Consider the following 57,671-nt stretch of genomic DNA (forward strand, 5'->3'; position numbering starts at 1 on the left):
CGGCGCGGGCAGCATCTGCACGAGCGCCGGGTCCAGCCCCGCTTTCGCGAACTGCGCGTGGATGAATCCGATGAGTCGCGCGCACGCGCCATAACCCTTCGGCGAGGGTGCGACGATCACCGCATTGCCGCATTTGAGCGCGTTGATGATCTTGTTGGCGGGTGTCGCGGACGGATTGGTGGATGGCGTGATCGCCGCCACCACCCCGACCGCGCGTGCGATCTCGACGATGCCCGTGGCCTCGTTGCGCGCGATCACGCCGCAGGTCTTCGTCCCGTGCAGGTCGCGCAGCAGCCCGAGCGTTTTGCGGTAGTTCTTGCGGAACTTGTCGTCGGCGTTGCCGAGCCCGGTGTCGCGCACCGCCAGCTCGGCAAGCTCGCGGTTTCGCGAGGGCTCCATGATCGCCCATGCCGCCGCCGCTGCAGCGGTATCGAGCGTTTCCTGTCCAGCGAATTCGAAAGCCTGCTGAGCGGCGCGCGAGCGCGCGACGAGCGCGGCGATCTGCGCGGCCGGCGCGTTGGGTTGGCTCGCGCCAGCGCCTTCGACAATGGTGTCCCTCACATTCATCTGCTGCACTCCCGATCAAAAAATTGGCTGTATTGCCAATCTATTCATCGGTGCGCGAGTGCGAGTCCCGATTCCCGCGAAATCGGCGACGGACGGCAGCAAAGACGCGGAACATGCAATTTTCGGGACTCTGAGCAGTCCCGAAAAACGTGCTATGAGATGCAAAATGGCACTATGCAGTATCGCGAGGTTGCGCCGCGTAGCACGCCTTTGGCTTTGTACAGGATCGTGCCGACCGCAGAGTGCAACCAACACAGGAGACAAGCGTGTCCACATCGAACCAATCGAATGCGGCGGCGGTACGCGCGTTCCGCGTGCTGGAAACGCTCGCCCAGGCGGGTCGCCCTTTGGCGATGATGGATCTGGTGCAGGCGCTCGATCTGCCCAAGCAGACCGTGCACCGGATACTCGCCCAGCTCACCGATGCCTGGCTCGTCACACGCGGCGCAAACGACAAGCTATACGAGTGCTCGGCGCGAGTGAGAATGATGGCGGTGAACGTGCTGATGCATGCGGGACCGGCCGCAGCGCGGCACCTGCTGCTCGAGCAACTCGTGGAAAAGATTGGCGAGACCTGCAACCTGACCATGCTCGCGGGAAACGATGTGGTCTACGTCGACCGCGTGGAGACCGAATGGCCGCTGCGCATGCATCTCCAGCCAGGCTCGCATGTGCCGCTGCACTGTTCGGCGAGCGGCAAACTGCTGCTGAGCTTTTTGCCCAAGGAGCGCCGCGAGCGCGTGATCGAAACGCTGCCGCTGCGTTCCCATTCTGAGCGAACGATCACCGACCGCGACGTATTGCGCAAGGAACTGGCAGTGACGCGCCGCCGCCAGCTCGCGATCAATAATCAGGAGCATCTACAGGGCTTGATCGCGATCGCCGTTCCAGTGATGCTGGACCGCAACCGTGCGTGCGCGGCGATTGCCGTCCAGGCGCCGGTCGGGCGCGTCGCACTCGATGACTTGCTGGCGTTTGTGCCTGATTTGAGGCGGGTGGCGGCTGAGACGGCGAAGACGTTTTGTGAGTGAATGTCGATCCTTCATACCGACGCAGCGGGACCGCCCACATCCTGGTGGCCTATGCCCAGGAGGCGGCAGGAAGTCCCATCTGCGTGCGACGACAAATGGCAAATCAAAGCGAGGCATTTAGTACGCTTTGCCGCTGCCTTGAATGCGAAGGTCTGTGCTCCTGAACTGAATGAGAATCCGGAATTGTTCCAGCAGACGAACAGCGGCTGCCGGCAACTACTCGACGCTTAATGCCTCCCGCTATGAACGCTGATAGTAGAGTGAGGTTCGCCGGAAAAAGTAGAAACCAACATTCCGAAAAAATCCAGGAATGGAGGCATACGTGAGCCGAATCCCCAAAACCGTCTACACGAAGGAATTTCGTGAAGAGGCGGTGATTTGTTCATTGGCGAATTCATTCAGATCGTGAAAAGAGGTATCGGGGCGAACCGCCGCGGGCAATCCCATTAAACACCCCATCGTTCCGACCGCATCTTGTCACTCGAATAACGTCGCCGTCTCTATCAATCGCGTACATGGGATTTTATCTTTTACGCATAAATTTCTGCATCCCTAAATATTCCCAAGTGCTGGGATGACAAAAAAATTTTGGAATTCCAGAGCAGACCTGAATATAGTCACTCCCGGAAACAGCCCCTGCCGCAAGAGTCAAGAGTTCAAACAGGAGACAAACATGAACCTGCTCGTGTACAGACGTTGTGCCGTTTCGCTGTTAACCGCATTAACCGTGAGTGTGTCGCTGGGTTTGTCGGGGTGTGGTGGCGATGCGTCGGACGGTAGTGGCGCCGTCGCCTCGCTGAAGAGTCAACAGCCCGCGGCGGTCTCCGCCGCGCAAAGCGAACCCGCAGCGCAGCAAAGCCGCCGCCTCTCGCGCCAAATCGCCGTGGTGCCGCCGCCAATGGGATGGTCGTCATGGAACAGTCTTGCGGAGAACGTGAATTACAACACGATCAAGGCCGAAGCCGATGGCCTTTCCGCACTGAACGCACAGATAAAATCCGGCGCGCAGTACGAGTACGTGAACACCGATGAAGGCTGGTGGACCTCAGGGACGAGAGATGCCAACGGCAACTTCGTCATCGACAACACCCAATGGCCCGGCGGCATGCAGGCCATCGCGCAATATATCCACAGCAAAGGACTGAAAGCGGGCATCTACATCGACGCCGGCCCGCAGGGTTGCGGCACGCGAACCAACGGCACGCATTTCGTCGGTAGCGACTTCGCGCATTACGATCACGACTTCCTGCAGTTCGCGCAGTGGGGATTCGACTTCGTGAAGGTTGATTTCTGCGGGGGCAGCGCAGCAGGCTATGATCCGCAGCAAGCCTACACGGCCATCGCCGATGCAATCGACAAGGCGTACATACAGACCGGCCACCGCGTGACGCTCAGCATCTGCGACTGGGGAACCATCGGCAGCAACAGCGCGTACCCCGACTTCAATGAGGGACCGTGGGCGTGGGCCGCCGGAGTTGGCCGGATGTGGAGAACGACGGGCGACATCTATGGGCCGAACAGCGGCGCGCCGAACTTCGGCAGCGTGACCGGCAACTTTCTTGGCAACTACCACCCCGAGGCCCAGCACACCGGCTTCTACAACGACCCCGACATGATGGTGGCCGGCATGGGCATGACGGCGGTTCACGATCAGGCGCATATGAGCCTGTGGGCGATCTCCGGCGCGCCACTGATTCTCGGCAACGACCTGTCGAAGCCGCTAACCGCGGATGCCACGCAGTTGATGACCAACACCGATGTCATCGCGGTCGACCAGGACCCACTTGGCACACAAGGCGTAAAGGTCGCACAGTCCGGCGCGCAGCAGGTGTGGGCGAAGCTTCTGGCCGGCCAGGGACAGCGTGCTGTCGTGCTGTTCAACAACGGCACGACGGACGGGCCGATGACGATCACGTGGCAGCAACTCGGCCTGGTGCCAAATGCGCGCGCGACCGTGCGTGATCTGTGGGCCGGCAAACAACTCGGCTCGTTTGTCACTTCGTATACGGCACCCACGGTGCCGGCAGGCGGCGCCGTGATGCTCCTGGTAAGCGGACAGGACGTCGCCGCGACGATCTACCAGCCGACCTCACTTGGCGGCGGTGCATCGTATACGCACTGCGCGGACTGCGACGGTGGCAGGATCGTTCGGGGACTCGGCACTGCAACGTTCGGCAACGTCGCATCGACCGGCACTGGCGGCTACGTTGAGATTGCCTATGCGAACCGCTCTCGCGAAACGTTAACCGCACAACTTTCGACAGACGGCGGCCAGGCGACCACAGTGGCATTTCCGCCGACCGGCGGCGAAGGCCGCATTGGCACGGTCACGGTCTACGTGCCGCTGCAGCCCGGGGCTAACTCGCTGACGCTGTCGAGCGCGGACAGCACCGCGCCGACGCCCGAGATCGGCACAGTCTCTGTCGTTGCCGGCCCGGTAACGCTACCGCCGTTCAAGGCCGCCTACGAGGCAGAAGCGTCGAGCAGCGTACTCGCCGGTGGCGCGCGTATTTCGGCGTGCAGCGGTTGTTCGGGCGGCTCGGACGTCGGCTATATTGGCAACGGCGGGACGTTGACGATCAACAGCATCAGTGTCCCCGCGGACGGCACCTACACCGTGTTGGTTGGTTATGCGAACGGCGATTCGTCGCCGCGCTCCGCGGACATCAGCTTTAACGGATCAACGCCTGTCACTGTGTCGTTTCCGCCGAGCGGTGGGTGGAGCACCATCTCGACTCTCGCTGTGACGGGCACATTCAGGTCGGGCAACGCGAACGCGCTGATCTTCTCGAACCCTTCGGGTTGGGCACCGGACATCGATGGCATTGGCGCCCCGGCAGCGCAGTAGCTTCAGTTGAAGGACCCGCGCCGCCGTCTCCAGCGGCGGCGCAAACGTCAAACCGGGGGTAACAGGCGACGTTGGGGCCGCAACGTGCGGGGTCGCAGCGGGCTGCGCTGGCGGTGAGCTGCCGCTTGCTCTTCGATTTGTTGACGGCGATGACCGCAAGCAGGTCGCGCTGCTTGCCGAACGCGTCGACGACTATATCGGCATGCCGTCGTTCGCTCGCACTGAGCGACGTGTGGCTGACGAAAGTGCGCACGCCAAGCCTGTTCAACGAGGCTCCGAGCTTTTCCGCACTCGACCGGGCGTCGCAGAACACAAGACGCTTCCCGCACTTTCCTGCACTAGAATGGGTTATTAGTACCCTGCCGGGCGTCGCTGGCGGTATCTGGCCAGCACGGCGTGTGGGATTCGCGTTGGAGGAATGCCATGCCGACTTACCAGTACAGGTGCGAGAAGTGCGGTGAAATGTTCGAACATGCCGAACATCTTGCTGAACATGAAACCGCTCATCCGAATTGTCCGAAGTGCGGAAGCGAGAAGGTTCAACACATACCCACGCCATTTGTCGCGAAAACGTCCAGAAAGAGCTGAAATCTGTCTGGCCTCGTGTCCTTACCGCTATAGAGCGAGGCCCCTTATGCAATTGCTCACGGTAACAATCGTCAAACCCGAAGCGACAAATTTCGTCTTAGGGCAATCCCACTTCATCAAGTCCGTCGAAGACCTGCACGAGGCGATGGTCGGCACCGTGCCGGGTATCAAGTTTGGTCTGGCCTTTTGCGAAGCGTCGGGAAAACGCCTCGTGCGCCGGTCCGGCACCGACGCCGGCCTCATCGAGCTGGCAAGTCAGAATGCCACGGCCATCGGTGCGGGCCATAGCTTCGTCATTTTTCTGGGAGATGGCTTTTACCCAGTCAATGTTCTGAACGCGATCAAGGCCGTGCCCGAGGTATGCCGGATCTTCTGCGCAACGGCGAATCCCACGCAGGTTTTGCTTGCCGAAACGGATCAGGGACGCGGTATCCTGGGTGTCGTTGACGGGTCTGGGCCGCTCGGCGTGGAAAACGAAGAGGACGTTCAATGGCGCAAGGATCTGTTACGCGCGATCGGTTACAAGGCGTAGGCGCAAATGCTTTCATCCCCTCTACGTCTTGAGCCCGGCACCCTGTGGCGCGCCATCCTGCGTCAAACGGAGCATGCGCTGCGTTGCGGTGCACTGCTGCCAATCGAGACGACCCAGGAACTGATCGAAGAAGGGGGAGTACATTTTATTGTCCGCCAGGTTTCGAGCCTCACCCGCAAGGAAGAAACCCGGCAGGCGAGCAAGGTCGAGGCCGGGGAGCGCAGCACCGTCGATCCGTTCCTGCCTTATGCCCGGGACCTTTTTGTCGCCGACCTCTCTGATACTCACGTCGCCTTACTCAACAAGTTCAACGTCATCGACCATCATCTGCTGATCGTCACCCGTTGTTTCCAGGTGCAGGAGGCGCTGCTCGACCTGGCGGACTTTGCATCTCTCGCGGCCTGCATGGCCGAGTTCGATGCCTTGGGCTTCTATAACGGAGGTGCGGCGGCCGGAGCGAGTCAACGCCACAAGCATCTGCAGATGGTGCCGCTGCCGCTCGGCGAGTCAAGGGTGCCCCTGCTCATTGAATCTGTTTTTGCTTCCGCGCGCATGGAGGGGACGATCGGAACCGTACCGGGTCTCGCCTTTCGACACGCGTTCGCCCGTCTGGACCTGAGCCCCGCCGCCTCGCCAAACGCAGCGCAGGCCGCTTTCGATTGCTACCGCTCGTTGCTCGAAGCGACTGGTCTGAGGGAGATCGAGGCGAACGGCGAACGGCTCCAGTCGGCGCCGTACAACCTGCTTGTCACACGCCGCTGGATGCTGCTGGTGCCGAGGTCCGCGGAGTGTGCCGAGGGTATTTCGGTCAACGCGCTGGGGTTTGCCGGATCGCTCTTCGTACGCGACGCTGCGCAGCTGCAAACCATCAGGACACTCGGCCCGATGACCGTACTGCAACGCGTCGCTGTTTGATCAGGGATGCCTGGCATTCCGCATTCACTGGAAGACGCTCAGGGCAACCTGACTACAAGCCCGTTGCACATCCGGGCTGCCATCACCCGGAGGCTATAGCGCTGCCACCCAGATATGCCGCGCGAACGCGGTGATCCTGCGCCAGTTCGTGGGCCGGCCCGGCAAGCGCGATCCGGCCGCTTTCCAGCACATAGGCCCGATGCGCGATGCGGAGCGCCTGACGTGCGTTCTGCTCGACAAGGAGGATCGAGGTGCCTTCCTTGCAGATGTCGGCAATCATGCCGAAGATCACGCGCACCAGCTTCGGTGCAAGTCCCATGGACGGCTCGTCCAGCACGACGATGCGCGGCCGCAACATCAGGGCGCGCGCGATCGCCAGCATCTGCTGTTCGCCACCGCTGAGCGTCCCTGCCAACTGGCTGCGTCGTTCACCGAGGCGTGGGAAAGTCTCGTAAACCCCGGCCATCCGTTTTTCCAGCACGGCCCCGTCGCTGCGCAACAGGTAGCCGCCGAGGCGCAGATTTTCCTCGACGGAGAGCGACCCGAACATGCGGCGTCCTTCCGGCACGTGACCCAGACCCAGCGCGACGATCTGGTGAGCCCGCATCCCGATGAGCGGGTGCCCGGCCAGCACGATCTGTCCCGCTCGCGGGCGAATCAGGCCGGAAATGGCGCGTAGAGTCGTTGTCTTGCCCGCTCCGTTGCTGCCGAGCAACGCCACGATCTCACCTTCCGCGACATCGAGGGATATGCCGTGCAGTACCTCCACGTTCGCGTAGCTCACGTGCAGGTCACGGACTTCTAGGAGTCCCACAACGATTTCTCCCCGGCGGCATCGTCGGCCGCTTCATCTATTTCGGCCGTACCCAGATAGGCGTCTATCACGTGCGGATCGGTCTGGATCTCGGATGGCGTTCCCCCGGCGATGATGACACCGTGGTCCATGACGATGATCCGGTCCGACACCCCCATCACCAGCATCATGTCGTGTTCGATCAGCAGCACCGTCACGCCGAGATTCCGGATACGCCGGATCAACTCCATCAGCGCGTGCTTTTCGGTCGGGTTCATCCCAGCCGCCGGCTCGTCCAGCAACAGAAGTTGCGGGTTGCTGGCGAGGGCGCGAGCAATCTCCAGCCGGCGTTGATCGCCATAGGGCAGGTCGGCCGCACGTTCGCCGGCCCTCGCCCCGAGGCCGACGAAACTGAGCCAGCGCAGGCCCTCTGCGGCGTGATCCGCTGCCTCGGCACGCGCCGACGGCAACGCAAGCAGTTCGGCGACCAGCAGCGTCCGCAGCCGATGATCCATGCCGGTCAGCACGTTCTCGAAGGCCGTCATGTTGGCAAACAGGCGAATGCCCTGGAAGGTGCGCGCCATGCCGGCATGGACGATGCGATGCGGTGCGCCTCCGGCGAGCGACGTTCCGCGCCAAAGCACCTGACCGTCGGTTGGGCGGATCACGCCGGTGAGGCAGTTGAACACCGTGGTCTTCCCCGCGCCGTTGGGGCCGATCAGGCTGAGGATTTCCCCGTTGCGCACCGTGAAGCTGATACCGCCGACTGCCCGTACACCGCCGAAGCGGCGCTGCATGTTGCGCACATCGAGCAGAATTTCGTCGCCGGCAATCGCCTGGGGCGCGAATGCCGCAGCGCGGCCGGCGCCCTCGCCCGGTGGCGCCACGCGGCGCAGCGGCGCTGGCCACAGGCCTTGCGGCCGCAGCAGCATCAGGATCACAAGGCCGATCGCAAAAGCGAAGATGCGCCACAGGTCGAGAAAGCGCAACAACTCGGGCAGGCCGGCAACGATGATGGCGCCGAGTATCACGCCAGGAATGCTCCCCCGGCCGCCGAGCACGACGACAATCAGGATGGTGACGGATTGCAGATACGTGAAGCCGGTCGGGTCGATCGTCCCGAAGCGGGCGGCGAACAGGCTGCCCGCAAAACCGCCGATCAGGGCACCCATGACGTAGGCGAGCATTTTGACTCGCAAGGTCGGCACGCCGACGGCTTCAGCCGCCGCCTCATCCTCGCGGATGCTGGTCCAGGCGCGCCCAAGCCGCGACTGTCCCAGCCGGATTGCGAACACCAGCACCAGCACGAGGAACGCGATGCCCAGTTCGTAGACCGCACGCGGCGAGCTGATTTCATAACCGAACAGGTTCGGAGGCGCGATGCCGTAGATACCGTTCGGGCCACCCGTGATGTCGAGATTGGTGGCAATGATGCGCGTGATCTCGCCGAACCCAAGCGTGACGATGGCCAGATAGTCGCTGCGCAGGCGAAGGGTGGGATAGCCGATGACGATACCCGAAGCCCCGGCAAACGCCAGGCTGAACGGCAGCGTTTCCCAGAACGAGAAATGCAGCAAGGTTTCCAGCAACGCCGTCGTGTAAGCGCCGATTGCAAAGAAGGCCGCATAGCCGAGATCCAGCAACCCGGCATAACCCACCACGATGTTTAGCCCGAGGCCGAGGATCGAATAGGTGGCGATGGTCAGGCCGACATCGACGATATAGTTGCTCGCGACCACGGGCAGCGCCACGGCGGCGAGCAGCGCGACGCCAGCGGGGTAAAACCAACGCGATGGCGTCCGCATCGTGCTCATCGGCTACATTCTCTCGACGACGCGTTCGCCGAACAATCCGGTCGGCTTGATCACGAGCACGCCGATTAGTACACCAAACACGAGCACATCGGTCCACCGGGACGAGACATAACCCGCGCCGAACGCCTCGAGCAGACCAATCAGGATGCCGCCGGCCATCGCGCCCGGAATATTGCCGATGCCGCCGAGAACCGCGGCGGTGAAGGCGCGCAGGCCAAGCACGAAACCCATGAAAAAATTGATCTGCGTGTAGTAGAGCCCTTCCATGACCCCTGCCACGGCGGCCAGCGCCGAACCTAGGAAGAAGGTCAACTGGATCAGCCGTTCCACATCGATGCCCATCAGGCGCGCGGCGTCCTGATCGATTGCCAGCGCGCGCATCGCAGTGCCGACAAACGTGCGGTGAACGAAGAAATATAACGCGAGCATCAGCGCAAAGCTGGCCGCGATGATGCCGATCTGGGCGAACGTGATCTGCACGCCCTGGAATTCGAGCCCTGCCTGGCTGAGCACGTGCGGATACGTACTGAAGCCGGCCCCGTAGATCAACAGCACGCCGTTCTCCAGCGCCAGCGAGACGCCGAGTGCCGTGATCAGGATCGACAGCCGCGGCGCGCGCAGCAGCGGCTGGTAGGCAAGCCGCTCGATCGCGAGGCCCAGTGCGCCGGTGACCGCCATGGCGGCCACCAGAGCAACCAGCAGCGCCAAAGCGAGCGGGATGTGCGCTGCAGCAAGCACCGTCAAGCCGGTCCAGCCGATGAACGCGCCCACCATGAACAGGTCGCCATGAGCAAAATTGATCAGCCGGATAATCCCGTAGACCATGGTGTAGCCGAGGGCGACGAGAGCATAGAACGAGCCGATCGTCAGCCCTTCGACCACTAGCTGGAGGAAGTTGCTCATGGCGGCGCGCGGCGCGCTACAGGGTCTATTTCATCGCCACCCAGTGTCCGCTTGCATCTTGTCTCTGATAGGGCGTGAACTTGTCGCCTCGCACCATGACGGTGATATACACCGCCACGCTGCGGTCGCCCTTCGGGTTAAAGCCGATCGTCCCGGTTGCACCCGGATAGTTCGAGATCTTGTGCAAGGCCGCCGTGATCGCGGCGGGCGTCGCCGACTTTGCGTCCGCGATCGCTTTCGCCGTGACGCCGACAGCATCGTATTCGTAGACGGAATACGGTCCCGGCCCTTGTCCGTAGGCCTTTGTATAGTCGTCGACGAAACTGTGCGCGCCGCTCAGGAACTGCGCCAGCGGCGCCGTGGTGATGATCATGCCGTCGGCCGCCGGGCCGGCTGTCTTCATCAGTGTCGGATCATTGGTGCCGTCACCGCCCATGAAGGTCATCTTCAGGCCCAGTTGGCGGGCTTCCTTCACCAGCAGACCAGCTTCGGAGAAATAGCCGGTGTAGTAGATCACGTCCGGCTTGAGCGAGGCGACGTGGGTCAGGGTTGGCGAGTAATCCATCTGGCCGGGCGTGATCGCATCGTTGTAGACGACATCGACGCCGTCCTTTTTCAGGGCGTCTACGGTGTTGTCGGCGAGGCCCTTGGCGTAGGTCGTGTTGTCGTTGATCACAGCCGCACTTTTCGCGTGCAGCGAATTCTTCATGAAGCCGGCGGCAAATGGACCTTGCTCGTCGTCACGGCCAATCGTGCGGAACACGCCGTCGTAGCCCATCTCGGTCAACTTGGGATTAGTCGACGCATCCAGCACGTAGGGAATGCCGGCGCGATGAAATGTCGTCAATTCCGGCAGCGCCGCGCTGGAGCAGTAACCGCCCGCCACTGCGACGACCCCCGCATCGACGAGCTTCTGCGCCGCCTGCACGGCGGTCTGCGCGTCGCAGGCGTCGTCCTCCGGCACCAGTTCGATCTGCTTGCCGAGCACACCGCCAGCCGCATTGATCCGGGCGGCGGCCAGCTTGGCGCCGTTGACGATGTCAGTACCGGCATTGGCACTGCTACCCGACAGCGGCACCGGCACGCCGATCTTGATGGTCTGGCTTTGCGCCGCCCCAGGGGCGATGCCGGCGAGCACGGCCAGAGCAGCCAAAGCCGCGATTGTCGTTTGCCGCAAGGCGCGAGCTGCGTCGGGCGAACCATTCTTCTGAGCAATCATGTTGGGGACTCCTTATTGTGAAAGGGATCGGAACGATCCGCCACACGGTGCAACCGGTGACATCAGAAAACGGTTGAAGCCGGACAAAAACGGACATCGCATACAAGTTGTAATCTGGTGGATCGACAGACTGGCTATCGGACTCGCCGCAAGACTCGCCGCAGCGCTACCATGAAAGCGTTTTTTTCATAATAGGTCTCGCCGAACATTTGGGCCGTATAGGGTATGCGCGCATAGAACACCATATAAAAAGCGGCGGCAACCTCACATTTTTTTGAACGGCAAGCAGCGGAGCTACGCATGAAAAGCGTTGTGCTGGGAGGTGGAATCGCGGGCGTCACGGCTGCGTACTACCTCGCTAAAGAGGGCCGCGAGGTGACGGTGATCGACCGTCGGCCAGGCGTCGCGCTCGAGACCAGCTTTGCTAACGCCGGTCTGGTCGCGCCAGGACATTCGTATACCTGGGCGTCGCCGCGCGCGCCGAAAATCCTGCTGAAATCACTTTTCGTCGAAGGACAGGCGCTGCGGCTCAAGCTCAACGCGGACCCGCACATGTGGGCCTGGTGCATCCAGTTCCTGCGCAACTGCACGGCGGAGCGTTCGCGTCAGAACACAACGCGCAAGGTGAGGCTTTGCCGCTACGCACAAAGCCAGTTGCAGCAGCTAAGCGCAGCCGAGCATTTGCAGTACGACCGCATCAGCCACGGCCTGCTGTATCTCTATCGAGATGAAGCGTCTTTCGCGCGCGGCACACAAAACATGTCGATCCTGGCGGACAACGGGCTGCCGCTCGAAACACTCGATGCGGCGCAGGTGGTTGCGCGTGAGCCGGCGCTTGGCGCAGCGCGTGACAGGATCGCCGGTGCGATTTATTGCCCAACCGATGAAAGCGGCGATGCGCACCTGTTCACCCGAGCGCTGAAAGAAGTTTGCGAGCGCCTTGGGGTCCGTTTCGATTTCGATGCGTCTATTAGCGCGATCGAGGCGTCCGGCGATCAGGTCGTTGGCGTGCGCACGCCAGCGGGACTCGTTCAAGGCGACGAGTTCGTTCTTGCGCTCGGTTCCTGGTCGCCGATTCTGGCGCGTCGGCTGGGTTATCGGCTGCCGGTGTATCCGGTAAAGGGCTATTCCGCCACGTTTCCTGTCGGGCCCGAGCACCGTCCGCCGGAGCTGGGTGGCGTCGATGAGAACAATCTCGTGGCGTGGGCGCGTTTTGGCCAACGGTTGCGCTTTACCGCGACCGCCGAATTCGCCGGTTACGACACGCGCCACACACCCGCTGACTTCAGGCAGATGCTCCAGGCCGCCCGTGAGTTGTTCCCGGACGGCGCTGACTATGAGCGCCCGTCGTACTGGGCAGGTCTGCGTCCAATGACGCCCGAAGGGACGCCTTTGATCGGCCGCACACGGCACAGGAACCTGTATCTGAACACGGGGCACGGGCACATGGGGTGGACGATGTCGTGCGGCACCGCGAAACTGCTGGTCGACATCATGGCCGGTCGCCAGCCCGAACTCGACATGACAGGGATGACACTGAGATGAGCACGATTCCATTGCAGGACGACGCGTACGTCAGGCTCGATTTCACGCTGGACGACGGCATCTGCCGGCGTGCTGCCATTGGGCTCGTGGTGCTCGCCACCGATCACACGATCGAACACGAATGGCGCAAACTGCTGGCGCAGGATGGCGTGGCGTTTTACGAGAGCCGCATACTCAACTCGCCGGATATCACGCCCGAGCGCCTCGCGGAAATGGATGCGCGCATCGCGTCGGCGGTCGCGTTGATTCGGCCTGCAGAACGGATCGATGTCGTGGCGTTTGGCTGCACGTCGGCATCGATGGTGATCGGAGAAGAAAACGTATTCGCACGCATCCGCGAGGCGCGTCCGGGCGTCGCGTGTACCACGCCGATTACCGCTGCGCTTGCTGCGCTGCGCGCTCTCGGCGTTCAACGCGCTGCGCTGTTGACCCCCTATGTGCGCCCGATTAACGACTACATGCGCGACTACATCGAGACACGTGGCGTGCGCATTACACGCATGGCGTCATTCGAGCATGCGAACGACAACGAGGTCGCACGGATTGACACGGCCTCTCTGCGAGCCGCCGTCGAGCACCTCGGGCAGAAGCCTGACGTGGAAGCTGTTTTCGTGTCGTGCACGAGCTTGCGCATTGCCGAACTCGTTTCAGAGCTTGAAGCGAGGATCGGCAAGCCGGTGATATCCAGCAACTTCGCGATGGCCTGGCACGCGTTGCGGCTCGCGGGAGTGGAAGATCGCGAGCCTCATCGTGGGCGGTTATTTGCGCTGTAACGGGAGAACGGCGTTGTGACGCCGGTATTCTCACGACAGAGTATTCGAAACGCCTGCGCGAGGCCGCGCCCCGATCTCATTTCCACTGCGGCTGCTGTAGCGTCATCCCATGCTGCCCCTTATATGCAGCGACGGCTGGCGGCGTCCAGCCGTCCAGCATCTGCGGTGCGAGCCGATAGATCTCGATGCCGAGTGGCCGGCATACCTCCAGCGGATCGCGCGCATCCGGTCCCCACATCGGCAACGAGAGATCGCCGCCCGGACACGTCGACAGCGCGCACAGCAGGTCGATTTCCGCGAAAAATTCCAGGTAGTCGCCTTTTTTGGCCGGGCATGCCTTCATGAAGTATTTGTCGTCGAGATTGAGGCCCGTGCACTGGAACACGTTGAGCACGTCGTGCACGTCGTATTCGGTCAGTCCGTACGGAGCGATCGCGCGCGTGAGATTGGAGTGGCAGTGGAAATGAAAATCCTCGCCAGTCAGCATTCGGTTCACGTAGGGATCGCAGCGGGTGCCGAGCAGGTCATGAACCCGGCCGCCGTGCTCGTCGACACCGTAATCGGCGAGGCTGTCGTCGGTGATCGTCACCATCGGACGCAGGAACGGCAGCGTCGACCACAGACGGTCGAACGTGCTGACGTGCGCCTGCTGTAGCTGGCGCGTGCGTGAGGCCCACATCCGCTCACGCGGGTTGTGCTCGTTCCACATGTTCAGGTCGGCCACCTGCGGACCCTCGATCGTGACGATCCGGAACACATGGCCGGCAGGCACGGTCCAGGCCTGACCGGACCTGATCGGCACGACGATCGATTCGACTAGCGTGCGGGTGTCGTGCCCGGAGGCGATGCGTTGATAGAACGCCTTGTCGACCTCGAGTGCGGAACCCTGGGTGGATTGGTAGGCAGCGGGGTAATTCAGCATGACGGAGGCTCCCATATGGCTGGCGGACAGATCGCGCCAAAGTACGCGGTAGCGGATGTAGACTGAAATTGCATCTGTATCCGCGGTGCCGCATCGGGTGTTCCGACAACGCGCGGGACCGCGCAATTCACCCTCATTGGAGGCGAAAATGGCAACGACAACCATCATCCCCCGGAATGACGGCCCGTACCACATCAAAGGTGACTTCTCGATAGCCACTCAAGGCGGGAAACCTGTCGAGGTGGAAAAGGATGAGGTCTGGCTATGCCGATGCGGGCACTCGCAAAACAAGCCATTCTGCGATGGTTCGCACAAGAAGGCCGGGTTTCTGAGCAACCTCGACGAAGCGCCACAGGAAGGCCAAACACCTTGATGCACCTTGATGCATCGCGTCGACGGCCGGCGTGACGTGCATCATATTTGTCACGGATATGAGCTGCGGACCAGACCTTTGTCAGGGTGACTATACTGAAAGAGGCCGCCTTGATTCAGGCGTGAGTGGCTAGAGCGGCAGGCTCCGACAGGATGTCAACGCGCACCCGCCTGGCCGCGGGAGAAACGTATGTTCAAGCATCTGCTCGTGCCGACCGACGGCTCGGCCCTCTCCAAAGCCGCCATTCAGATGGCGGTGACGCTCGCCAGGGAAAGTGGCGCCAAAGTCACGGGGCTCCATGTCATTCCGGAATTTCACGTCCTCGCGTACGGCACTGAAATGATCGCCGACGAAGAGGAGCGAGTCGTTCAGGCCAGCCGAAAGCGTGCGGATGACCACCTCGCAGTGATCGCCAGGGCGGCCGCGCAAGCAGGTGTCGAGTGCGATACGGTTGCGACGAACCGCGCCCATCCGTACGAGGCGATTATCAGCGTCGCCACGCAACGAAACTGTGATCTCATTGTCATGGCGTCCCACGGACGAAGCGGTATGCGCGCCTTGTTGCTCGGCAGTGAGACTCAGAAGGTCCTGACGCACAGTCAGATCCCGGTCCTTGTCGTCCGGCAGCCGGCGCAAACCGATGTGCACGGCACAGTGGAATCCCCCAGGCCCGAGACGTATAACCCTTGATTCAAGGTTCAACCTCATACGGCGGAGATGTCGACAGGCGTCCGTCGTCCACGGGACCACCGACAGTGAAGTGATAAAGGCTTTGCCAGGCGTGATTCTTCACTCCGAGCAGGGCGTGCATTTCATCGTCAAAAAAGCAGCCGATCCCCGTGGCGCGCACGCCGGCGGCTTCCGCTTCGAGATAGAGCGTTTGACCGAGCATGCCGCATTCCCAGAAAAGGTGGCGATAACGCCACGGCTGCTTCAAGGCGATTTCGAATCTCGCGATCATTCCCAGCGCAAAGCAGGAATCGGCGCCGATATCCTGGTGACAGCAGATCAACTTTGCCGCGGCTCGCAAATCGTAAGGCAGCAGAAAATAGAGCGGTAGATCGTCCGGCCCGGTCTTTTGCCACAGCCATTCTGGACGGAACGACTGCTTGAGATCCAACAGTGCGTCAGGATTCCTTACGAGGATATACAGGCCCGGCTCCAGACCGTCCACGCGATGCACGAGGAGCGCCGCGTGCACCGCGGCTGGGGGCGTTAGCGCATTCCACGGCGGCGTGTCGCGTCGTGCCAGGAGGCAAGCGAGCATGCTGAAAAACGCCGCCTTGGCGATGAACGTGGTGCCGTCGAAATTCACGGCACTACGACGTTGCCGCGCGATCGCGGCAAAGCTGAGATCAAGGGCGGGCGCGCCGGGAGACGGACGCGGTTGCGGATCCGACGAGTCCGGCTCACGGGTACGGATCTTGTGCGTCGTACGATGGATCGCACTGATATCCGGCCACGTCACATGTCCTGAACTGAGCTGATTCGCGCGTCCATGCCACTGTGCCTTATCCAAAGCGGTCAGCATGCGCTCGAGGCCAGGCCGCAGATCAGGATTGCCGATCCACAGCAAAGCATCTGGAGCCTCTCTTTCTGATTCCAGAAAATCTTCGTCGCGGCGCAACCCAAGCAAGTCGGCCACGGCATCGTCAGCCGCCGCCTCGACGAGCCGCGTCTGCCAGCCGAGCGCTGCCGCCGCGTAACTCACCGCGGCGATGGCGTGGCCGCAATCGTGCTGACAGTAGCGCCAGGCGCGCATGCCGTATTTCCAGGCCTCGCGCCAGTGGATCGAACTGATGCCGACGAGCACACCGCTTTCCGAAAACGCCTCAGTCCATCGTGGATCATCCACGGCCGCGCGATGTTCAAGCGCGTGATCCCGGCTCACGTAGTGGTAGACGCCTGCGGACAAGCCGTGCAGAGCCGGACACAGAAGGTAGCCCTCGGTCGGATGCAGATTCCCGCTCGAAGGGTTGCAGCGCAGTGCCCACCGCTGGGTGCCGTAGGACTTCCATGCCGACAGGCCGAGCGAGAGTTCGAACAGGATGGCCAGATTCAATAGATCGAAATCGTGCGCTGGCGGCAGGGCGCCGCAGCGCAGCTGGTTGTAGCGCGTAGCCAGCAGGTCCGCGGCTAACGGCAGACCCACGCGCGGTGCGTCGTGAAACACCCGGAACGGATCCGGCTGGGTTGCCCAGTCGAGACCCCCGGGGCCCGGGGCGTAGAAGTTGACGCGGTGTTTGCTGCGTTCGTGATAGTCAAGCAGCGCATGCTTTAACCGGTCCACAGCGTGGCCTGCGTACGGTTCAACGCCTGGGGCCCCTCATACTCTCGGTTTCCATTGCCGCGTTCCGCTCTTCGCTGGCCTCGATGGGGTCCATGGTCTCGTCGACGGAGGCTGTCGCGCGTTCCGTGGCCGCCTTCGTTTCGTCGACGGTTTCGCCCGGTTCTCCGTCGTCGCTACCGGGGGGGTGCAGCATGTCGCGAAGCATGGCTTTCAACTCCGGGGTGTCCCACGGCACGCCATGCTGCTTTTGCCGTTTTATGTAGTGCCTGACTTCTGCATCCTGCTCGGGAGTCAGGGGAAGACCGCGAAATGTGCGGGTAGGGGTAGCGTCGACCATGATAGTGCTCCGGTGACCATCCTGTTTCAGTGTAGCCCTGTTGTGGTCAGAGGGTTCCAACTATCGGCCGGGGCAGATGGCGTGTCCTCGAGATCGGCAGTCAGCCGCTGTCACAGGGTCTAAAATGTAAGCATGGTTGCTACCTGTAAGGAGGCTGCCATGACTCAGTCAATGATTGGTTTTTTGGTGGCCGTGGCGGTCCTGCTGGCCGCCGCATTCGTGTTTGCCCGGCGTTACATGCGGGCGCATTCGGGCGAGAGTATGAGCCAGTGGCTCGACGCGCATCACATGGGCTGGATGCACCACAGGCATTGATGACGTAGCGAGGAACGGGGTTCCGCCGGCTCGGCTGTTGAGTCGCCATCGGTGCAGCATGATCCGGCCGGATCGGGTTGGTGGCGGCTTCAGGCGCCAGCGTCTGCCGGCGACACCCAGCCGCCGCACCGCTAATGTTCCACATCCACCGTCGGCAAGCGGGCTGGGATTGTTGTTTGGCTCATTTGAGCCGTATAGCCGAAAACGATGCGGTGCAATAAGTGTGCGCGATGTCTGGGAAATGCCCTGAACCGCACCGGGAATCGTGAAGGCCGGTTGGTTTACGTTAATACGGGCACGTCAGCAGTAATTCTGTGTTGCCTGTAGTAGTTTGCCTCAGCGTCGGCGGGCGGAATATAGCCGAGCGGTTCCATCAATCGATGATGGTTGTACCAGGCCCCATTCCAGCGTCGCCAGTTCGACGGATTCCCTCGTTTTCCACGGAGTGCGCCGATGAATCAGTTCGGTCTTGTACAGACCGTTGATCGTTTCAGCCAGCGCGTTATCGTAACTGTCGCCACGGCTGCCGACGGACGGCTCGATACCCGCCTCGGCCAACCGTTCGCTGTATCGAATGCTGACGTATCGGGAGTCGTCGTGCAAACTCGCTTGCCGCGAACTACACCTCGCAAGCCCTGCAGCTTCATCAGCCGCGACCGTGCAGCGCGCGACCACCATGCCCTCCCGGTTCATCTGCTTCCAGACCTTCGGCACGCCATAGACTTGCATGTTGGCCTGCCAGACACGTTTGATCTCCGGTTGCAGCGGCTCACCGCGCTTCGCGCGGGTGCAGCGCTTTGACGGATCACGAAGCTGCGCAGCATGGCGTCGGTAGCCCGACGGCGCAATCCGCAAAACCTTGCAGATCGGCTCGACACCGAAGGTGTCGCGATGCTGATCGACGAAGGCCTCAGGACTTGAATCGGCGGTCGAGCTCCGCCTGGGCGAAAAACGCGCTCGCCAGCTTGAGAATCTCGTTGGTACGGCGCAGCTCCTTGACCTCACGCTCCAGGGCGTTGATGCGTTCTCGCTCGGCTGTGCTCGCACCATTGCGTTCATCACGCTCGACCTCCTCGCGCTTGCCCCAATCCAGCAGTGTCTGCGGCGTACAGCCGATCATCGGCGCAATCGATTCGACCGCCGCCCACATCGACGGATGTTCGCTACGCTGCTCGCGTACCAGACGCACTGCGCGCTCCCGGACTTCCGGGGAAAACTTGGTTACCTTCTTGTTCATAGCTCGATTCTCTCAAGAATGCGAGCCTCCACAAAATCCGGTGCGGTTCACCTTGCGTGCTTCAGCCGCAGTGTAGAGATCGAGAAGCGTGACCTCGTCACGCGACTTCGACGCTATCCAATTCTTCGTGGCTATCAGGACAGCACGCAATTTGGGAGGCAGCACGCCAATGTCCGCCTCAAGCGCATCGACATCAAGCTTGACCGCGACCGCCCCATGTTCCTCGACTACATCGGTAAGGTAATCGCGATGTCGCGTTGATGTTTCCCGCCTATCGTCGACCTCGACGATACGTTCCCGGAGCGGGTCGTAAACGGCGCGCCCCACAGCGGCCAGACTTGCTACTTGTTGGGCGTGCACAAGCGACTCCTGGTCGGGGCCAGCTATTGCGCGAGTCTCGTCGGCCCACATTCCGGACGGGGCTGCAGCCTCGGTACGGACCAACCGTGCAAGCAGCAGGGAAAGCTCGTGGTCACCGTTAGAGCGCAATTGGGAAAGCCGTTCGCGGAGAAACGCCGCTTCCGCAATCGTCAGCCAGAGGGTGAGCGGTCCGGCATGCCAGCTATCCGGCCGAGCGGGGAGAGGCACAAACGGCGGATCGAAACTGAGAAACGGCTGTCCATCGTCATTAGTTGCCGTACCCGAGCTCTTCAGTTGCCGATGCGCTTGCGCTCGCGAAATCGCTCGCCCGTCAAGGCGCGGACGCAATATTCCCCACACCGCGAGCGCATTCCAATACACGGTCGACGGCGGCTGGCTCGATGGCTTAGGGAAGACGCGCACTCCAATCACCTGGGATTCACCCGCGTCTCTGAGCCGGCCAGCAAGCACCCTTTCGCGTTCGCGCAGAGCGCGCGTGGCTACCGGTCCCGTCAATCCTGCCAGATCCTCGAACAACCAAGGCACGATGACTGCATAGCGCGAGCACGAGTGTGCAGCACTGATGCACCGGGAAAAAAGCGATAGGCGTAACGCTGGTAGATCGTCAGAAAGCCGATCTCATCACGCACGCCCATGGACTCTTCGTCCATCTGCGCCTTCGCACAGGCCAGCGCGCCGCGCGACAGATAGGTCCATCCCAAAGCGGGCTCGATTGGCGGGCTCCGTCGGGACGATTTCGCGGATTGGCGCAAAGCTCTCAGCTCCACACGTATGACGAGGGCAACAGGTCACGTAAACTTGTACGCTCAAGGAATTGGAAGTAGCAAACTTCGGCCTTTATCGTCGGTTCTGCTGTCAACCGTGAAAAGCTTTTTGCCATCGCTTGAGATTGGGCAATTTGCGGGGTGACGACGCTGACGACATGCTCAACCACAACTCCAAGAGTACCAGTGTAGGATGCTCGATATCAGAGCAGCCTTTTCACTCCGCAGCAACAAGCCTACGCCGACGGGCAATTCGTAGTGCCAGGTCAGGCGGTAGCATCTCGTTAAATTTGATCAGCTTGACGAGTTCCATTAGTGCATTGTCGTCAATGCACTCCGGAAGCGGTATTTCCGGCTTGATGCGAGGGTCCCTGCGATAGTCGATTGAAAGACCGTTGAACCGATACGCACCTCGCGCGGCCTCGCGTAACATCCGCGTGCGGTTGGCCAAGGTGCCGGCGAAAGTCCATAACTTGAAGCGGGCAGCCGCGACCGCTTGCACAGCACCTGCGGTGACGGGGGTCGCATTGCGAAGGTCTTCGAGCGCGGCCGTCGCGCGCTTCGAGAGAGTGGCATATTTGACCGTGCCATTTTCCAGCACCACACGTATCGCCTGCGCGAGTTCCGCTCCGAATTCACGCCCTCCTCCCGTCCAGCGAGCCTTGCCCCCCTCTTTGGCCGGTTCCAGCCAGACGACGCGTTTTTTCCAGTCGATCTCCTTAACCTTCCAGCTGCGCCCCGAGAGCAGCACAAAGTGCGGGCCCTCCTGAGCTGCGAACACGGACGGATCCAGAAAACCCAATTCCGTGCTCCCGTGTCGGGCCGAAAGCAGTTCGGGGCCGCTGAAGGTAGCCATCAAATCACGGTAGTGACTGGCGCCAAAGGCCCGCTCGGCGGCGGGGCCAATCTGCGCGACATCGTCCGGATCGACAAACAGATATTGGCTGGCAGCGAGCCCATCAATTAGCCGCTCGATGTCGAGGGGGACGAGTTCGGGAAAAGAGCGAAGCAACGTGTCACGCAGACTGCGCCGTGGCACCTGACCCATCTCCAGTACTAGCAGAAGGGTCTGCTGGGCGACCACGTTCCACGGTTCGGGCGGTGGGCTGGCCGCTTCCACCCAGCCCATCGACCACAGCTGACAGACACCCAGCGCAGTCAGAAGACCCTGATCACTGGTCGTCAGGAACAGGCAACTGCGTCGGGATCCTGCCCGGCGACCGCTGCGGCCCATACGCTGCAAAAAAGATCCGACTGAAGCGGGCGAATCGATCTGAATCACGCGGTCCAGGTCGCCTACATCGATGCCGAGTTCGAGAGTCGACGTCGCTACGATGACGCAATCGCGCTCCTCAGCGAACGCCGCCTCGGCATGTCGTCGTTCGCTTGCACTGAGTGAGGCGTGGCTGACGAAAGTGCGCACGCCAAGCCGGTTCAACGACGCTCCGAGCTTTTCCGCACTCGACCGGGAGTCGCAGAACACAAGACGCTTTTCGCCACGGTACATTCGCGAGACGACTATTGCGGCGTTTTCCAGGTTGCCTACCGCATCGATGGTCACGTCCGCATCGGTCGATACCGTCGAAGAGCCGACAACCGACCTGTTACCTGAAGGAGCGAACCAGGCGAGTATGTCTTCCGGGTTGCTCACGGTGGCCGACAAGCCTATACGCTGGATCGGCAGCGATGTGTACTCGTCGATTCGTGCGAGTACGGATCGCAAATGCCATCCGCGGTCGTCCGCAGCAATCGCATGCAGCTCGTCGGCGATGACTGTCCGCACATTGCCGAACCACGACTTCCGCTCCAGCCTCGGCGAAATCAGCATACCTTCGAGCGACTCGGGTGTGGTCAGCAGGATATCCGGCGGCTCCCGCAGTACGCGCCGTTTTCGACTGTCAGAGACATCGCCGTGCCAGACCTCTACGGTGCGGCCGAGCAAGGCCGCGTATCTGGCCAGCCGCGGTTCCAGATTATTGAGCAGCGCCTTTATCGGGCAGACATACAGGACACTGAGCCCACGCCACTCTTCGGTGGTCATGCGCGATAGAACTGGGATGATTGCTGCTTCGGTCTTGCCGCCGGCGGTGGGAGCAAGCAGCAGGCAATGGTGGCCTGAGTGGACCGGATCGATCGCCTGGAGCTGCGTGGGACGCAGCGTACTCCAGCCCAGAGAATTCACAACGTGGTACTGGACGGCAGGATGCAGGCGCTCGAATGCCGTCATGGCAGCTCGATGTCGTCGATAGAGTTCGCCCCGGAGGCTGCCCGTTCATTCACGGTCATCTCGGTGTCTGCAAGGGTCAATTTGTAGTGCTGGCGAGGAGCGAAGTTTTCGTACAGGTCCACCCGATCCAATACGTCGCCAACGAGTTTCTTGAGGAACAGGCGAGGTGCGACGCCCACCTTTCCGCCAAGCCCACCGGCCACCGCCGTGGCAAGCGTGTCCACGTAAGCGTCGTCCACAAGACGACGCAATCGCACTTCGTTGGGTTGTCCACCAGCGTATATGTCCCGCACACGACGGCCCACTTCGACCAGCGCCGAATGATTGAACGGCTGGAGCCGAATCTGCACTGCTCGAGGGTTGTCAAACTGACTGTCGGTAGCGAAATCCACGTGGAGCCGCTGAGCCAGTGGCGCGAGACGTTGAACGCCTTGCGGGCCGTCATAGAACGCGGGTGTGCCCGTAATGACAAGATAAAGCCCCGGAAAGCGTCCCGCGTCGATCTCATCAATCCACTGCCGAAGCGCATTCAGACCTTTCTCACGCGTATCGGCCCTCATCCGTTGCAGCGTCTCAACTTCATCCAATACCAGCAGCAGTCCCGCAAAGCCACTGTCGCGCATGATCGTCAACAGCCCCATGAGGAAGTTCGTCGCCGTGAAGTGATCGAGATCTCCCTTGACGCCTGCTGCCCGCTTGACGCCTGCGGCGACATTGGGTTGGCCAGCCAGCCAGCTGATCAGGCCATCGGCCAATTGCACGTTTCCCTCCGAGAGGGCCTTGCGATACGCCCGCAGCACGGCCGAAAAGGCCGGCGCCGACCGGCTGATCAACGCAAGGCGTGCCTCCATCAGCTCGTTGGTACGTTCGAGCAGAGCCGCTATGTCGCCGGCGTCAGTGCGGCCGTCCGCCAAAACATCCTGCTCGAGCGCGAAGAACCAGCCGTCGATAATGCTACGGAACGCGCCGCCCGGCATATCGCTCGTGCCCAGCCGCTCGACCAGACGCCGGTAGACGGTTTCGAGCCGATGCAACGGCGTCTCGGTTTCGTTGATCTGGACTTCGCTCGTAGCAAATCCCTTGGCGCGAGCGCGTTCCTGCAACCAACGTCCGAAAAAAGTCTTGCCGCTGCCGTATTCGCCACGTATCGCCTTGAAACCGGCACGGCCTGTGGCTACTGCGTCGAGTTCCGCATCCAGCGCAGGAACTAGTCCCCCGAGCCCCACCGCCAGGGCATCCAGCCCAGCGTTGGGCACTGTGCCGCGACGCAACGCCGAAATGATCTCCTCCCTTCTGACCGCGCCGATCATCGCGAGTCTCCCGCTAACGGAGCGCTAAATTGCTGCATCAGCAACGCACGGTTGATTTCCACCGTGTCCGATGCGTCGTCCACGGTCAGCACTTGCGCCTGATCGACGTTCAGCATTCTGCGTGCGGCGCTCAGCATGCCGCCCAGCCGCAGCTCGGGGATACCTAGTCGTTGAGCCAGTGCCGCACGCGTCAGCTTTCCGCCCCGTTCGTCGAGCGAGTGGAGAAGCGTGCGCATCTGCTCGTCCGGCAACGCAACGCGTGCAGCGAGCTGACGCTGTGAAGCGTATAGCGCAGACGTCAGGACCACTGCGACCCAGTCAGCCGCTTCCGGCGCGGATATCCGTTGCAGCACCGGGATGTCCTCGTCGCCAAACAAGCCGACCTGTGCAGCCGGCGTGGCCGGAGCCCGTTTGGCCGGTGTCCTGGTGACCGGGGTGGGTTGCGCAGGCCTGGATGTCGGCTCCGGCAGATCCCACCATACAGGCTGCTGCGGCGGAGCGGGCATCCAGTCGCCGACATTGACACCGAATGGCGCGAGAACAGTCATCGGCACGATGGCTTCAGCGAGCGACGCTCCACCGTGATAGCCATTCTTGCGGCCGGTATAACGGGCAGATTCGCTCCAGATGCAAATCACCTGATTGTTCCCCTCTGGTGTCAGGACTCGGTCGCCGGACAGCATGATCTCGCCGGGGTCCGAGATCTGCGAACCGGCGCGCCAACGGTCGTTGATTCCACCAGGAATCTGGCTGCTGTCTTCTTCCAGCATGTGCCCGTGATCCGCGGTGACGATCACGATACGCCGGGAGTCCCGTGCCTCGCGCAGCAGCGGCAACAGCAGCCGGAGGTCTTCCAGGTTCCATCGCTGGTGCAGCTGGTCAGGTCCGCTTAGATGGTCGTCGACGGCGTTGTAGACCACGCCCACCACCTTTTGCGACGCATTGGCAAGCGCCTCGCGCACACCGGCGGAAAGACTGCCCCCCGCGCTTAAGTCGCCCTTGTGAAACAGTTTCGGTGAATGAATCGTACCGCTGTGATGCAACAGCGCCGGATAGGTACGAAATGCTGTCTTTTCGTTGCTTGCGGCCCCAACGGCGATTCGGCCGCACAACAGACTCGTACGGCTCACGGCAGTGACCGTTGGGAACGCTGCCAGTCCGAGCAACGGTTTGCCGCTGGCCTCGGGGGCAAGCTCGACCCAACCGTGACGTTCCGGCCGCTCGAAAAGCTCGCGAAAGATCGACAGGCTGAGCCCGTCAACGACGAGAAGCAACACAGGGTGGGACGACGCCAGTCGGCCCACCAGCTCTTGCAGTACGGATTCGACCGGAAGAACGCGCTCTCCGGCAGACGTCGACTCGCGCAGGCCGGTCGCAAGTGTCGTGGCGAACCCTTTGTTCAACTGATCGCGGCGCTGGGAAACCACAAGCCGCAACGACGCGTAAGCCGCAGATAACTCCGGTAATTCGTCGCCTCCCAGCAGCTTGAAGCGAGCCCAGTCGACGAACGCACCGTCGTCCGCATACGTCGCGATGTGCTGCGCCAGATTCGCGGTAGCCGATGGCGCACGCAGCAGCCAGCGCGCCAGCCGCCGGGCCATGCGAACCCGTTCGACGCGTAGCGGTTGCGAAGGCGCGAGATGATGATCGGTCACAGCGTTGGTCGCGTCCTCCAGTTGCGCCGCATGCGCATCGGTCGGCGTCGACACATGTTCGCTCAACACCTGTGCGAATCGTGCGAGGCGTTGTTCGAAGCCGCGCGGCAGCCAGTCACTCCTGTATGCAAAGTCCCCTACGCGTAGTTCCCGCATGATCGCGTCGGCGCGTTCGAGCGTCGCCATTGCGTCTTCGGGCGACGTATGTTCGAGCAGTCGCGTAGCCTGGCTGGCCCATTCCCGGCCTTCAGATACCGAAATATGCTGGTCGGCGGCATACCGCTCCATGCGAACCGCGGCTTGCGCAAGCTCGGATATCCCTTCGGCGGCAGTACTGAATACGACGTCGCAAACCAGGCCAAGCGACGCTGCATCGAATCCTCTTCCTGCTTCGATGCAGCGCACGATCAACGAGCCCGCCGGCCCTGCGTGGCTGCTCATCCATTGCAGGATGTCGCGACGGGCCTTGGGCGCCAGTTTGTCCAGCAGCACCGGTAAATCCGGGCGTTGTGCCCAGCGCATCAGCGCGGCGGCGTCGGATTGCGTGGCATCGAGACCGAGGCAAAGGCGAAATACTTCACGCCAAGCGGTCTTCAAATCCAGAAAGTCTCCGGGTACCGGCGTGAATGGCTCGCCGTCTGCGCTGTCGATCAGCATGTCGGGCATCCAGTCGTAGCGACCCAGACGGGCATCCGTTTCCTTCGCCCCAAACATCTCGCGCAGGATTTCCCATCCTTTCGGCTGAAAAATGCGCGCGCGCGCCAGCCTCGCGGCCACGTCCCACGGAACGTCCGTGTCCCTTAGGGGCGTCATCAGGATCAGGCCGTCCGTGCCCGCACCGGCGGTTTCGAGGTCCGTCAGCGCTTCGCGCAGCGCCAGCCGGCTTTCGCACCAGCGCAGGTTGTAACGCCGGCCGGCCCGTTGCAGGAATTCCGGCCACTGTCCCTTTGTCGACGCACGAATCGCCACGACGGAGGCGTCAGCGTCGCGTTGCAAGACCGAGTCGAGTTGGGCGCCGATCTGTGCGATCGAAACGATCTGCGTTGAGCTCAATGTTGTGTTCCCCCTCTGCGCTGCAAGCGCCAGTGCAGGGTCAGCTCCAGCTCGGCGTCGTTGTCCAGCTTCGCCTTGATCTGCTGAAGGAGCGCCGATGCCGACTGGGCATCCAGATCCGCGCGCTGGCTCTCTTCAACGACTATCGTGGGCACGTCGCTGGTGGGCTCCGGCGTTTGAAACGGCGGCGGCGGTTCGGTGGACTCCGGTTGCGTGGCAGGTGGCCTGTCTGTTGCCGCAGAGGATGGTCCCGGTTTAGCCGGCTCGGACAACAGGCTGACCGCATCGCGGACCAGCTCGCCCAGCTTGATCTTTAGCCCAATGACATGCTCGTCGTTGCGCAGCAATTCGGCTAGCTGCTCGGCGAGCCGTTGACCGTCAGCCTGCCGGTGGTCGGACAGATTGCGGACTGCATCGAAGAGTTGCCAGTTGCCCTGCCGCAGTGCGTCTACCGCGGCCTGTGCCTGAGCGATCGCGATGCCGACTGCGGTTTCGGAGGTTTCGAGCGACATGGTGGCGAGAGTCATCACCAGCGTGGAATCCTCAGCATTCGCCAGCGCAGCGAGCAGCGCCTGCGCGGACTCCGCCGTGCGTTGACGCGCACCCGACTCGCCGGGAGCATAGCGGGCCGCGCGATCGGCCACCGCCGACACGAGGCTCGCGACCGTAGCACGTTGCGCGCCGGCCTTCTGCGTAACATCCGACACCAGCTTGCCCACGTTGGCCGCGTTCAATGTCTGCGCCGGTACGAGGCCGAAAACGCTGGATGCGCGTTGAAGCGCGATCTGCCAGTGCGCCGCCGACGGCAACTGCTCCTCGCGAAGTTCCGCGTCGTCCGGCAGCCGGTCAATGTCAGGTTCGAAAGGGCCGCCGTGGTACAGGAAACGGCGGTTCGTCTGTGCCGAAAAAGCCAGGATCAAGAGGTTCTGTAGCTCCGTCGGCAAACCCATTGGCCTCGGCTGATCGATCCATTCGCGCAGCTTCCCGACGGTCAACGGCCCACCGCCTTCGAGCGCGATGCGTTGCGTAAAGTGGGACTGCCAGTAAGTCTCGATCAGCAAGTGCGTCTCGGCCATCTGACCGAGTTTCAACGGGTTGACGATGGAGCGCACGATTCTTCGCGACGCCTGATCTGCGACGAGGCTTCGCTGTTGTGGAGCATCGATCGCGGTTCGGACTTCAGTCCAGACTTTCCTCACATTGGGAAGCTTGATTTCGTTGTCAAACAGCGGATGTGCCGGGTACTGATGGGTAAAAAGCTGACCTAGCAGATCTTCAAAAGCAGCCTTGAAATCGGCGCCGACGGGTGGTCTTGGCGTCAGCGTCGGATCGAGTGAGCGGAACTGTTGCTCCGCAGTGAGGACATGAGACACCGCTTCTTCTGGCTGCGTGGAGATGCCGTATGCGACCTCGAGCGCACTACGGAGCTTTGCCCGTAGCGAATCGCGCTGGTTTCTGGCCAGAACCCGAGCCTGCGCGCGATCGACAATGGACAGATGAGCCGCGTGCTGGTCGAAGCGTTCACCCTGGAGGATGTAGTCGAGAATGACATATCGGCCGAGGTCATTCAATGCCTTCTGGCTCAGGAAAGACGGCAGCCACACGAGGGTCCGGGTGCTCCCGCCACGGTAATCGCCCAGTCGGGCCAGATCGTCGTTGGGAGTCCGATTGGGTTCGTCGAACGGAAAGTCGAGGATAACGCTCCAGGCGCCGGAGCGGCCCTTGAGTTCCTCGTCCCGCATTTCACGCACGTTTGCGTAAAACACCTCAGCCTCGCGCTTCGTACCGCGCCAGGAAAAGTCATAGGTCAGAAAGAGCCCACCGTTGTCCTGCATGCCCAACTGGTCGAACAGGAGTTCGCGCACCTTCTTGCGGCGGTTGCCCGGGTTATCTATGGCCTTCGCCTGATCCAGCACCCGTTCGAGATCGACACCGGTGATCTGGATCGATACCAGTGGGTTGCCATCTTCCGTGACCTTGATTTCGCCGATTTCGCCAGCCCAGTCACGGACCTTACGCAGCACCTGCTGCGCCTCCTGTCCGGGAATGGGTGACCTAAATGTGCCGTGATTCAACGCGGCGAGCCGTTGAGCTGTCAGCGCCTTCAGCGATTCGACATTCGGCACCAGTGCGGACAGCAGCAAGGTCTTTAGCAGTCGCGCATCGTTGCGCAGATTTCTCGCAAGAGTGGGATCGGCCTGCCCCAGTTTGCAGGCTTCCCATGTCACGCCATGTTTAGCCTCAAGCATCGGCAGCAGGCGCTGGTTGTAAAGCCGTTTTGCGTTTTCGAATTGCACGCGCATTGCTTCGAACGGCTCGTCGCCGTCGGCGATCACGTCCCACAGATCGCCCACCGGGATCAGTTGACCGAGCTCCAGGTCATCGCGCCGGTCCACCAGCAGTTGTAGCATGAGCTTCAGCGCAGTGCGCTCGCGCTGCAACGCGGCCGACACGGCGATCAGCGTCTGCACAAGTGCCGGGCTGAACGGGTAGACCTTGCGGAACATCTCCCGATCCGCTTCCGTCGTGAGCAGCGTGTCCAGCACGTCGCGCCGCAACCTCAGCACTTCGTCGAAGGCCGCTGTCAGCGTTGCCTTTGCCGCGTCGTTGATCGGACGCAGCACGCGCTTCTCGGCGATGGCCGGGAGGTTACGGTCTTCGAGCGTGATCCGGTGAAAACGGGCTTCCCAATGGCGTAGCACGTCGGTGAATTGCACGCCGATGGCGCCGGGCAGGTTGTCGCCCACCAGTTCGCGCAGATCACGCTGGCGCGCGACGAAGCTGATCAACGGAACCGGCCGGTCGGCGTTGGTCGCCTCGACGAGCTTGACCAGCTTGGTGCCCTCACGGCTGACGAAGTTGACATCCGCTGCGTGACTCGCGAGCCACAACACCAGTTCGTCGAGGAACAGAATGACTGCATCGTAGCCGAGGTCCTGCGCGTGCCGGCTCATGATCGCGAGGCCGTCGTCCAGCGACACGAACGATTCGCTGTCGCCGGCCAGCGAGCGATAAGCGGAGAAGAACTGCGCGATCAAATCGCCTACGAGGCGCGCGCGTTCGGGGCCGTTGGGCGGCTCCAGCATCGCGGCTTCGAAGCTCGTTGCGTCCCATCCGGTGTCCAATGCACCCCATCCGCTGCCGCCGGTGGCGCTTCCTTCGTTCAGCTTGCTGAAAAAGGCTTCGTCTCCCAGACGGGTCCGGAACGCCTCTGCATCGCGGAACAGTTCCTCGGCCAGATAGAAGCCTGGAATCGGCGCTTCGGGATGCAAATGCCGGACATACTCGGCGTACTGGCCGAGAATGCCGGACTCCATGTCTCGGGCACCGATCATGTGATACGGCACCATCAAAAAGCGCTTGCCCTGCGTCCAGGTGGTTTGCGCGACAGCGTCGGCCAATTCGGGGATCGCGCGCGCCTGCATGTTTCCCGCGAGCAGCAGGTTAAGCACGGCCATGAAGTGGCTCTTGCCCGAGCCGAACGAGCCATGCAAGTAAGCCGCTTTGCTCGCGCCGGAAAGCACTGCTTGCTGGACGAACCCCAGCGCATTCTTGAACGCGTCCGCGAGCTGCGGCGTGACGACGTAATCGCGCAGTGTCTGCTCGGGGTGCGTGACGCCCTCGGACAGTTTCAGCACGAAGTCGCCCTGGTGAACCCGCTCGGGTATCGAAATGAGCTCTTTGATCAATGGCATAGGAGGCTTCTCAGGTTCGCTTTTCTTTGTACTTTAGGCTAGTTTCCGGCGTCTGCCGCGTCTACGGCCGGCCAACGCGGCGGCCGGCTTCCAGGCGCGAAGATCGTCGAAGGTGTAACCCAGTTCCCGGGCCTGGTCCGCGAGGAAGCCGGCGTAGTAATCGCCCATACGCTCGCCGAAGGTCGGATCGACTTCGTTGTGCCGCTGCTTGAGCCACGGCACGAGTTCGAGCAGGCCGGACAGCAACGGTTGCAGGCGCTCGCGCGGCCACCCCTCGTTGTCTTTCATTTCAAGGTAGCAAGCGGCGATAGCCGTAGCTTGTTGCAGGTGGTTCCAACCGGCCCATGCGATGACGAGGCTGGTGTCGGCGCCGCGTTCGCAGTGTGGGTAGCTGATCCAGCGTTCCTTCGGGACGTCCAGACCGCCTCGCAGGCGCCAGAAGTCGGTTTTCAGGAAGTCTTTGTTCTGATACTTCGGCGGCACTGGGATCTTGCCGACGTCCTCGCCTGCGTCCTCGCGGCGTTGCTGTGCCCAAGTGTCTTCCCACTGCGCGTGCTTGCGTAAGCCGCTGTCGGTGTAGCGCAGCACCGGCAGAAAGGGCACCGATTCGCTCGCGACGAGTTCGGCCACGACCTGGCCTACGTCGAAGTCAGAATGGCCAGCGTATAGCTCGGCGATCTGCATGAAGTCGGTGTTGGTGCGCACTGCGTCGGCGAGGCGGCTAACGGTGGTGAGTTGGGGTGGTTGGTCGTCGCTGACTGGCCACAAGTGTGGGGCTTCAAGGTGGTCGAGTAGCCAGTCTCGCAGTGCGGCACGCTCCAGATCCTCCCAGGCAGGCGTATTCCAGCGGCGCTTGTACTCGGGTCGCTCGATGAGGCCGATGTTGCGGTCTCGCTCGATCAGGTCAACGCGGCGCTGGACGACCTGTCGGTAGTCCTCGGGCCAGTGTGTTGGGATCTCCGTGATCGGGATGGAGCCGTGGCGTTCGAACCAAGTGGAGGCCTCTTTGCCTGACGCAATGCGGCGAGCCAGCACGATCTCGAAAGCGCGCTCGCCAATGCTAATTTCCGGTGGCGTGGAGAACTCAAGGCATTCTGCGGAAGTTTCTGGGGATAACAGTTCATACAGGCGATAGCACTGCCAATCAAGCTCCTCCTGAAGAGCCACCATCCTTTTGCACAGCAAAACTCCCCACTTTCGGGCGGAATCAAGTTGGGATCTGGATGGAAGAGCGACACTGCGACCAGTAGGACCAGTCAGCAGATGCGTAGGTCGCTCGCCCTGGAGTTCACGAGCCAGTTTGTCAAGTTTGTTGGCCAACTCTAGTGGCCAGCTCTTTGGCAGGGGAAATGCGGCTAGTTTTGTCGGTGCGAACTCATATGTATCGAACGCGGAGTCGCCAGTAGTCCTCGCACCTTGAGAATCCGTTGAATCTCCCTTGTTGAAGCAGACTTGCTTCAACCAAAAGCAAGCCGTAGACGAGTTCAACAGTCCTAGAAGACCAACGTAGGTAGCCGGATCACTTCCCGGTGTCAACTTGATAATCGGCGCCGATTGCTTGAAGAGATGTTCCCCATGGTCGACGGCGAAGTGATTGTGGGTAGCCACGAAAGCCCCGACGATCGTCATCGGCGTTCGGAGCCTCGAACGATAGACCTCCCGTAGATCCCACCAGCGTAGCCCCCGCTCTTCTACTGGCACTCCAAAGGCTTTTCTCCCCCGTAGGGAAGTCCGATACCGCCAAAGAAAGGCGATGTGAGAGTGTCTGGCGCTCTCGGGTAAGTCGCTTCCATCAGGCGCATACGGCCAAAGGACAACATCAGGGCCAGCACAGCTCCAGTCCCGAATTCCGTCGCCCTCGACGATCGGTCGGTAGTGTTCAACGTGGAGCCTCGTTACAGCATTTTGAGGAACCATCAGGCAATTGTCTTCCCCGGTGATGATGTGATAGCCAAGGTCCCCTCCGATGTCATCAATCGTATTTTCAGCGATGGCCTCTATCTGCTCTCGGAGATCAGCAACGCCTCCGCCTCCGATACTCCACGGATGCCTGCAATAGGTGGCCCTAGACGTGTCGCTCACGCTTATAAAATCGCCCTCCGATCCCGCGCAGTCTATCTGGCCAACGATGGCTGACCAGACGAGTCCGTGTGCTGGGTCATCAGGCGTTCTCGGCTCACCCCTGATGCCCATGACAGTGCGAACCGCCTCGCCCACTGGCCTACGATGACGACCGAACAGAATCACTGTCGGTGTACCGTGCCCCGGTATGTAGGCACCCGAAGTGTCAACAACGTGCGTCAGATCCAGCCGCGGCAATACCTCCTTGATCAATTTACTGCCGAATTCGCGCTTCATGAACGAATTGGCGGTAATCAGCCCGACGTAGCCTGCGGACCGGCCGTTGCCGGTCACGGCGAGATCAAAAAAACGTTCGGTGAACGGGCAACCAAGCGAATACTGGCGATGGCAGCTAGCGTATCGCCGCCGATACGCCGCGTTCAGTGCTGTATCCCTAACAACGATATACGGCGGGTTGCCCACCACCGCATGGTACTGCTGCCCCAAAACACGGTTGACCTCCTCCAGATCCTCGCTGGCGTACGCATGAGCGAGCTCGGTCCCGGCATAAGCCTCAGCGGCTCCAAACATGTCATCAGTGGCCGACAGACCAAAGCGCTTGCCGTGTAGAAGACTGTCGCCAATAGCCACATTCAGTTTGAAGTTCGGTGCTTCTGAAAGGCGATGCACGTCGCTCACCTTGAGCGCAGCCACGAGCAACCGGAAGCGCGCAATCGCCACGGCGAACGGATTCAGATCGACGCCCGCCACGGCGTCCAGTGCTTTCTGCGCGACATCGCGCCGATTGCGCGCAGGCTCGTTACGCGACCATTCATCCACGAGCCGATAAAAGCCCCCCAGCAAGAAGTGCCCACTACCGCAAGTCGGATCGATCATCCGCACTTCACGAAACCCGAATTCACGGATGGCCGGTGTCAGCGTGCGATCGAGGATAAATTCCTCGACGAACTCCGGGGTTTGCAGCAGCGCATAGCGCTTGCGAGTGGCCTCAGACAGATCCTGATACAGATCGCCAAGGAAGCGCGTGTTCCAATCGGGGTCCGTGAAGTCATGAATCAGCGTGCCGGTGTTCGGGTCCACCTTCTGCCAGAACTGACGCAGTTCCATCGCAGCATCGCCGCTGATGCCCAGTCGGAAAACCGGGTTGTGCCCTTCATCAAAGAACGTATGCAGACCCGGCAGCGTGCCTGCCTCAAGGAAGGCGCCCAGCAGATATTCGCGGTCGCTATGCGTGGGATGCGCCCGGAAGTAAGCCTCGTGCCGATCGCGTGCCAATGCCAGCCGGCCTGACTCGGGCGTGCCGCCTAGCCACGGACGATCCACGAGACTGTTGTCTTCGATGAAGCGGATGAATACGCACGAAAGCAGCCAATGCACGCCCGCCTGCGTGATGACCTGTTCCGCCCAGCTATCGAAGGTCTCGGCGGTTCGTTCCGCATCACGCGCAGCTTGCCATTCAGCAGTCAAACCAGCCTTGAGTTCGGATACGTCGGCGATGCGTTGCCGTAGATCGTCCTCCAGCCGCTTGAGCTGGCGAGTGAGATCGGCGAGGAGTTGCGTAGCGTTAATCAAGGTCTTCTCTTTTATTGTCGGTTGTAGCGTGTGGCCGTCAGTGCGCCTGTACAGCAACCGCTGCACGATGCACGTCGTCGACCCACGGCTGGGTGAGCGCGGTCACGGCGCTCGCACTGACGAGGGGAACTGGCGTTGCATCGATAAACGCAACACCCGGTTCGTGGCAGGGCAGCAGCAGCCATACCGCAGGTGTACGCCCAGGGCGGCCAGCGGTCGCCTCCAGATCGCTGACGACGCTCATCAGGTCGTAGCGAGCCAGCAAACCCGCATTGACCACCAACAGTGGAGCCGGACTGTCCAGCAAGGCCTTCATCAGTGCCGGGACAGTGCGCTTCACGAGACCAAGCAGATTGCGCCAGTCGCGCGAGCCTGGTTCAGCGCCGTCTGCCCGCAATACTACAGACCAGTCGACGCCCAACTCGGCGGCCTGAGCGCGCAGTTCACGCAGCAGCAACGCGTCAACGCTAAGCCGCTCCAGCCCTTGCGGCCGCAGTTCGCTTGTGCCGAACCGTTGCAACAGCTTTGCCTCTGCCCGCTGAGCAATGCGCGGTTCCGTCGTCAAAACCAGCAGGCCGCCTTGCTTGAGGCTGTGTTGCAAGCGGTCTTCTATCGCTCTTGCGTCGGCTACGGCTACGGCCATCCGAGGTGACGCGCTGTTATCGGCAGTCGAGTAATCGACGAATCGGGTGGTTGGGCCGACCGTTGCATGGGTTCCCAAACTCTGTCGCCGGTAGGCGCCGGCACCGTGATCGCAGGACTGGTCCCATTGCAGTGGCGCGCCAGCCTCTTCCAGCAGACGGTCGAGGTCGGGTCGCTTCGGCAATGGGTCGGCCTCGGGATAGCGGCCATGCACCCGATCCTGCAATTCACGAATCTTCAACTCCACTGCGCCGATCAGTGCGCCCATCGATTGCTTCAGTGCCATCAACGCAGACATGCCACGCGGATAGATCTCCTGTCGGCTGGAGAGCGCCGCCTGGCGCGATGCCATCGTCGCGAGGCGAAGCAGGCGCGCGGAAGCGATCGGCGGAATAGCCATCGCGTCGTCCGCGTCCAGGTCGATGCCGTACGGCGTCGGCGGCGACACGGCTTCAAGTGCTTCGAGGACGCGGCCCGGTGGCATTAACGGGTCCGCTAACGCGCAGGTATCCGCGACCGTTCCCAGGTGGCGGGCGTAATCGGCCCACGGTTGGGACGTCGCGACGAGCGCGACCGGGCTGTGCTCGAAGATCTCAAAACGGGGCTTGTCGAGATGCGACTCGGCTTCGAGTGCCGCCCGCGTGACGGCGCACGCGAGTCGCAGGCGCTCGGCGTCCTCCTGGATCGCACACCCACGCAGCGCCAGCAGCGCGAACGCTACTTCGTGAGCGGTCATCACCTGCCCTTGGGACGTAAGCAGCGCATCGAGCTGCGTGCGAAGTTCGGTGAACGCCTTGTTCTTCAGCCAGCGCTCGCGGGCCTTGATCAAGGCTGTCGTCAGCGTGCCGCGGTCCAGATGGGATGCCTGTGACGCGTCTCCCAATGTCGGCCAGTCGCCGGCGGGAACTTCGTCATCGAGACCCAGGTAGTACGCGAGCGCGGCTTCCTCCGGGCGATCGTCGCCGGCAGGGCGGCGCGGCAGCAGGATCTCGGCCAGCTCGTTGACGGTAATCGCGCCCCGCGTGTCCTCGCCGTCGTCGTCGCCGGCCGTGTGCAGGCTGCCGCGCCCCTGCGTAAGGTCCGGCCGCAAATACGCCAGCTCCTTCGCCTTGAGCCGGATCTCCTTGCGGATCTTGTCCCCGACACCTCGCAGATACCGGAACCGGATGCGGTCGACCGCGAGCAGCTCGCGCGCGTTGTGGATGCCCATGCGCTCGAGCACATCCTGCGCTTCCAGGCTGTAGCCGAGTTCGGCCATCGTGGTCTGGATCGTGGTGGTCAGCGCGATGGCTTCGAAGCTGTCGGTTGCGGGCGGATGCGTGGTCGACGCGCGTTCGAAGACATGGCGCCAGGCTCGCAGCATCTCCTCGGCATTGTCGTGACGTTCGCGGAAGTCGCGCCGCAAGGCCTTCGAAAAGAACTCGGCAAGGGGCTGCCGCACCACGGGATCGAAGACATCGGACTCGATGGTCACCTCGACATCGAGCATGGCCGGTGCCGTCCGGCCATCGCCCCAACGCGGCGGTTTGCCCACTGCCATTTCGTAGAGCGTGACTGCCGCGGCGAAGCGTTCCGCCGACAGATCCCAACGCCGGTGAGGTCGAAGCGAGAGGAAGGGATCTAGATAGGGCGGCGTGCCAGCAGTGAGGTTCTCGGCTGGCGTGCGCGTCAACGAAAAATCGAACAGCACGAGCTTGAGCCGCTTCGTGCGCGACTCCGTGATCCCGATGTTGTCCGGCTTGATGTCGCGGTGGATGACGGCCGCATCCTCGATGTGCCGTACGGCATCGATCAGTTCTTCGCCGAAGCGCTGCAACATGTCGAGCGAAAGCCGCCCTTCGCGTTTGAGCTTCTGCGCGAGCGTTTCCTCGCCGGCTCGCTTCAGCAGCAATGCAGTACGGCCCGCGACCGTGCGCTTTTCCCGTAGCCCGACGATGTTCGCGTGCTGCAGCTTGCCGAGCGCATCGGCTTCCGCTTCGAGGTTTTCGCTCCTGGACGCATCGACGGCAACCTTCAGAACGAGTTCTTCGTCGCTGCCGTCCGGACGCACGAGCAAAGCGTCGCTGGACGATCCTCTGCCCAGTCGCTTGACCACGGTGAAGCTGCCGTCAATCCGGTCGCCGGGGCCGGCACGGCTCGGGTCGACGGTACGCTCTGGATCAGGGGCCGTGAGTTCATCCTCGACTTTATCGAGGTCGTCGAGAAACCCTCGGACGGTGTCGTATCGTGTCACGACTTCCGGGTTGGTGGCGAACTGAACGAGTTCATGCAGGTGCGTGCTGCAGCCATCGAGGACGTCCGAAAGACGTAGGCCGGGCCCAAGCCGCAGCTTGTCCGCGAGCTCCAGTGTCGACGTGGCGGGTGCCTGCCCACTGAAGATCAAGTAGGTGAGGCATCCAAGCGAAAAGATATCCAGCTCCGCGCCATGTGCCGGATCGGCACGCGTTGTCTCAGGCGCGAGGTAGACAAGACCAGGATCATCGACGTAGGCCTCGACATGCTGCGTACCAGTGGTGTAATTGACGCTGCTGCCGGGAGAGGCCGCCTCGCGCGCGGCCGTTTGCCAGTTCATCAGCTGTACGTTCAACTCGCCGCTTTCGACGCCGCGAACCAGCACGCTTTGCGGACCCAATGCCCGGTGGAACAGGCGACGCGAATGGGCAAACTTGAGCACTTCTGCGATCTGCCGCACGAGTGCCAGCCGATGGCCCGCATGCATTCGCTGTCCGTGGTCGCGAATAAGGTGGTCGAGGCGGACCGCCTTGGGATCGTGATCGAAGATGAGGGCTGGACCGAGCTCGGTGTCCTTGTAGTCGCGGCAGCGCAGAATGCCGCTGTGCTCGATGCCTTCAAGGATCTTGAATTCGCGCTGGGCCTGGGTGACCCGCGCCTGACGCTCTTCCGGGCTGGTGGCGCTCGCGAGGTTGTAGATGCGCACGCGACGCTGCACGTCGACGCTGACGTGTTGGGCCACCCACTCCTGATAGCTAGGGCCGTCCACGATCATCTTGATCAACTGGTAGTCGCCGACCTGCCGATGCTTGTTAGACGGACGGATGCCCGCTTCCGTCAATCCGCGCGCAATGGTGTAAACTTGCTGGCTGTCCACCGGCGGATGCTGGCTTGGGCGGACGCCGCGGGAAAGGGCGCCGATGATGCCGTTGTCCTCGATGTCGCCCGGGCGGCCTCGAAGGAACACGCCGGAGCGAGCGTGTCCCTGCAACTTGCAATGGAGCGTCGTGGACGACAGGAACACCAGCGGCTCGATGAACGGCAGCCGGATCTTGGCCTTCATCACCGACCGCTGCCGTCGCAGCAAGCTGGCAAGGCGTTTTGATTTACGGTCCGTGAGCAGCAACGGGTTGTCCACCGAGCGTTCGCGGCCATCGGTAGACCATGTCCACGTATGGGCGTCGCCGGAGACGCTCCCCGGCCGCGATTTGATCTCGATGATGAAAAGTCCGGCGGGCGTCAGCGCCAGTGCGTCGACTTCGTTGACCTTGCCTTCGTCGTCAATGAACTCGAAATTCGTCCAGACGTGCCACGGGTCGCGATCGGGTAATTGTGCGCGGAGCCACTCGAGCGCTTCGCGCTCCCAAGGAAAGCTGGACTCGGCGATGACATGCCATCGGTTGGCGCTCAGGGTCATACGTTGCGCTCCGTCTCGTCCGGAAGATATTCAAAAAGGTCCGCGGTTCCGCACCGGAACAGTTCGCAGAGTTTGCTGATCGCCGGTAATTCGATGCGTGTGGCCGTCTCGTTACAAAGAGACTTCACCGTGCTGCGGTTCAAGCCTGTTATGCGGGCAACGTCGGAAACACGCAGCTTGTCGCGGCCCATCAGGGTCGACAAATGGCAGCGGATCATGGTGGAACACGGAAGACGGAATGCTGCGCAGGATAACATTTTTCTTTGGGAAATACACGGCGAATGCCTTGTCTACCAAGACGATTTAGGCGGCTCCAACCTGCTTCCGATAGGTGCGCTTCGCTGATACGCGACAAATTGGCATTCTGTGGCGCTACGCGACAAATGTGCAGGCACAGCCCGATAACTGCTTATGCCAACGCCTCGTTTGTCCCTAGGCATTCCGGTGGAGAGGCCTCAACGACCTTCATCGTCACCATCCCCAACGAACTTGAGTAGCGAGTCGATGACGACGAAGCCCAAGTGCGGGTAATCGTTGCCGACGGCATGCTCCATGACAGCAATCGTCAACGCTGCTAGAAAGATCGCGCGCTTGCCCGCACCGAAATTCGTGCCTCCGCGGCCGCTAGTCGAGCCACTTTGTTCTTGACGTACGGCAGAAATAGAAAAGCCGACCTGATTGGTCGGCTTTCTCTTTGAAGCATATCTCTAGCGCAAAAACATGGCTCCAGTCTCATGCAGAGCTTCGTGGAATCCTTATTGGTGGAGAGGAGGAGGATCGAACTCCCGACCTTCGCATTGCGAACGCGACGCTCTCCCAGCTGAGCTACCCCCCCAACGTGTGAATAATTCTAGCACAGCCGTTTTCCCTTTTGCGACACCTCCCGGCTCGGGAAAACCTCATCTGGACGGCGCGCCCGCGAGCACCCAGTCGACCACCGAGCGAATGTCCGCATCGCTCATCGATTGATGCGCCGGCATCGGAATCATGCCCCACACGCCGGAGCCGCCGTCCTTCACCTTGCGCGCGAGTTTCGCCGGCGCTTGCGCATCGCCCTTGTATTTCGCGGCGATCTGCTGGAACGACGGCCCGACGAGCTTGCGATCCACCGCGTGACATCCCATGCACGCATTGGCATTGGCGACCTGCTGGCCGCGCGGCGCCTCTGCCGCGTACGCAGCCGGCGCCATCACGCTCGCCAGCGCGCCCAGTATCAGCGCGAAGCTCGCGCGAGTCCCGAGGCGCTTCACGGCGTCGCGTTCGGGTTGCCCGGGTGCACCGACGTCGAATTACTCACCGGTGCAGGAGCCTGCTGTTCGAGCGGCCGCGCGCTCACCGACGAATCGGGGATCGCGCCGACCGTCGGCTCGGCCGCCTCGGTCTGCGACGCGGCCACCGGCGGCGTCGCAGCCGCGGTGGCCGCGGCCGCGGCTTCCTGCGGCTGGATGTACTGGAACACCTTCACGACCTGCACGACGCCCGGCACGCGGCTCGCGACGTCGGCGCCGCGGTTGCCTTCATCCATCGTGACGAGGCCCATCAGATAGACGTTGCCGCGTTCGGCCACTACTTTGAAGTTGTTCGCGGAAATATTCTTCTCGGCGATCAACGCGGTTTTCACGCGCGTCTCGAGGTAGGTGTCGTTGGTGCGCGACGAGAACGAACTCGCCGGCATGATCGCCAGTTCGTTGACGATCGTATTGACGTTGTTCAGACCGCGCACGATGCTCTCGGCGCGCTGCTTCGACGCGTCGCCCGCCACCTCGCCGGTCAGCAGTACGCGCCGGTTGAACACCGCGACGTTGACGTGCGCGCTGTCCGGCAGGTTCTGGCTGATCTGCGACAGCGCCTTCACCTGCAGCTCGCGATCCTCGGTCTGCGCGCCGAGCGTGCGCCGGTCGGTCGCCACGAGCGCGCCGCCGCCCGCCGCGCCCGCGACCGCGAGAAAGCAGCCCTGCAGCGTCGCGGACAGCCCCGCCGCGAACCCAACCACCAGCACGGTTCTCACCAGTGTCTTCTTGACGCGGAATACGCTCATTAACTAGCTCTCCTTCGGAATCAGTCTCAGTCTTCGCCGAGCAACATGGCATCGATGCCGTCGCACAAGCAATGGATGGTCAACAGGTGCACTTCCTGGATACGCGCGGTGCGCTCGGATGGCACGCACACGTGGATATCGGTATCGCTCAATACTTCCTGCGCGCGTCCGCCGCCCTTGCCGGTCAGCGCGACGACGATCATCTCGCGCTCGTGCGCGGCTTCGATCGCGGCGAGCACGTTCGCGGAATTGCCGGACGTGGTGATCGCGAGCAGCACGTCGCCCGGCTGGCCGAGCGCCCAGACCTGCTTCGAATAAATCTGCTCGAACGAATAGTCGTTGGCGATGGCGGTGAGCACCGAGGTGTCGGTGCTGAGCGCGATGGCCGGCAAGCCCGGCCGCTCGCGCTCGAAGCGGCCGATCAGCTCGGCCGCGAAATGTTGCGCGTCGGCGGCCGACCCGCCGTTGCCGCACGCGAGGATGCGATTGCCGTTGGCAAGCGCGGCGAACATCGTGTCGATCGCTGCGGCGATCGGCATCGACAGGGTTTCGAGGGCTTCGAGTTTGACTGCCGCGCTGTCGCGGAAGTGTTGTTGAATGCGTTCGACTGACATCGAGTCTCTATCTTCTACCGCAAATGGACCGCACTGCGCGGCCGTGTTGTGAAGTCATATTGCCGGGTTGCGCACCTCGCGAGCACCGCTTTTCCGGCGCGGCACGCGAGCGTTCGGGCGCAGCACGCGAGCGCAAGTTTATCGCACTCACGCGCGTTGCCCGTGCGGGCCGTCAGACTTCGTCGGCGCGAAACGCATCGCGCAACCAGACGAGCCGGCCGCCGTCGAACGCAACCACGTCGAAACGGCACGCGGGCTGCTCGCGTGAACCGCGGTTTCTCGACACGTTCGTGGCGAGGTAGTGCCGCGCCGCGCGCACGATGCGCTGTTTCTTGTGCCAGCCGATACTGGCCGCCGCGCCGCCGTAGTGACGCTGCGCACGCGCGCGGACTTCGACGAACACCATCGTGCCGTCGCGATCGCTCATCACGAGATCGATCTCGCCGCCCCGGCACGCGACGTTGCACGCGACGAACCTCAAACGCTGGCGCTGCAGGAACTCGCGCGCACGCGCCTCGAAAGCCGCGCCGACCGATTTGGACCCGCGCGGCCCGGAAAAGTTGTGCGATGGGGCCGTGGCGTTTTTTGGCGCCGAGTTTGCTGCAGCGCCTCGCGCCGCGTCCGGTGTTGCGGTCTGCGCCATTGCCGCCGCACCCGGTTCGCGCGACACCGCATGGCACAATGGCGGCCTCGTTCCGTCTGTTTGCGTCTTCCGTCTCATGACTCCTCTCTCCGAACTCGCGCAAGGGCAGCAGTACCCTGCCGCCGCGCTGTATGTGGTGGCCACGCCGATCGGCAACGTCGCCGACATCACGCTGCGCGCGCTGCATGTGCTCGGACTCGCGGATCGCATCGCCGCCGAGGACACGCGCAACACCGGTCAACTGCTCGCGCGCTACGGCATATCGAAGCCGCTCGTCGCCGTGCATCAGCACAACGAGCGCGCGGCGGCGCAGCGCGTGATCGAGCATCTGCGGGCGGGCGAGCGCGTGGCCTACGTGTCCGACGCGGGCACGCCCGGCATCTCGGACCCAGGCGCGAAGCTCGTCGACGCCGTGCGCGAGGCCGGCTTTGCGGTGATCCCGCTTCCCGGCGCAAGCGCGCTCGCCACCGCGTTGAGCGCGGCCGGCGACTGGGTCGCGACGTTCTCGTTCCTCGGCTTCCTGCCGCCGAAGCCGAAGGCGCGCGCAGCGGCGTTGCAGTCGCTCGCGACGCATCCTCATGCGATGGTGTTCTACGAAGCGCCGCACCGGATCGTCGAGACAGTGCAGGCGCTCGCCGACGCGTTCGGCGGCGAGCGCAAACTGCTGATCGCGCGGGAACTGACAAAGTTACATGAAGCGCTGCACCGCGGCACCCTGGCCGAAGCGCCAGCGTGGCTCGCCGCCGATCCCAACCGGCAGCGCGGCGAGTTCGTGGTGGTGGTGGAAGGCGCGGCGCCGCAAGCCGCTGGCGAACACGATCACGACGCGTTGCTCGGCATTCTGCTGGACGAACTGACGGTGAGCAGCGCGGCGAAGGTCGCGGCCGCGCTCACTGGCGCGTCGCGCAACGCACTGTACACGCGCGCGCTGGCGCTGAAGGAAGACAGGCCCGACGCTTGATGCCCGATATCAGCGGGTAAGCTCGATGCCTGACGTGGATGGGAAAAAGAAAAAGGGCCGCCAATGATTGAGGCGGCCCTTCGTTGTTCTGCAGACTGTTTTGAGACAAACGCGCTGGCTTGCGGCAGATGCGCCAGCGATACACCGCACCGACGCTCACATCACGCAAGTCATGCCGGCGCATACCGCGCAGCGGCGCGCGCCGCCTTACGTTACCTGCTCGTTACTTGTTCGCGTCCGACGCCAGCGTCTCGTTCAGCTCGGCGCGCGCTTCCTGCTGCGTCAGCCCCTCGATCTGCACTCGCGCTGTGCCGCTGTGGCGCATATCGAGCGCGGACGCGGCGGCCATCGACAGATCGATCACACGGCCGCGTGCATACGGACCGCGGTCGTTGATCCGCACGACGACGGAGCGCGAATTGGCCGGATTGGTCACGCGCACGTACGAGCCGAGCGGCAGCGTACGGTGCGCGGCCGTCAGCGCGTGCATGTCGTAGCGTTCGCCGTTGGCGGTGCGGCGGCCATGGAAGAAGCGCCCATACCACGACGCGCGTCCCGTCTGACGGAAGTCCGAAACGTCGACGCCATCATCGGTAAGAGGCTTTGCGTCGGCGAGCGGTGTGCTTGGCGCACTCGCGCCGGAAGCCGGTGCGCTGCCAAACGATTTAGGTCCGATGGCGCTCAGTTGCGCGTTTTTTGTACTGCGCGGCGCGTCGTTTGCGGACGTGTCGCTCGCGCCCGGAGGCGTGGCGCAGCCGGCCAGTACAAAAAAGGCAAAAAGAGTCCCCAGACCACGGGTTAGCCGAGTTTTCATAAGACGTGCAATCACGTTGTCGAGTCGCATCACGCAAAAAAACGAGGCGTGTGTTGCCTGCGACTCCGGCGGTAGGGACGACGACGCGCCGCGCAAACGAGCGCAGCATGTCAAAGCCCGGATGCGGCTCACTCAGCCGCTACCGCACGGTTAATTTTCACGTCTGGCGCAACCTGTCCCCGGCAGCCTGACCAGACCCCACATGCCGCCAACTGAACGTGGCAAACACGTTCTTGCGCGCGCAACTCAGCGCGCAGGAACGGCGGCGTAGGCCCCACCCAGCGTCACGGAAGTTAGGTCCGTAGCAGGCGCGCGGCGCCTGGCTGGGCAAGACGTGTGCATCGAACGCATCGATACTGGATGGCCGTCGACAATTCGACAGCCCATACTTGAACGGCGAGCGGCGCTCCCTCCTGACGGAAACGCATCGCCTTGTGGCAGCACAAATTACTGTGCATGGGTGCCATTATACCCAAAAGTTCTTTTCGGGTCCGCGAGCACGGCAAAACCTTGATGAATCTTCACATTTATCGCAAAAATGGACCGGCAAAAGCACGCCACGCGCCCTTGTGCGAAGCGCCTCGCACGTGCGCCGGTGATCGGCAAGAGGCCGGTACAATCAACGTTTTTCCAGTGCGTCGTCCAGCCATGAAAGTCACCCTGATCCCCGTCACGCCGTTCCAGCAGAACTGCTCGCTGCTCGTTTGCGAGGCAACCGGACGCGCGGCCGTCGTCGATCCGGGCGGCGACCTCGAGATCATCCAGCGCGAGATCGCGCGTCAGAACGTGACGGTCGAAAAAGTCTTCCTGACCCACGGCCACATCGATCACTGCGCCGGCGCGAAGACGCTCGCCGCGCACTACGGCGTGCCGATCGAAGGCCCGCATCCCGACGAACGCTTCTGGCTCGACAAACTGCCGGACCAGAGCACGCGCTTCGGCTTTCCGGCCGCCGACGCGTTCGAGCCCGACCGCTGGCTGCAGAACGACGACACCGTGCAGTTCGGCGACGAAACCCTCGAGGTGTACCACTGCCCGGGCCACACGCCGGGGCACGTGGTGTTCTTCAGCCGCGCGCACCGGTTCGCGCTCGTGGGCGACGTGCTGTTCGCCGGCTCGATCGGCCGCACGGATTTTCCGCGCGGCAATCACGCGGACCTGATTCGCTCGATCCGCGAAAAACTCTGGCCGCTCGGCGACGACGTCACGTTCGTGCCGGGCCACGGCCCGACCTCGACGTTCGGCGACGAGCGCCGCACGAACCCCTATGTCGCCGACGGGGTGGGCGCATGAGCAGCGAAATCTACGTCAGCACCGACGTCGAGGCGGACGGCCCGATCCCCGGTCCGCATTCGATGCTGAGCTTCGCCTCGGCCGCCTACACCGAAGACAAGCAGTTGGTCTCGACCTTTTCGGCGAATCTGGAATTGCTCGAAGGCGCGGCGCCGCATCCGGTGCAGGAAGCGTGGTGGAAGACCCAGCCGGAAGCGTGGGCCGCCTGCCGCAAGGATCTGCAGACCCCCGAGGCGGCGCTCGCCGCCTATGTCGACTGGGTCGAGGCGCTGCCGGGCAAGCCGGTATTCGTCGCGATGCCGGCCGGCTTCGACTTCACCTATATGTTCTGGTACATGATGCGCTTCGTCGGCCGCTGCCCGTTCTCGTGGTCGGCGCTCGACATCAAGACGCTCGCGTTCGCGATGACCGGCTTGCCGTACCGCAAGAACATCAAGCCGCGTTTTCCGAAGCACTGGTTCGACGATCATCCGCACACGCACGTCGCGCTCGACGACGCGATCGAACAGGGCGCGCTGTTCTGCAATATGCTCAGGGAATTGCGCGCGAGCCAGCCCGCGCTGTCCGCGGGCGCCAAAGATGATGGGGACGACTCAGGGCAAAACGCCGCTCACGAACCGGCAAATTAGACGATCTCCCTCGCGAGAGCCGTTTTACATTGCGTTTCGTTTTCGCGCCCTCTACCATGCGTTGATACGGCGACGCTAACGGAGGCGCAGTTGACACTCGATACCTTCTCACAAAAGATCCTGCGCCTGCTCCAGCTCGACGCGCGCCGCTCCGTGCAGGAAATCTCCGACCAGGTCGGGCTGTCGAGTACGCCGTGCTGGCGGCGTATCAAGGACATGGAGCAGTCGGGCGTGATCCAGCGCTACACGGCGCTGCTCGATCGCGAGAAGCTCGGCCTGCATGTCTGCGCGCTCGCGCATATCCATCTGACACGTCACACCGAGGGCGGCGTCGAACAGTTCGAGCGCGAAATCGCGACCTGCCCCGAAGTCACCGAGTGCTACAGCACGACCGGCGAATCGGACTACATTCTCAAGATCGTCGCGCCCGACATCAAGGCGTACGACAGCTTTCTGCACGAGCGCATCTTCAAGATTCCCGCCGTCGCGCAGGTGCGCACGAGCGTCGTGCTGCGTGAAATCAAATTCGATACGCAGTTGCCGCTTTGACTTTGAGAGAGTGGCGCGGCGCAGACGCCGCAGAGGGCTCGGGGCTCGGGGCTCGGGGCTCGGGGCTCGGGGCTCGGGGCTCGGGGCTCGGGGCTCGGGGCTCGGGGCTCGGTAGCCTGAATCAGCCGGCGTTGTGAGGTTCCGAGGTTTTTGCCTGATCGGCCGTTGCGCCGGCTTCCAGCTCCACTGCCGAACGGCCTTGCGCGACCGACACGTCCCACTGCAAAAGTACATCCAGTTTGCGCGCGCCGAGGCGGCGCTTGAGCGCCTCCAGATCGACGCGGCCGAGCGATTGCGCCTCGCTTCCCAGCACCCGGGCGGCATCCGCGGCATTCGGGGCACTGGCGGCAGCGGATAACGCCGCAGGCAAGATCACCTCCACATCGAGCCCCGTGCTCAGGTAGTGAAGATTCACCGCCGCGGCCTGCAAGCCACCGGCCGCCAGCGCCGCGTTGACCTCGGCGACCACCTTCTCCCGCGTCGGCAGATCGACAGGCGGGCGCGCAAGCGCATCGTTTTCCGGATCGACATGAATCAGCGCATCGAGCACGCGGGTGTCGCCCAGCACACGCAGGCGCGCCGACTCCGCGATGTAATGCCCTTCCGATACCGAAATCAGCGGATCGACCAGAATGTGCGCGTCCACAAGCGCAAAGTCGCCCATCTTGCGCGTACGCATCTCATGCACGTCACGCACGCCGGGCGTGGCGAGCAGCAGCGCGCGCACGTCCGCAGTGGCGGTCTCGTCGAGTGCGCGATCGGACAGGTCCTGAAGCGCGTCCCAGCCGAAGGTCCAACCCATGCGCGCAACCATGAAGCCGACGATCGCCGCCGCGATCGGATCGAGCAGCCGCACGCCGGCGAGGCTGCCGACCACGCCGATCCCCACCACCAGCGACGACGCCGCGTCCGAGCGCGCATGCCAGGCATTTGCGATCAGCATTGCCGAGCGCACCCGGGTCGCCTCGCGCAGCATGTAGCGAAACAGCGCCTCCTTGGAGACCAGTACCAGCGCCACGACGGCGAGCGCGCTCATCCGCACCGCAGGAATGTTTGCCAGATTGGCGAGCCGCGTGCCGGCGCCCCATAACATGCCGACGCCGACCGAAATCAGCAGCGCGCCTAAAAATAATGAAGCCACCGTTTCATAGCGGCTATGCCCGTAATTGTGATCCGCGTCGGGCTGGGCGCCGCTGTGCCGATTGGCGAGCAGCACGACAAAATCGGAAATCAGATCGGCGAGAGTATGGATGCCGTCGGCAATGAGCGCCTGCGAGTGCGCCACCGATCCGATCGCGATTTGCAGCATCATCAATACTGTATTGAGCGCAATACTCGTAAAAGTACTTTTGCGCGCAACGCGTTGTTTCTCGGTGGATTGGGTGACGACAGCGGGCGGCATGCTGAAAACGGGGAAAGTTCAATGTCGTTATTGTACCCACCACCAATCGAAATACGCCCTGGTCCGTCAAAAAAATCCTTTTGAATCAGTCGCTTATCTAAACGAAAAGCATTCGCGTTCCAGTTATCTGAAGCACCTGCGACAAAAAGCGGCATCCCAAATAGAAAAAGCCGCGCCCTGTACGGTGCGCGGCTTTCTGAGATTGCGCAGCGCGCTATAGGCGCTGCTCATTTCCGGTATTCGTATTACTTGCGGGCCGGAAGGATCACTCCCCCGGCGCCCAGCATTATTTCTCAATCAGGAATTTTTCACGATCGAGACCTGCAATCCAGCGCGGCGGCTTGCCACGGCCGGACCACGTGCTGCCGCTTTCCGGGTCGCGATATTTCGGTGCGACCCCTGCGCGCGGGCGATTGGCGGCTTTAACACCCTTCGCCGCACGGCTACCGCCGAGTTCGCTCAACGAAATACCGTAATCGGCCATTTTTTGCTTGATTTCATTCAAGACTTCCGCGTATTCGCGCGACTTCGCTTCTTCGATCTGCTTTTCGAGTTTCTCGCGTTGCGCGAGTAGTTCCTTGTATGAAGACATAGCTTCCCTTGTCGTATGGATAAATGACTGCCAGTCTTATGCCGGCTTGCCCTTTGAAGGTTTCACGCCTCGGAATTTGTGGCGAGATTAACACAAAATAGAAAGACTGCAAAAGCGCCAACAAAAATTTAATTTAAATTCGTTTCAAAAAGTTTCCGAGCCGCACTGCGGCCGAGCGGCTTCCTTTCAATTACCTGATTTCGCATGTTGCTGAAAAAAATCCCATTGCAATGCATATTTATGAGATTAACTGGCAGCAAATGATATTTGCGATGCTGATTTCGCAGCAACATTTCATATCATGAGAGCTTTATCGAGATAAGCGCGCATTTTTAAGACAAAGCCGAAGACAAAAGCAGCGCTTCGGGACTGACGTCTATGTGTTTCCCGAAAAACAATAATGTTTAATCGGCATGCCGCTGGATGCAAACTTCGAGCGCCGCGTGCAACGTTTCGGTGTCGGACCGGGCATCGTCGAACGCGAAGCGGCGGCGAATGCCGTCGCGTTTCAGATCGGCGCCATAGCGATCGATGCCGAGCAATTGCGCGCCTCCCGCGCTGCCCATCCGGCGGCCGAATTCCTCGATCAGCGCATTTTCTTCGGCCGCGGCAAGCGGCGGCAACGGATCGAGCTCGGCGCCATCGAGCCAGCCCATCGCGCCGAAACCGCCGATATAGCGCAGGCGCTCGAGTTTCATCGTCCAGAACGAGAAATCGCCGAGCATGAGATAACGCTCCGCGTCCGGGTGATAGCGCAGATAACGCCGCACGTCTTCAGGGCTCGGGTCGAGCGGCTCGAACGTGCCCAGCAGCGTGACGCGCTGGCCGCTGAGTACGTCGCCGTCGGGCGCGTCCACCGCCAGAAATCCGGCGCGTGGATCGGCGTGCAGGTTGTGGGTATGCTCGGCGAGCCGGCTGACGAGGATCGTCGGACGATGCCGCGCGTCCGGCGCGAACGGCAGCACCGATGGATAAGGAAAGCCCTCGGGCTGGCGCGCGTGCCGACGGCGGTCGTGTGCAGCAGATGCAGCGGAGCGTGAGCGGGAATGTTCAAGCGAACGTACCTCGGTGAATGAGCCACGAGCGGCAAACGAAGATGGAGGAACAGGGTGCGTTCCGCCCGCTCAATCGTACGTGTCCGGCCTTGGGCTTCCAAGCATAAGACAGCATGCTTCGATAGAATCGGAAGTCCGCTTTCAATGCGCTTTCTCGCGCGCCCTCCGTTTCGAGACCTCCGTGCCCGATCAACCCGCCTCCGAATTCGCCGCCCTGCCCGCTGCTCATCGCGATCTGTCCGTCACCGCGCGGCAACGGGCGCGCATCGCCACGATGGCGCTGTTTTTTATCGCCGGCATGATGTACGCGTCCTGGGGGGTGCATGTGCCGACCGTGCGCGACCGCTTTCATCTGAATGCGGCGATGCTGTCGTTCGCGCTGCTGGCGGTCGCCGGCGGCTCGATCGGCGCGATGGCCGCCAACGCATCGTGGATCGCGCGGGTCGGCACACGCCGCGCGTGCCTTGCGGGCGGCCTCGTGATGGCCGCGTGCGCGGCGCTGATTCTGATCGTGCCGGCGTACTGGCTTTTGCTGATCGTGCTCGCCCTCTTCGGCGCGGGCATGGCCACGCTCGACGTGGCGATGAACGCCGAGGCGAGCGCCGTCGAAAAAGCGCTCGGCAAGCCGATCATGTCGTCGCTGCACGGCATGTTCAGCCTAGGCGGGATGTTCGGCGCGGCGGTCGGCGGGGCGTTGCTGTCGCGCGGCATGGCGCCGGCCCTGCATCTCGTGCTCGCCGCGGCGGTCAGCGCGCTCGTGCTCGCGCTGGCGTGCCCCTCGGTGCTGCCGCACGTGCCGCACGCCGAGCACCCCGACTCCGCCACACCGCGCGCGAGCCGCTGGCGCTCGCCGGCGCTGTGGGCGCTCGGTGCGATGGCGCTGGTCGCGCTGATCGCCGAAGGCGCGATGTACGACTGGGCCACCGTTTATATGCGCGACGTCGTGCTTGCCACGCCCGCGCTCGCGAGTGCCGCCTACGCGGCATTCTCGGGCGGCATGGCGGCAGCGCGTTTCGCCGGCGACGCGGTGCGCGCCCGCTTCGGCGCGCCGCAACTCGTGATGATGAGCGCGGCGCTCGCCTGCGCGGGCATGGTCGACGCGCTGGTGCTGCCCAATCCGGTCGCCGCGCTCGCCGGATTCGCGCTGATCGGCCTCGGCCTCGCGAACATGATGCCGGTGCTGTTCGCGGCGGCGGCGAGCGTCAAGGGCATCCACGCGGCGGAAGGGCTCGCGCATGTCGCGGGACTCGCGTATTTCGGCTTGCTGCTCGGGCCGGTCATCATCGGCGCGGTGACGCAGATCACCAATCTCACGATAGGCCTGTCGGTTGTCGCCGTGTGCGCCGCGTCGATCGCGCTGGTCGGCCCGAAGGTGCTGCGGCGTTTGAAGATTTGAGGTTTGAGCGCGCCAGCACTACGCCGGCGCGTCCAGCGTCATACACAACACTACCCAACCCTTGCGCCCCAAATAGAAAAAGGCACGCGCGCCTCGCAGCGCACGTGCCCTTTTCGGCAGCGAATCGAAGAGCGGCGCAACGCCGTCTTCGATCACGCGGATTACATCTTCACGACGTCGAGCAGCGTCTTCTTGCCCTGCTTGTAGCTGTACAGCGAGATCACGCCGTGCTGCAGGTCGCCCTTCGAATCGAACGTGGTTTCGCCGATCACGCCCTTGTAGTCGGTCGACGGCATCGCCGCGAGAATCTTCGCCGGATCGGTCGAGTTCGCACGCTTCATCGCGTCGACGATGATGTACACCGCGTCATACGTGAACGGCGCGTAGATCTGGATCGGCTGGCCGAAGCGCTTCTCGTACTTCGTTTCGAACGCCTTGCCGCCCGCCATCTTCTCGAGCGCCATGCCGGCTTCCGAGCAGACGATGTTGTCGGTGGCGTCGCCGGCCAGGTCGGACAGCTTGTCGGTACACACACCGTCGCCTGCCAGCACCTTCGCGCGCAGGCCGAGCTGCTTGGCCTGTTTCGCGAACGGGCCGCCGGTGGCGTCCATGCCGCCGTACATGATCGCGTCCGGGTTTTCGCCCTTGATCTTCGTCAGAATCGCGCGGAAGTCGACGGCCTTGTCGTTGGTCGCGTCATGCGACACCACGTTCATGCCGAGCGACTTGGCGGTCTTCTCGAATTCGTTCGCGAGACCCTGGCCATAAGCGGTGGAGTCGTCGACAATCGCGACGCTCTTCAGCTTCATGTCCTTCGCGGCGTAGTTGGCGAGTGCCGGACCTTGTTGCGCATCGGTCGCAACGACGCGGTACGTCGTCTTGAAGCCTTGTTGCGTGTAAGCCGGATTCGTTGCCGACGGCGAGATCTGCACGATGCCCGCATCGCTGTAGATCTTCGAAGCCGGGATCGAGGTGCCCGAGTTCAGGTGGCCGACCACGGCGACGACCTTGTCGTCGACGAGCTTCTGCGCAACCTGCGTGGCGGTGCGGGGGTCGGCCGCGTCGTCCTGCGCGTCGAGTTGCAGCGTGATCTTCTGGCCGCCGATCGTGAGGCCCTTCGCGTTGATTTCCTCGACGGCGAGGCGCGCGCCGTTTTCGTTGTCCTTACCCAGGTGAGCGATACCGCCAGTCAACGGCGCGACGTGACCGATCTTGACGACCGTGTCGGCCACAGCCGATGTTGCCAACGTCGCGAACAGCATCGCACCAGCGGCGATCGGCAACAGCTTTTGAATTTTGATGTTCATGTAAGTCTCCAGTTTCGGTCAAAACAACGTAATCGCCCTGTGCCCCGCTTCCCAAACACGTGTCGCTCAATCCCGTGGACGACCACGCCGGTTGCATCGTTCATGCACTTGGCCAGTACGTCTACCGGACTGTTTGTGACAGTTGGCAAACCGTACTTGCGCGCAAGTGTAGGTCATCAAATTAATTTGTGGGATTTTTTTGAGAAAGTGGGAAGAACACTAATAGCGTGTGTCCCAGGCGAGCCGCTTCCAGCTTGGGGAATAGGCCGGAAAGCACCAGCCCATGCGGGTTTCCGCTAATTGAGAGTTTTCTTTGCGCGCGCGAATCGACGCTTTTTCCGGCCTGAATGAAAAGTAATTCGAAGGTTTTTTCAACTAAATAATGAGGCGCACCGAACATGGTTGCGAGCGCGCCGGCAATTCGGAAATCAGCAACACATCAGCGTGTGAATGCGGCGACCCGCTCGGCGGCCGCCAGCCACTCCTGCTCGAGTTGCGCCATCAGTTCGGCGGCGCCGAGACCTTCGGCGCGCGAGCGTCCGAGCGGCGCGCCCTGCCCCGCCCAGAGCGACAGATAATCGCCGTTCTGCGCGCGGCCCGCGTTTTGCCGCAACTCCTGCGTCAAGGCGTTTTGCACCGGATACGGCGCGATGTTGTCCGCCGTTTCGCTCAGGCGCTGCATCAACGGATTGCGGATGCCGCGCGCATGGCGGCCGGTAATCGCGCGCGTCACCGTGGTCGACGTGTCCGACATGCCGCGTACACGGGTTTTCCATACCTCGGGGATCGCGCTTTCGCGGCAGGTGAGAAACGCGGTGCCCATCATCGCGGCCTGCGCGCCGAGCGCGAGCGCGGCGACGATGCCGCGGCCGTCCATGATGCCGCCGGCGGCCAGCACCGGCAGTCCGGTCGCGTCGGCGAGTTGCGGCACGAGCACCATCGTGTCGACGAGCGCATCCTCGAACGGGCCGATGAACGTGCCGCGATGCGCGCCCGCCGCCGCGCCTTGCGCGGCGATCGCATCGGCGCCGGCATCGCGCCACGCGAGACCTTCGGCGACATGCGTCGCAGTCCCAATCACATACTGGCCGTTTGCGTGCAGACGCTCGACGTCGGCGGCAGGTAGCAGTCCGAACGTAAAGCCGGCCACCGGCACGCGCAATTCGATCAGCGTCTCCAGTTGCGCGCGGAAGTCCGGCGCATAGCGTTCGAGCGCGCGCCCCGGCGGTAGGCCGAGATCGGCGCGCAGCGGATCGATCGCGTCGAGCGCGCGGCGCACGGTGGCGTCGTCCGGTGAAGCCGGATCGAGTACGAACAGATTCACGCCGAACGGGCGATCGGTCAGTGCGCGAATCGCCGCGACTTCGCTCGCGATCTTTTCCGGCGTGAGCGCAGCGCCCGCCAGAAAGCCGAGCCCGCCCGCATTCGACACCGCCGCCACCATCGCCGGCGTGGTCGCGCCGCCCGCCATCGGCGCCTGCACCACGGGCACGCGCATCTGAAAACGCTGCGCGAATGGCGTCACAAAATTGCCTTCATTCATGATCGATTTCCTTTTCCGGCGATGCGCCGGTGGTATCTCTGCCGCTACTTTCTGCAAGCATGCGCGCGGCGTGCTTACCACGTACTTGCTGCGTGCTTTCCGCGTGCTTGCCACGTATCCGCCGCGCGTTTTGACACGCGCGAGCCATCAGCTCCGACTGTACCCACGCGCGCCTCGCCAGATAAATGAATTATCGAGAATGTTTCAATCGCCTTACGAGAATCGTGCTGCGCGAGGCAAACCGAGAGGCCCCGGCCAGCCTCGCTGCGCGGCGTTTCTTTTGATGGCAAACTAACCGCCCGCTCCAGGCCGTCCAGCCTTTGGCGTTTCGATTACCCCGACCTCGCGCGGCACTCGCGCGAGTCAATGGAGAACAGCATGAGCACGACTTCCCGATGGATCGACATCCCCGCCGGCAACGACAGTTTCGGCGGCTACCTGGCGCTGCCCCAAGGCGGCAAGGGACCGGCCGTCATCATCATTCAGGAAATCTTCGGCGTGAACAGCCATATCCGCTCGGTCGCGGATCAGTACGCTCAGGACGGCTATGTCGCGCTCGCCCCGGACGTGTTCTGGCGCGTGCAGCCGCGCGTCGAATTGACGTATGAAGGCAAGGATCGCGAGAAGGGCATCGAACTGATGCAGAAGATGAAGCTCGACGACGCGGTCGCCGACATCGGCGCCGCCGCTGCCGCTTTGCGCGCCATGCCGGAGGTGACCGGCAAGATCGCAGCAATCGGCTACTGCTTCGGCGGCCGGCTGGCGTATCTGGCCGCCGCGGCAGGCTCGCTCGACGTGGCGATCGCCTACTACGGCGGCGGCATCCACATGCATCTCGACAAGGCCGCGAACGTCAAGGTGCCGATTCAGTTCCACTACGGCGAGCTCGACGCGCATATTCCTGCATCGGACATCGGCCAGATTCAGGAGCGCTTCGCGGGTCGCGGCGACGTTCAGTTCAACATCTACCCGAACGCCGATCACGGCTTCAACTGCTCGGAGCGCGCGTCGTACAACCAGCACGCGTCGGCGCTCGCGCATGGCCGCACGCTGACGTTCCTCGGCGAGCACATGTGAATTGATATGAGTGTGGATGGGCGAGCGTGAGCCGATGTCACTCGCGGCGTTGAGCCGCGCTTGCCGATCCGCGGCAGCATCCATTCGTACCCGCTGCGCCGCTCATACGGTTGGCCTGACGCATCTGAAGTGCGCTTTCGAATCGATGTGAAAGTCGATGTGAAGCACGTTCGGCGCGTAACTCGGGTACTCTCCGAAAGACGGTGTGTCGGCGACACGCCGTCTTTTTTCATGCGTGACGATCGAGCAGGCAACGGGACGCCCAGCAGAACGGTTCATCGCGCGCACAGGCAGCCGGCCATACTCGCCGCAGTCGACGCAATCACCGCACTCGCCGCAGAACTCAAACCGACAACGAGGCTCCATCCGCCGTGCACTCAGACTATCTTGCTCATGACGCCATCGGCCTCGCCGAACTCGTGCGCACGCGTCAGGTCAGCGCGCGCGAATTGATCGACGTCGCGATCTCGCGCACCGAAGCCGTCAATCCCGCGATCAATGCGGTCGTTCTGAAGGACTACGATGCAGCACGCCAGCGCGCCTCACGCGAGGACGCCAGGCGCGATGACGATGCGAACGGCACCCATGCCGCCAACGGCAGCAACGGCGCGGACACCGCGAGCGCGGCACTGGCTGGCGTGCCGTTCCTGATCAAGGATCTTGGCGCGCCGGTCGCCGGACTGCGCATGGCAATGGGCAGCCGTCACTACCGCCACTTCATTCCCGCACAGGACGCGCCGGTCGTCACGCTCGCGAAAGCGGCGGGCCTGAACATCTTCGCGAAGACCAGCACCTCCGAGCTGGGTCAGATGCCTTATACGGAGCCCGAACTATTCGGCGCGTGCCGTAATCCGTGGAATCTCGATCACACGCCGGGCGGTTCGAGCGGCGGCGCAGCGGCAGCAGTCGCGGCGGGCATCGTGCCGCTCGCGCATGCGTCGGACGGCGGCGGCTCGATCCGCATTCCGGCTTCGTGCTGCGGACTGTTCGGCCTCAAGCCGTCGCGCGGACGCGTGCCGCGCGCAGCGCCACCAGCCGCCGGTGAACTCGGCGCCGATCTCGCGGTATCGCGCAGCGTGCGCGACAGCGCGCTGCTGCTCGATCTGCTGTCGGGCAACGCGGAGCGGCCCACCGGTGCGCCCGGCACGTTTCTCAGTGCGGCGCGCGAGCCGTGCAAGCCGCTCAACATCGCCTACGTGACCGAGTCGATGCTTGCGCCGTCGCTCTCCGCCGATGCGCGCGCCGCACTCGAAGACGCCGCGCAACTCGCGAGTTCGCTCGGCCATCGTCTCGAACCGGTCTCGCTCGGCATCGATTTCGCAGCGGTCCGTCATGCGTTTCTCACGCTGTGGTCGGTGGTCGCCGAAGACCTCGTGCTGAACGCGGAACGCATCACCGGTCACAAGCCAGTGCGCAGTGAATTCGAAATTTCGACGTGGGCGATCGCGCACATTGGCCGCAAGCTCGGCGAGCAAGGCTTGCCAGCCGCGCTCGAAGAACAGCGCCGCATCACGGAGCGCCTCACGGATCTGCTGAACCGTTACGACGTGCTGCTGTGCGCGACGCTGGCCGCTGCGCCGATCAAGATCGGCGAGATGCGGCCCACCCCGGTCGAGCGCGCGCAGATGCGCGCGGTCACCGCGATGCCGCTCGAACGGCTGATGAAAATGCTGCTGCTCGAAGCGTCGAATAAGGCATTCGCGTGGGCGGGATGCACGGAGCTATTCAACCTGAGCGGGCAGCCGGCGATGTCGGTACCGCTCTACTGGAACGCGCGCGGACTGCCGATCGGCGTGCAATTCGCCGCGCGCACCGGCGGCGAAGCGACGCTGCTGCGGCTCGCCGCGCAACTGGAAGCGGCGCGGCCGTGGTTCGACAAGCGGCCGCCGTTGATGAACGCGCGGCGTTAGGGTCTGTTTGCATATGGAACGCACGTGCGTTGCCGCGAGAAGGGCCGCCCGCAAGGACTGTGACGCGGCGAATACTCACGCCGCCTTGCGCTGCGCATCGAGATCGACGTGACGCTGGCCCGGAATGCAGGCCACCGCGACGATCGACAGCGCGAGCCCCGCCATCACGTACCAGGTCGGCGCAAGCGGCGAACCGGTCGTGCTGATGAGCCAGGTCACGGCGAACGGGCCGAAGCCGCCGAACACCATCACCGCGACGTTGTAGGCGAGCGCAAGACCGATCGAGCGCACGTTGGCCGGAAACAGTTCGGCGATCAGCGCGCCGAACGGCCCGTAGTAGCCAGAAAGCGTGATCGACAGAAGCGCCTGCACGAGAATCAGCTTCGACACGCTCGGCTCACTCGCGAGCCACGCGAAGAGCGGATAGACGAGCACGAACGTGAGCGTCAGCGACCATAGGGACAAGCCCTTGCGCCCGATCCTGTCGGACCACGCGCCGGTTAGCGGCGAAAGCACCATCAACAGCAGATTGCCGACGATCACCGCATAGAACGACTGCGCATAAGGCAGCTTCAGCTCCCTCACTGCGAACGTCGGCAGATAGTTGATCAGCACGTAGATCGTCACGGTGAGCGCGATCACCGAGCCGAGTCCGCACAACACGCTGCGGCTATGGCTCGTGAACACCTCGCGCAGTGTGGCGCGCGGCGCATTTTTTCGCGCGAGCAGAAAGACTTCGGAATCGGTGAGACGACGGCGAATATAAAAGCCGATCGGCCCGATGATCAGACCGAGAATGAACGGCACACGCCAGCCCCAGGACTTGAGCGCCTCGGGCGACAGGCCGCGCGTAATCGACGCGCCCACCAGTGCGCCGAGCAGCAGCGCCGCCGCCTGGCTCGCCATCTGCCAGCTGCCATAGAAGCCGCGCTTCGAGAACGGCGCCGCTTCGATCAGCAAGGCCGTCGCACTGCCGAATTCGCCGCCGGCGGAAAAACCCTGTAACAGACGCCCGAGCACGATCATCAACGGTGCGGCAATGCCGATCGCCGAATACGGCGGTGCAATCGCAAGCAGCAGAATGCCGAGCGTCATCAGCGCAATCACGAGCGACAACGCCGCCTTGCGCCCGGCGCGATCCGCGTAGAGGCCGAGCACGATGCCGCCGACCGGCCGCATCACGAAGGCGACGCCGAAGGTGGCGGTGGTGAGGAGTATCGATGAATACCCGTTACTGGCCGGGAAGAACAACTGGGCGATCACCACGGTCAGGAATCCGAACACGGTGAAGTCGTACCATTCGAGCGCATTGCCGATCACGGCCGCGACGACTGCGCGCGTATTGAGGCTCCTCGACGCGGGTGCCATGCGAAATCTCCAGCTCGCGAAAACGTCATCTCAAGCCTCGAGAAAGCGTCTGCCGCGCACTGCGGAACATGTCCGATTGCCCACAGCCGGGAGGTACGCCGCAATGTTGCGGTGCACCTCACCGGAGCCTGTAAGCACTTCGAACCCGGTCTTTGTCAGGCCTTCTTGTTATATGCGCTGCACCAACCCTTGGCCGAGACCTGCTTGCCCGGGAACATCGGGCAGCCGCCGAAGGCGTCGCCCGCTTTGCCCTGGAAGAAGCTGCAGTTGCCGCAGTCCTGGCCCGGCGCGAATTTGGCGAACTTCGCCTTGTCGACGGTACTCGCGTCCGCCCGGTAGCCGAGCGCCTGCGCGGTCGGATCGGTTTCAGCGACTTTCGGCGCATCGGCGAACGCCTGGCGCGACAGCGCGAACGTCGAGGCCACACCAATACTGGTAATCAGAAACG

General features: G+C 62.6%; 46 protein-coding genes, 1 tRNA gene, 2 pseudogenes and 1 other annotated feature (2 of these 50 running past the window's edge). Of the genes and pseudogenes, 17 read left to right on the forward strand and 32 right to left on the reverse strand.

Going from position 1 to position 57,671, the window contains the following annotated elements:
- On the reverse strand, positions 1–567 hold the 5' portion of the coding sequence (sauS, locus tag B9Z01_RS10380; RefSeq protein WP_085482594.1) for an acylating sulfoacetaldehyde dehydrogenase. 879 nt of this gene lie to the left of the window's left edge; the window shows 567 of its 1,446 coding nt (coding positions 1–567); it begins with the start codon at positions 565–567; the stop codon falls past the left edge of the window.
- Between the two features lie 266 nt (positions 568–833).
- Here sauS and B9Z01_RS10385 point away from each other — a divergent pair, with 266 nt between their 5' ends.
- The 5 genes from B9Z01_RS10385 (at position 834) to B9Z01_RS10405 (ending at position 6,481) form a co-directional block, all read left to right on the forward strand.
- Positions 834–1,598 (forward strand): IclR family transcriptional regulator, encoded by a 765-nt coding sequence (locus B9Z01_RS10385; protein ID WP_085482596.1) that lies wholly within the window; start codon positions 834–836, stop codon positions 1,596–1,598.
- Between the two features lie 673 nt (positions 1,599–2,271).
- Positions 2,272–4,446 (forward strand): carbohydrate-binding protein, encoded by a 2,175-nt coding sequence (locus B9Z01_RS10390; RefSeq protein WP_244195980.1) that lies wholly within the window; start codon positions 2,272–2,274, stop codon positions 4,444–4,446.
- Between the two features lie 423 nt (positions 4,447–4,869).
- A complete protein-coding gene (locus B9Z01_RS10395) occupies positions 4,870–5,034 on the forward strand; it encodes an FmdB family zinc ribbon protein (protein WP_085482598.1) in 165 nt (54 codons plus the stop codon).
- 46 nt (positions 5,035–5,080) lie between these two features.
- On the forward strand, positions 5,081–5,566 hold the full coding sequence (locus tag B9Z01_RS10400; protein ID WP_085482600.1) for an adenosine-specific kinase: 486 nt from the start codon (positions 5,081–5,083) through the stop codon (positions 5,564–5,566).
- Between the two features lie 6 nt (positions 5,567–5,572).
- Positions 5,573–6,481, forward strand: coding sequence for an ATP adenylyltransferase family protein (locus B9Z01_RS10405; RefSeq protein WP_085482602.1), 909 nt, complete (start codon positions 5,573–5,575; stop codon positions 6,479–6,481).
- Between the two features lie 82 nt (positions 6,482–6,563).
- On the opposite strand, the gene B9Z01_RS10410 is transcribed toward B9Z01_RS10405, so the two are convergent.
- From B9Z01_RS10410 to B9Z01_RS10425, 4 genes are read right to left on the reverse strand one after another with little or no spacing between them, the layout of a single operon-like run.
- A complete protein-coding gene (locus B9Z01_RS10410) occupies positions 6,564–7,295 on the reverse strand; it encodes an ABC transporter ATP-binding protein (protein ID WP_085482604.1) in 732 nt (243 codons plus the stop codon).
- Positions 7,283–9,088 (reverse strand): branched-chain amino acid ABC transporter ATP-binding protein/permease, encoded by a 1,806-nt coding sequence (locus B9Z01_RS10415; protein ID WP_085482606.1) that lies wholly within the window; start codon positions 9,086–9,088, stop codon positions 7,283–7,285. Before B9Z01_RS10415 ends, B9Z01_RS10410 begins: the two co-directional genes overlap by 13 nt.
- 3 nt (positions 9,089–9,091) lie before the next feature.
- A complete protein-coding gene (locus B9Z01_RS10420; RefSeq protein WP_085482608.1) occupies positions 9,092–9,991 on the reverse strand; it encodes a branched-chain amino acid ABC transporter permease in 900 nt (299 codons plus the stop codon).
- 25 nt (positions 9,992–10,016) lie between these two features.
- Positions 10,017–11,210, reverse strand: a complete 1,194-nt coding sequence (locus B9Z01_RS10425) for a branched-chain amino acid ABC transporter substrate-binding protein (protein ID WP_085482610.1) — start codon at positions 11,208–11,210, stop codon at positions 10,017–10,019.
- A 300-nt stretch (positions 11,211–11,510) separates the two neighbouring features.
- Between B9Z01_RS10425 and B9Z01_RS10430 the strand changes: the two genes are divergently transcribed.
- Together B9Z01_RS10430 and B9Z01_RS10435 are read left to right on the forward strand one after the other, a co-directional pair.
- Positions 11,511–12,755, forward strand: a complete 1,245-nt coding sequence (locus B9Z01_RS10430) for a D-amino acid dehydrogenase (protein WP_085482612.1) — start codon at positions 11,511–11,513, stop codon at positions 12,753–12,755.
- Positions 12,752–13,528, forward strand: coding sequence for a maleate cis-trans isomerase family protein (locus B9Z01_RS10435; protein ID WP_085482614.1), 777 nt, complete (start codon positions 12,752–12,754; stop codon positions 13,526–13,528). Before B9Z01_RS10430 ends, B9Z01_RS10435 begins: the two co-directional genes overlap by 4 nt.
- Before the next feature lie 76 nt (positions 13,529–13,604).
- Here the strand turns inward: B9Z01_RS10435 and B9Z01_RS10440 are convergent, their stop codons facing one another.
- Positions 13,605–14,450, reverse strand: a complete 846-nt coding sequence (locus B9Z01_RS10440; protein WP_085482616.1) for an urea carboxylase-associated family protein — start codon at positions 14,448–14,450, stop codon at positions 13,605–13,607.
- A 148-nt stretch (positions 14,451–14,598) separates the two neighbouring features.
- Here B9Z01_RS10440 and B9Z01_RS10445 point away from each other — a divergent pair, with 148 nt between their 5' ends.
- Together B9Z01_RS10445 and B9Z01_RS10450 are read left to right on the forward strand one after the other, a co-directional pair.
- Positions 14,599–14,823 (forward strand): CDGSH iron-sulfur domain-containing protein, encoded by a 225-nt coding sequence (locus B9Z01_RS10445; RefSeq protein WP_085482618.1) that lies wholly within the window; start codon positions 14,599–14,601, stop codon positions 14,821–14,823.
- A gap of 189 nt (positions 14,824–15,012) precedes the next feature.
- Positions 15,013–15,513 (forward strand): universal stress protein, encoded by a 501-nt coding sequence (locus B9Z01_RS10450; protein ID WP_085482620.1) that lies wholly within the window; start codon positions 15,013–15,015, stop codon positions 15,511–15,513.
- A 1-nt stretch (position 15,514) separates the two neighbouring features.
- Here the strand turns inward: B9Z01_RS10450 and B9Z01_RS10455 are convergent, their stop codons facing one another.
- The gene (locus B9Z01_RS10455; protein ID WP_085482622.1) at positions 15,515–17,113 is read right to left on the reverse strand and encodes a SagB/ThcOx family dehydrogenase; all 1,599 of its coding nucleotides are present in this window, start codon (positions 17,111–17,113) and stop codon (positions 15,515–15,517) included.
- Between the two features lie 19 nt (positions 17,114–17,132).
- Positions 17,133–17,450: a hypothetical protein gene (locus B9Z01_RS10460; protein WP_085482624.1), complete on the reverse strand. Its 318-nt coding sequence runs from the start codon at positions 17,448–17,450 to the stop codon at positions 17,133–17,135.
- 159 nt (positions 17,451–17,609) lie between these two features.
- Here B9Z01_RS10460 and B9Z01_RS35495 point away from each other — a divergent pair, with 159 nt between their 5' ends.
- Positions 17,610–17,765, forward strand: a complete 156-nt coding sequence (locus B9Z01_RS35495) for a hypothetical protein (RefSeq protein ID WP_167387462.1) — start codon at positions 17,610–17,612, stop codon at positions 17,763–17,765.
- A gap of 281 nt (positions 17,766–18,046) precedes the next feature.
- Here B9Z01_RS35495 and B9Z01_RS10465 read toward each other — a convergent pair.
- The 15 genes and pseudogenes from B9Z01_RS10465 to B9Z01_RS10535 form a co-directional block, all read right to left on the reverse strand.
- Positions 18,047–19,002, reverse strand: a pseudogene (locus B9Z01_RS10465) (transposase).
- Positions 18,606–18,721, reverse strand: a sequence feature (AL1L pseudoknot). (Overlaps the previous pseudogene by 116 nt.)
- 12 nt (positions 19,003–19,014) lie before the next feature.
- The gene (locus tag B9Z01_RS10470) at positions 19,015–19,899 is read right to left on the reverse strand and encodes a hypothetical protein (protein WP_143808884.1); all 885 of its coding nucleotides are present in this window, start codon (positions 19,897–19,899) and stop codon (positions 19,015–19,017) included.
- On the reverse strand, positions 19,875–20,084 hold the full coding sequence (locus B9Z01_RS10475; protein ID WP_085482628.1) for a hypothetical protein: 210 nt from the start codon (positions 20,082–20,084) through the stop codon (positions 19,875–19,877). Before B9Z01_RS10475 ends, B9Z01_RS10470 begins: the two co-directional genes overlap by 25 nt.
- 280 nt (positions 20,085–20,364) lie before the next feature.
- A complete protein-coding gene (locus B9Z01_RS10480) occupies positions 20,365–22,374 on the reverse strand; it encodes a DEAD/DEAH box helicase (RefSeq protein WP_085482630.1) in 2,010 nt (669 codons plus the stop codon).
- Positions 22,371–23,684, reverse strand: a complete 1,314-nt coding sequence (gene brxD, locus B9Z01_RS10485) for a BREX system ATP-binding protein BrxD (protein ID WP_085482632.1) — start codon at positions 23,682–23,684, stop codon at positions 22,371–22,373. Before brxD ends, B9Z01_RS10480 begins: the two co-directional genes overlap by 4 nt.
- Positions 23,681–26,392: a BREX-2 system phosphatase PglZ gene (gene pglZ, locus B9Z01_RS10490; RefSeq protein ID WP_244195981.1), complete on the reverse strand. Its 2,712-nt coding sequence runs from the start codon at positions 26,390–26,392 to the stop codon at positions 23,681–23,683. Before pglZ ends, brxD begins: the two co-directional genes overlap by 4 nt.
- The gene (locus B9Z01_RS10495) at positions 26,389–30,087 is read right to left on the reverse strand and encodes a BREX-2 system ATPase PglY family protein (RefSeq protein WP_085482634.1); all 3,699 of its coding nucleotides are present in this window, start codon (positions 30,085–30,087) and stop codon (positions 26,389–26,391) included. The genes pglZ and B9Z01_RS10495 overlap by 4 nt, the downstream gene beginning before the upstream one ends.
- A gap of 33 nt (positions 30,088–30,120) precedes the next feature.
- Positions 30,121–33,741, reverse strand: a complete 3,621-nt coding sequence (gene pglX / locus B9Z01_RS10500; RefSeq protein WP_085483489.1) for a BREX-2 system adenine-specific DNA-methyltransferase PglX — start codon at positions 33,739–33,741, stop codon at positions 30,121–30,123.
- 37 nt (positions 33,742–33,778) lie between these two features.
- Positions 33,779–38,032, reverse strand: coding sequence for a BREX system serine/threonine kinase PglW (gene pglW, locus B9Z01_RS10505; RefSeq protein ID WP_085482636.1), 4,254 nt, complete (start codon positions 38,030–38,032; stop codon positions 33,779–33,781).
- Positions 38,029–38,235 carry a helix-turn-helix domain-containing protein gene (locus B9Z01_RS10510; RefSeq protein WP_338047364.1) on the reverse strand — a complete coding sequence of 69 codons (207 nt, stop codon included), beginning with the start codon at positions 38,233–38,235 and terminating at the stop codon, positions 38,029–38,031. The genes pglW and B9Z01_RS10510 overlap by 4 nt, the downstream gene beginning before the upstream one ends.
- A 556-nt stretch (positions 38,236–38,791) precedes the next feature.
- Positions 38,792–38,867 (reverse strand) — tRNA-Ala (locus B9Z01_RS10515).
- A gap of 64 nt (positions 38,868–38,931) precedes the next feature.
- The gene (locus B9Z01_RS10520; protein WP_085483491.1) at positions 38,932–39,222 is read right to left on the reverse strand and encodes a c-type cytochrome; all 291 of its coding nucleotides are present in this window, start codon (positions 39,220–39,222) and stop codon (positions 38,932–38,934) included.
- 56 nt (positions 39,223–39,278) lie between these two features.
- Positions 39,279–40,070 (reverse strand): BON domain-containing protein, encoded by a 792-nt coding sequence (locus B9Z01_RS10525; RefSeq protein WP_085482640.1) that lies wholly within the window; start codon positions 40,068–40,070, stop codon positions 39,279–39,281.
- A gap of 26 nt (positions 40,071–40,096) precedes the next feature.
- Positions 40,097–40,684: a phosphoheptose isomerase gene (locus B9Z01_RS10530; protein ID WP_085482642.1), complete on the reverse strand. Its 588-nt coding sequence runs from the start codon at positions 40,682–40,684 to the stop codon at positions 40,097–40,099.
- A 172-nt stretch (positions 40,685–40,856) separates the two neighbouring features.
- Positions 40,857–41,366: a YraN family protein gene (locus B9Z01_RS10535; protein ID WP_085482644.1), complete on the reverse strand. Its 510-nt coding sequence runs from the start codon at positions 41,364–41,366 to the stop codon at positions 40,857–40,859.
- Between the two features lie 37 nt (positions 41,367–41,403).
- On the opposite strand from B9Z01_RS10535, the gene rsmI reads away from it, so the two are divergent.
- Positions 41,404–42,288, forward strand: coding sequence for a 16S rRNA (cytidine(1402)-2'-O)-methyltransferase (gene rsmI / locus B9Z01_RS10540; protein ID WP_085482646.1), 885 nt, complete (start codon positions 41,404–41,406; stop codon positions 42,286–42,288).
- A gap of 223 nt (positions 42,289–42,511) precedes the next feature.
- On the opposite strand, the gene B9Z01_RS10545 is transcribed toward rsmI, so the two are convergent.
- A complete protein-coding gene (locus tag B9Z01_RS10545; RefSeq protein WP_420814658.1) occupies positions 42,512–43,102 on the reverse strand; it encodes a septal ring lytic transglycosylase RlpA family protein in 591 nt (196 codons plus the stop codon).
- Positions 43,103–43,750: 648 nt separating this feature from the next.
- Between B9Z01_RS10545 and B9Z01_RS10550 the strand changes: the two genes are divergently transcribed.
- From B9Z01_RS10550 to B9Z01_RS10560, 3 genes are all read left to right on the forward strand, one after another.
- Complete coding sequence (locus B9Z01_RS10550; RefSeq protein ID WP_085482650.1) at positions 43,751–44,395, forward strand: MBL fold metallo-hydrolase; 645 nt, start codon at positions 43,751–43,753, stop codon at positions 44,393–44,395.
- Positions 44,392–45,024, forward strand: coding sequence for a 3'-5' exonuclease family protein (locus B9Z01_RS10555; protein WP_085482652.1), 633 nt, complete (start codon positions 44,392–44,394; stop codon positions 45,022–45,024). Before B9Z01_RS10550 ends, B9Z01_RS10555 begins: the two co-directional genes overlap by 4 nt.
- Positions 45,025–45,114: 90 nt before the next feature.
- Positions 45,115–45,573: an Lrp/AsnC family transcriptional regulator gene (locus B9Z01_RS10560; protein ID WP_012431468.1), complete on the forward strand. Its 459-nt coding sequence runs from the start codon at positions 45,115–45,117 to the stop codon at positions 45,571–45,573.
- A gap of 121 nt (positions 45,574–45,694) precedes the next feature.
- On the opposite strand, the gene B9Z01_RS10565 is transcribed toward B9Z01_RS10560, so the two are convergent.
- From B9Z01_RS10565 to B9Z01_RS10575, 3 genes and pseudogenes are all read right to left on the reverse strand, one after another.
- Complete coding sequence (locus B9Z01_RS10565) at positions 45,695–46,975, reverse strand: cation diffusion facilitator family transporter (protein ID WP_085482654.1); 1,281 nt, start codon at positions 46,973–46,975, stop codon at positions 45,695–45,697.
- 286 nt (positions 46,976–47,261) lie between these two features.
- Positions 47,262–47,567, reverse strand: a complete 306-nt coding sequence (locus tag B9Z01_RS10570) for an H-NS histone family protein (protein ID WP_085482656.1) — start codon at positions 47,565–47,567, stop codon at positions 47,262–47,264.
- A 404-nt stretch (positions 47,568–47,971) separates the two neighbouring features.
- Positions 47,972–48,621 (reverse strand): annotated as a pseudogene (locus B9Z01_RS10575) (HugZ family pyridoxamine 5'-phosphate oxidase).
- Positions 48,622–48,803: 182 nt separating this feature from the next.
- On the opposite strand from B9Z01_RS10575, the gene B9Z01_RS10580 reads away from it, so the two are divergent.
- Entirely contained in the window at positions 48,804–50,018 is a 1,215-nt protein-coding gene (locus B9Z01_RS10580; RefSeq protein ID WP_085482658.1) for an MFS transporter, read from the forward strand.
- A gap of 161 nt (positions 50,019–50,179) precedes the next feature.
- Here B9Z01_RS10580 and B9Z01_RS10585 read toward each other — a convergent pair whose 3' ends face one another.
- The 3 genes from B9Z01_RS10585 to B9Z01_RS10590 all read right to left on the reverse strand — a co-directional run bounded on the left by B9Z01_RS10585 (position 50,180) and on the right by B9Z01_RS10590 (position 52,868).
- Positions 50,180–51,325 (reverse strand): branched-chain amino acid ABC transporter substrate-binding protein, encoded by a 1,146-nt coding sequence (locus B9Z01_RS10585; protein WP_085482660.1) that lies wholly within the window; start codon positions 51,323–51,325, stop codon positions 50,180–50,182.
- A 181-nt stretch (positions 51,326–51,506) separates the two neighbouring features.
- Positions 51,507–51,725 (reverse strand): hypothetical protein, encoded by a 219-nt coding sequence (locus tag B9Z01_RS34780; RefSeq protein ID WP_143808887.1) that lies wholly within the window; start codon positions 51,723–51,725, stop codon positions 51,507–51,509.
- A 39-nt stretch (positions 51,726–51,764) separates the two neighbouring features.
- Positions 51,765–52,868, reverse strand: coding sequence for an NAD(P)H-dependent flavin oxidoreductase (locus tag B9Z01_RS10590; RefSeq protein WP_085482662.1), 1,104 nt, complete (start codon positions 52,866–52,868; stop codon positions 51,765–51,767).
- A gap of 378 nt (positions 52,869–53,246) precedes the next feature.
- On the opposite strand from B9Z01_RS10590, the gene B9Z01_RS10595 reads away from it, so the two are divergent.
- A complete protein-coding gene (locus B9Z01_RS10595) occupies positions 53,247–53,945 on the forward strand; it encodes a dienelactone hydrolase family protein (RefSeq protein WP_085482664.1) in 699 nt (232 codons plus the stop codon).
- A 371-nt stretch (positions 53,946–54,316) separates the two neighbouring features.
- A complete protein-coding gene (locus B9Z01_RS10600; protein ID WP_085482666.1) occupies positions 54,317–55,855 on the forward strand; it encodes an amidase in 1,539 nt (512 codons plus the stop codon).
- A 75-nt stretch (positions 55,856–55,930) separates the two neighbouring features.
- Here the strand turns inward: B9Z01_RS10600 and B9Z01_RS10605 are convergent, their stop codons facing one another.
- Positions 55,931–57,223, reverse strand: coding sequence for an MFS transporter (locus B9Z01_RS10605; RefSeq protein ID WP_085482669.1), 1,293 nt, complete (start codon positions 57,221–57,223; stop codon positions 55,931–55,933).
- Between the two features lie 155 nt (positions 57,224–57,378).
- A protein-coding gene (locus B9Z01_RS10610; RefSeq protein ID WP_085482670.1) for a high-potential iron-sulfur protein crosses the window boundary here: on the reverse strand, positions 57,379–57,671 show its 3' portion. The gene runs 19 nt beyond the window's last position; only the last 293 of its 312 coding nucleotides appear in the window; its start codon lies beyond the right edge, outside the window — the gene reads right to left on this strand; its stop codon occupies positions 57,379–57,381.

Origin of the sequence: Paraburkholderia susongensis (genome assembly GCF_900177725.1) — a bacterium.
In the GTDB taxonomy this organism is placed as follows: domain Bacteria; phylum Pseudomonadota; class Gammaproteobacteria; order Burkholderiales; family Burkholderiaceae; genus Paraburkholderia; species Paraburkholderia susongensis.

Excerpts from the sequence above, each read along its gene's own strand:
- B9Z01_RS10390 (WP_244195980.1), top strand. The coding sequence starts at position 2,272 with ATGAACCTGCTCGTGTACAGACGTTGTGCCGTTTCGCTGTTAACCGCA.
- B9Z01_RS10395 (WP_085482598.1), top strand. The coding sequence starts at position 4,870 with ATGCCGACTTACCAGTACAGGTGCGAGAAGTGCGGTGAAATGTTCGAA.
- B9Z01_RS10400 (WP_085482600.1), top strand. The coding sequence starts at position 5,081 with ATGCAATTGCTCACGGTAACAATCGTCAAACCCGAAGCGACAAATTTC.
- B9Z01_RS10405 (WP_085482602.1), top strand. The coding sequence starts at position 5,573 with ATGCTTTCATCCCCTCTACGTCTTGAGCCCGGCACCCTGTGGCGCGCC.
- B9Z01_RS10415 (WP_085482606.1), bottom strand. The coding sequence starts at position 9,088 with ATGAGCACGATGCGGACGCCATCGCGTTGGTTTTACCCCGCTGGCGTC.
- B9Z01_RS10420 (WP_085482608.1), bottom strand. The coding sequence starts at position 9,991 with ATGAGCAACTTCCTCCAGCTAGTGGTCGAAGGGCTGACGATCGGCTCG.
- B9Z01_RS10425 (WP_085482610.1), bottom strand. The coding sequence starts at position 11,210 with ATGATTGCTCAGAAGAATGGTTCGCCCGACGCAGCTCGCGCCTTGCGG.
- B9Z01_RS10430 (WP_085482612.1), top strand. The coding sequence starts at position 11,511 with ATGAAAAGCGTTGTGCTGGGAGGTGGAATCGCGGGCGTCACGGCTGCG.
- B9Z01_RS10435 (WP_085482614.1), top strand. The coding sequence starts at position 12,752 with ATGAGCACGATTCCATTGCAGGACGACGCGTACGTCAGGCTCGATTTC.
- B9Z01_RS10440 (WP_085482616.1), bottom strand. The coding sequence starts at position 14,450 with ATGCTGAATTACCCCGCTGCCTACCAATCCACCCAGGGTTCCGCACTC.
- B9Z01_RS10445 (WP_085482618.1), top strand. The coding sequence starts at position 14,599 with ATGGCAACGACAACCATCATCCCCCGGAATGACGGCCCGTACCACATC.
- B9Z01_RS10450 (WP_085482620.1), top strand. The coding sequence starts at position 15,013 with ATGTTCAAGCATCTGCTCGTGCCGACCGACGGCTCGGCCCTCTCCAAA.
- B9Z01_RS10460 (WP_085482624.1), bottom strand. The coding sequence starts at position 17,450 with ATGGTCGACGCTACCCCTACCCGCACATTTCGCGGTCTTCCCCTGACT.
- B9Z01_RS35495 (WP_167387462.1), top strand. The coding sequence starts at position 17,610 with ATGACTCAGTCAATGATTGGTTTTTTGGTGGCCGTGGCGGTCCTGCTG.
- B9Z01_RS10480 (WP_085482630.1), bottom strand. The coding sequence starts at position 22,374 with ATGACGGCATTCGAGCGCCTGCATCCTGCCGTCCAGTACCACGTTGTG.
- brxD (WP_085482632.1), bottom strand. The coding sequence starts at position 23,684 with ATGATCGGCGCGGTCAGAAGGGAGGAGATCATTTCGGCGTTGCGTCGC.
- B9Z01_RS10495 (WP_085482634.1), bottom strand. The coding sequence starts at position 30,087 with ATGCCATTGATCAAAGAGCTCATTTCGATACCCGAGCGGGTTCACCAG.
- pglW (WP_085482636.1), bottom strand. The coding sequence starts at position 38,032 with ATGACCCTGAGCGCCAACCGATGGCATGTCATCGCCGAGTCCAGCTTT.
- B9Z01_RS10520 (WP_085483491.1), bottom strand. The coding sequence starts at position 39,222 with ATGGCGCCGGCTGCGTACGCGGCAGAGGCGCCGCGCGGCCAGCAGGTC.
- B9Z01_RS10525 (WP_085482640.1), bottom strand. The coding sequence starts at position 40,070 with ATGAGCGTATTCCGCGTCAAGAAGACACTGGTGAGAACCGTGCTGGTG.
- B9Z01_RS10530 (WP_085482642.1), bottom strand. The coding sequence starts at position 40,684 with ATGTCAGTCGAACGCATTCAACAACACTTCCGCGACAGCGCGGCAGTC.
- rsmI (WP_085482646.1), top strand. The coding sequence starts at position 41,404 with ATGACTCCTCTCTCCGAACTCGCGCAAGGGCAGCAGTACCCTGCCGCC.
- B9Z01_RS10545 (WP_420814658.1), bottom strand. The coding sequence starts at position 43,102 with ATGAAAACTCGGCTAACCCGTGGTCTGGGGACTCTTTTTGCCTTTTTT.
- B9Z01_RS10550 (WP_085482650.1), top strand. The coding sequence starts at position 43,751 with ATGAAAGTCACCCTGATCCCCGTCACGCCGTTCCAGCAGAACTGCTCG.
- B9Z01_RS10555 (WP_085482652.1), top strand. The coding sequence starts at position 44,392 with ATGAGCAGCGAAATCTACGTCAGCACCGACGTCGAGGCGGACGGCCCG.
- B9Z01_RS10565 (WP_085482654.1), bottom strand. The coding sequence starts at position 46,975 with ATGCCGCCCGCTGTCGTCACCCAATCCACCGAGAAACAACGCGTTGCG.
- B9Z01_RS10570 (WP_085482656.1), bottom strand. The coding sequence starts at position 47,567 with ATGTCTTCATACAAGGAACTACTCGCGCAACGCGAGAAACTCGAAAAG.
- B9Z01_RS10585 (WP_085482660.1), bottom strand. The coding sequence starts at position 51,325 with ATGAACATCAAAATTCAAAAGCTGTTGCCGATCGCCGCTGGTGCGATG.
- B9Z01_RS34780 (WP_143808887.1), bottom strand. The coding sequence starts at position 51,725 with ATGTTCGGTGCGCCTCATTATTTAGTTGAAAAAACCTTCGAATTACTT.
- B9Z01_RS10590 (WP_085482662.1), bottom strand. The coding sequence starts at position 52,868 with ATGAATGAAGGCAATTTTGTGACGCCATTCGCGCAGCGTTTTCAGATG.
- B9Z01_RS10595 (WP_085482664.1), top strand. The coding sequence starts at position 53,247 with ATGAGCACGACTTCCCGATGGATCGACATCCCCGCCGGCAACGACAGT.
- B9Z01_RS10605 (WP_085482669.1), bottom strand. The coding sequence starts at position 57,223 with ATGGCACCCGCGTCGAGGAGCCTCAATACGCGCGCAGTCGTCGCGGCC.